Consider the following 55,820-nt stretch of genomic DNA (forward strand, 5'->3'; position numbering starts at 1 on the left):
TCAGGTCGAGGGGGGCTCCGGCACGGGTGCGCCGGGCGGGCGCAGGCCGTCGACGGCCCAGCCCACGATCAGCTCCGTCATCCGCTCGCGGGACGGTCGCCGCGTGCCCTCGGGGGTGTTCATCCAGGCCTCGCCGGCGCCGCGCACCATGCCGATCGTGGACGCGGCCCAGTAGCTGAGCACCGGCTCCTCGAGCCGGCGCTCGGCGGGGGTGTGGCGCACGTGGGCCTCCGCGAGCAGCCCGCTGACGGACTCGGCGAACTCCTGGATCAGCCAGCGCTCGCCGCCGTCCCCGGCCGGGGCGTCCTCTTTGCCGGAGCGCTCGCCGCGGGCCCGCTCGGCCCGGTGCCGGTCGTGCCGCGAGCGCCCGGGGTCGGGGGAGAGGGCCACGACGAAGCGGTACACCGACGCCGAGCGCTCGATGCTGAGCAGGTACTCCGCGACCATCGCCTCGACCGAGTCCTCGAAGGAGCCGGCCGCGCGGGCCGCCTCCTCGAGCCGGTCGCGCATCCGCGTCACGGTGTACTCGCCGACCGCCCGCTGCAGTCCCGCCTTGTCCCCGAAGTACCGGTAGTAGACGGACTTGGAGGTCTGGCACGCGGTGGCGATCTCCTCCATGGACGCCTGCGCGCCGAGCTCGTCCACGGCGCTGCGCGCGGTGCGGATGAGCTCGATCCGGCGCTGCGCGCGGTGCCGGGCCCAGCGGGAGGAGCGTCCGTCCGTGGCGGGCGTGCCGCCCGGGGCGGCGGAGTCAGTGGCGTCGACCTGTTTCACGATACCCAGAGTATCAGGTATTGTCTTTCGTGACGTGATCATCATCACAACACCACCGAGGAGTTACCTGTGAGCGAGTCCACCCCCGAGCAGACCGTCGAGCCCACCGCCGAGCACACGACCCCCAGCGGCGCCGGACGCACCGGCGTGGCCCGCCGTGCGGTCGTGGTCGGCGCCAACCGCATCCCCTTCGCCCGGGCCCACGGCGCCTACGCCAACGCCGGCAACCAGGACATGCTCACCGCCGCCCTGGACGGCCTGGCCGCCCGCTACGGCCTCGCCGGGGAGCGGATCGGCGAGGTCGCCGCCGGCGCCGTGCTCAAGCACCCGAAGGACTTCAACCTCACGCGCGAGTCCGTGCTCGGCTCGGTCCTGGACCCCCGCACCCCGGCCTTCGACGTGCAGCAGGCCTGCGCCACCGGCATGGAGGCCGTCTCCACGCTGGTCAACAAGATCCGGCTCGGCCAGATCGACTCGGCCGTCGCCGGCGGCGTCGACTCCGCCTCGGACGCGCCCGTCGTGGTGAGCGAGCGGCTGCGCCGGACCCTGCTCGAGCTCAACCGGGCCAAGAGCACCCCGCAGAAGCTCAAGGCCCTCGCGGGCCTGCGCCCGGCCGACCTCAAGCCGGTGGCCCCCGGCACGGGCGAGCCGCGCACGGGGCTGTCCATGGGCGAGCACCAGGCCCTCACCACCGCCCGCTGGGGGATCTCCCGCGAGGCCCAGGACGAGCTCGCCGCCGCGAGCCACCGCAACCTGGCGGCCGCCTACGAGCGCGGGTTCTTCGACGACCTCGTCACCTCCTTCCGCGGCCTGTCCCGGGACAACAACCTCCGCCCGGACAGCACGGTCGAGAAGCTCGCCGGGCTCAAGCCGGTCTTCGGGAAGTCCCTCGACGCCGGGGCCACCATGACGGCGGGCAACTCCACGCCCCTCACCGACGGCGCCTCCACCGTGCTGCTCGCCTCCGAGGACTGGGCGGCGGAGCGCTCCCTGCCCGTGCTCGCCGACGTCGTGGACGTCGAGGCGGCCGCCGTCGACTTCGTGCACGGCGACGAGGGCCTGCTGATGGCCGGCGCCTACGCCGTGCCCCGTCTCCTGGCCCGCCAGGGCCTGGCGCTCGAGGACTTCGACTTCGTCGAGATCCACGAGGCGTTCGCCGCGACCGTCCTCGCGACCCTCGCGGCGTGGGAGGACGAGCAGTTCGGCCGCGAGCGGCTGGGTCTGGACGGCGCCTTCGGCACCGTGGACCGCAGCCGGCTCAACGTCACGGGCTCCTCGCTCGCGGCCGGGCACCCCTTCGCCGCGACCGGTGGGCGCATCGTCGGCACCCTCGCCAAGCTCCTGCGCGAGCGCGCCGACGAGACCGGCCGCCCCGCCCGCGGGCTCATCTCGGTGTGCGCCGCCGGCGGCCTGGGCGTCACCGCGGTCCTCGAGGCCCGCTGAGCCCGCGCCCCCGACACCCCGCCGACCCCCACAGCAAGGACCTCGACCCCATGGCAGACACCTATCTCGACCTCGTCAGCTCCGGCCCCGGCGGCCGGCTCGCCCGGCAGCTCGGGCTGCCCGCCCCCGCCCGGCTGCGCCGCCACCGCGCCGGAGACCCGCTCGTGCCCGGTCCCGTCCTCGTGCTGGGGCGGGGGGAGGAGGCCGACCGGATCGCCGCGGCCCTGCTCGGCTGGGACCTCGACGTGCGCCGCCACCCCGACGACGTCCACCGCTTCGGCGCGGTCGTGCTGGCCCTGACCGAGCTCGCCCGGCCCGCCGAGCTGGCCGAGCCCGCGCTCGGCCTGGGCGGGGCGCTGCGCTCGCTCGCCCCCGGGGGCCGCGTGGTCACCGTGTCCCGGCCCGCGCCGGGCATCGGCACGGGCGCGGCCTCGGCGACGCCCGCGGCGGCGGAGCCGCTCGACCCGGCCGTCGCCGCGGCCCGCCAGGCGGTCGTCGGCCTGCTGCGCTCCACCGCCCAGGAGATGCGCGGCGGGGCCACCGCCAACGGCGTCCTGCTCGCCGAGGGTGTCCCCCCGGAGGCCCCCAGTGTGCTGGGCGCCCTGCGGTTCCTGCTCTCCGGGCGCAGCGCCTTCGTCTCCGGGCAGTTCGTGACGGTCGGCGACGACGCCGGGGCCCTGCCCGCGGACTGGGAGGCCCCCCTGCGGGGCAGGGTCGCCGCCGTCACCGGCGCCGCCCGCGGCATCGGCGCGCAGATCGCCCGCACGCTCACCGGCGCCGGCGCGCGCGTCGTCGTCGTGGACGTCCCCGCCGCGGGCGAGCCTCTGGCCGCCCTCGCCAACGAGATCCATGCCGTGGCCCTCCAGCTCGACGTCACGGACGAGCACGCCGGCGAGCGGATCCTCGGGCTGGCCCGGGAGCGCTTCGGGCACCTGGACGTGGTGGTGCACAACGCCGGGATCACCCGGGACAAGCTGCTGGCCAACATGGACGAGGCCCGCTGGGCCTCGGTGCTGGCCGTGAACCTCGAGTCGCAGCTGCGGATGAACGACCAGCTCCTGGCGGGGGAGGGCCTCGGCGAGGCGCCGCGGATCGTCTGCCTGGCCTCCACGAGCGGGGTGGCGGGCAACCGCGGCCAGACCAACTACGCCGCCTCGAAGGCCGGGGTGATCGGGATGGTCGCCGCCACCGCGCCCCGGCTGGCCCGGCGCGGCGGCAGCATCAACGCCGTGGCCCCCGGGTTCATCGAGACGGAGATGACCGCCCGGATCCCGGCGGCCCGCCGCCAGGTCGCGCGCCGGCTGAACTCCCTGCAGCAGGGCGGGCTGCCGGAGGACGTGGCCCAGGCCGTGCTGTTCCTCGCCTCGGACGCCGCCGGCGGCGTCAACGGGCAGACGCTGCGCGTGTGCGGCCAGAACCTGGTGGGGGCGTGAGCATGGCCGCCGACCGGCACGAGACCGTGGTCCTGCCCGGCGTCCCTTCGCTGGGCGGGCTCTACGCCCGTGCGGCGGCGGGGGCGGCCGGGGACCTGCTCCCGCGCGCCCTCGCCGACCGGGTGCCGGGCCGGCTGTCCGGCCGGCTGCCCGGCCGGCCGGCCGGGTCGCGCCGCGGCACCGGCGACGCCCCGCCCGTGCTGCCGGCGGTGGCGCACGTCGTCGAGGACGTGGTCGTCGACCCTGCCGGGCACGAGGCGTTCTGCCGCGCGGTCGGGGCGCCGCCGCGCGAAGGCCCCGGCGGCACCGAGGCCTTCGCCGGGCACCTGCAGGCCCTGGCGTTCCCGGTGGCCATGAGCGTGCTCACCCGCCCGGACTTCCCGCTGCCGGTCCTCGGCATGGTGCACCTGGCCAACGAGGTCGAGCACCGCGGGGCCGCGGCGGTCGGGGAGCACCTCACGGTCACCGCCACCGCCGAGCGGCTGCGCCCGCACCGCTCCGGCGCGCAGGTCGACGTCGTCGCCCGCCTCGCGCGCCGGGACGGCGAGACCGTCTGGACGGGCCGCTCCACCTACCTCGCCCGGGGCGTGCGCGTGCCCGGGGCGGCCGACGACGCCCCGCGCGCGGAGTTCGTGCCCCCGGCGCCGACCGGGCACTGGCGGCTGGCGGCCGGCACGGGGCGGGACTACGCCGCGGTGAGCGGGGACTGGAACCCGATCCACCTCTCCGGCCCGAGCGCCCGGGCGCTCGGCATGAAGGGCGCCATCGCCCACGGCATGTACTCCGCCTCGCGCGCCCTCGCCGAGGTGGGGGTGCCGCCCTGGACGGCCTTCCGCTGGACGGTGGAGTTCGCGGCCCCGGTCCTGCTCCCCGGCACGGTCGCGGTCGCGATCACCGACGACGGCCGAGGGCCCGGCTGGCGGGGCTCGCGCTTCGCCGGGTGGGACCCGCGGCGCAGGCGCCCGCACTTCACGGGGACGGTGGCGCGGCTGGACGGCTGACCCGCCGCCGCGGGCCCGGTCGGCGGTCCCGTCCGGCGCGTGGGCCACAATGGTCGGGTGAGCCCACAGCAGAGGACAGACGCACGACCCGTCGACGCCACCGGCCAGGACCTCAACCCCGCCCCGCCCAGCGAGGACCTCAAGGAGCAGTACGCGGAGCTCGTGGACCGGGTGCGCGCGGCGCGGACCGCCTACTACGTCGAGGACGCGCCCACCATCTCGGACGCGGAGTACGACGAGCTCTACCGGCGGCTCGAGGAGGTCGAGGCGCTGCACCCCGAGCTGGTGGCCAACGATTCGCCCACCCAGGAGGTCGGCGGGGAGGTCTCCGCGGCGTTCACACCGGTGACGCACCTCGCGCGGATGTACTCCCTCGAGGACGTCTTCTCGATCGACGAGCTCACGGCCTGGCTGGCGAAGGCCTCCGCCTCCATCGAGGCGCTGCCGGACGCCCCGGAGTCCGCCTGGCTCACCGAGCTGAAGATCGACGGGCTGGCCGTGAACCTGCTCTACCGCAACGGCGAGCTCGTGCGGGCCGCGACCCGGGGGGACGGCACCACGGGCGAGGACGTCACGCACAACGTGCGCACCATCGCGACCATCCCCACCGTGCTCACGGGGGAGGACGTGCCCGAGGAGGTCGAGATCCGCGGCGAGGTGTTCATCTCCTCCCGCGACTTCCGCGCCCTCAACGACGCCATCGTGGCCGAGGGCCGGGCGCCCTTCGCCAACCCCCGCAACGCCGCGGCGGGCTCGCTGCGGCAGAAGGACCCGGCGGTCACGGCCCGGCGCCGGCTGTCCATGTACGTGCACGGGGTGGGCGCCGCCACGGGCCTGCACGCCGACACCCAGTCCCAGGTCTACGAGCTGCTCGAGCGGTGGGGCCTGCCCGTCAGCCCGTACTATCGCGTGCTGCCCTCCACGGAGGACGTCCTCGCGTTCATCGAGGAGTACGGCCGCCGCCGCCACGACCTCATCCACGAGATCGACGGCATCGTGGTCAAGGTCGACGACCGCCGCACCCAGTTCCGGCTCGGGCACACCTCCCGGGTGCCCCGCTGGTCCGTGGCCTACAAGTACCCGCCCGAGGAGGTGCACACCCGGCTCAAGGACATCCTGGTCAACGTGGGCCGCACCGGGCGGGTCACCCCGTTCGGGCTCATGGAGCCGGTGCGGGTCGCCGGGTCCACCGTGGAGATGGCCACCCTGCACAACCAGGACGTGGTGAAGGCCAAGGGCGTGCTCATCGGGGACACCGTGGTGCTGCGCAAGGCGGGCGACGTGATCCCCGAGATCGTGGGGCCCGTGGTGGCGCTGCGGGACGGCACGGAGCGCGAGTTCGTGATGCCCACCCACTGCCCGTCCTGCGGCACGGAGCTGCGCCCGGCCAAGGAGGGCGACGTCGACATCCGCTGCCCCAACGCCCGCAGCTGCCCGTCCCAGCTGCGGGAGCGGGTCTTCCACGCCGCCGGCCGCGGCGCGTTCGACATCGAGGCCCTCGGCTACGAGGCCGCCCTCGCCCTGACCCGGCCCGACGAGCCGGAGACCCCGCCGCTGACCAGCGAGGCGCACCTGTTCGACCTCACCCCCGAGGACCTGCGCGAGGTGCGGATCCGGCGGGAGAAGAAGTCGCGCGGCACGCCCACGGGCGAGACCGAGCTCGTGCCCTACTTCTGGACGAAGGGCACGGCCAAGAAGCCCTCCGAACCCACCGCCACCACCCGCAAGCTGTTCGAGGAGCTCGAGAAGGCCAAGGCGCAGCCGCTGTGGCGCGTGCTCGTGGCCCTGTCCGTCCGGCACGTCGGCCCGACCGCGGCCCGCTCCCTGGCCACGGCCTTCGGCTCGCTGCCGGCCATCCGCGACGCCGACGAGGAGACCCTGGCCCAGGCCGACGGCGTGGGCCCCGTGATCGCCGCCGCCCTCACCGAGTGGTTCGCCGAGCCGTGGCGCCGGGAGATCGTGGAGCGCTGGACGGCCGCGGGCGTGCGCATGGAGGACGAGGTGGACGAGTCCGTGCCCCGGACCCTCGAGGGCACCACCGTGGTGATCACCGGCACCCTCGAGCGCTTCAGCCGCGACTCCGCGAAGGAGGCGGTGCTGGTGCGCGGCGGCAAGGCCTCCGGCTCCGTGTCGAAGAAGACGCACTTCCTGGTGGCGGGCGAGAACGCCGGCACCAAGCTGGACAAGGCCGAGCAGCTCGGGGTGACCGTGCTCGACGAGGCCGGGTTCGAGCGGCTCCTCGCCGAGGGGCCGGACGCGCTCGCCGGCGCGGCCGGGAGCACCTCCGAGGGCGCCCCGGCCGGCACGGAGGGCACGGAGAACGGTACGGAGAACGGTACGGACGACGAGGACGGGGCCTGAGCATGGGACGCCACGACGACGCGCTGGAGGGCCTCGGCCCGACCGGCGCCCACCTGGAGGAGCTGCTGGAGCTGGCCCTGGCGGCCGCCGAGTCCGGGGCGGAGGTCCTGCGGGGCCGCGACGCCGGCCGGCTGGGCGTCACCGGCAAGTCGGGGGAGGGGGACTGGGTCACCCGCTTCGACGTCGCCGCCGAGCAGGCCGTGCTGCGCACCATCCTGGACCGCCGTCCGCACGACACCGTCACCGGCGAGGAGTCGGGCACGCACCGGCCGGAGCACCCCTCCGGGATCCGCTGGTCGGTGGACCCGCTCGACGGCACCACCAACTTCATCCGCGGCATCGTCTACTACTGCACGTCCGTGGCCGCCGCCGACGCCCAGGGCAACTGGCTCGTGGGCGCCGTCAACGCCCCGGCCCTGCGCCGCACCTACTTCGCCGTGCGCGGGGCCGGCGCGTGGGTGGAGGAGGACGGCGCGTCCCGCCGGCTCGAGGGTCCCGTGCCGGACCGGCCGGGCCGGCTCTACGGCACCGGCTTCTCCTTCGACGCCGACCGGCGCGAGCGCCAGTTCCCGGCCTTCGCCGCCACCATGCGGCAGTACACGGACATGCGGCGCCTGGGCTCGGCGGCCCTCGACCTGTGCATGGTCGCGGACGGCGCGCTCGACGGGTACGGCGAGCAGGGTCTGCACGAGCACGACTGGGCCGCCGGCGCGCTCATCGCCGAGGAGGCCGGCGCCCTCGTGACCCGGCCGGAGCTGCCCTCCCCGGCGGCGGGCGAGGTGCCGGCCGCCGACCGCCTCGCGGCCTGGATCACCGCACGCGAGCGCAGCATTCCGGTCTGAGCGCGGGCCGGGGCCCGGCCCGCCGTACGTGTGAGATGGCTCTCGTCACTTGACCGAGACCAAAACGTTGCCATAGCGTGATCTTCGAAGCGTTCTTCCCGAGGGCATGCCCTCCGCTTCCCGGAGTGCGAACTCCGGCGCCGGCGTCCTTCACGAGCCGGCACCCCTGCAGACCGCGAACGTGTGATACCTCACGACGGGCCAAAAGGGGTAGCGCAACGAAAATCGTTACGCTATCGTGATAAACAGCTTCCCCGAGGATTCCTCCGGGGATCCGGTGTGCCTGGAGTCCGACTCCCGGCGCGCCACTACACCATGCTGGGTGCTGCCGTAACACCGCACGTCGTCTGAAGGGCAGACACCTGTAAGCACTTACCCACCAACACCTTGACGGGTAGACGACGGCGCGAAGACATCCGGGGACGGAAACGAGCGCAGGTGGCCCAGGGAGCATCATGACCAACGCTTTCGCTGTTCGTCGCAACGTCCGTCGCGGTGCCGCCGCTCTGATCCTCGGCGGGACCGCCGTGGGCGCCATGGCCCTCCCGGCCAACGCCGCCCCGGCCTCCACCTGGGACGCCCTCGCCGAGTGCGAGTCCGGTGGCAACTGGGGCACCTCCACCGGCAACGGCTTCTCCGGCGGCCTGCAGTTCACCCCCTCCACCTGGGCCGCCTTCGGTGGCCAGGGCGCCCCGCAGGACGCCTCCCGTGAGCAGCAGATCGCCGTGGCCGAGAACGTTCTCGACGGCCAGGGCTGGGGCGCGTGGCCCGCCTGCTCCGCGAAGCTGGGCCTGTCCGGCTCCGCCGCTCCCTCCGCCAACCCGATGGGCTCCGCGTCCGTGACCCCGCAGTCCGTCGAGGCCCCGGCCCCGATCGAGGCTCCGGCCCCCGCCCCGGTCGCCGCCCCCGAGCCCGGCCCCGTGGCCGCTCCCGTCGAGGCCCCGGCCGCCGTCCAGGCCCCGGTCGTCGAGTACGTGGCCCCCGCCGCCGCCGTGGCCCCGGCCGCGGTCTCCGCCGAGGACTACACCGTGGTCGCCGGCGACACCCTCGGTTCCATCGCCGACAAGCTCGGCATCGAGAACTGGGAGGACCTGTACGCTGCGAACGCGGACGTCATCGCCGACCCCAACCTGATCTTCCCGGGTCAGGTGCTGGACATCCCCGCCTGATCCCCACAGGATTTCGCACGGCGCGGCCACGGCCGCGCGGCAGCACACGAAAGGGCCCCTCCGTCCGGAGGGGCCCTTTCGTGTGCCCGGAGGCGGCTCGGCGCCGCGCGTGCGCCCGGTCTCACGGCGCCGCGCGTGCGCTCAGCTCACGGCCTGCGCTCGGGCCGGGTCCACAGCCACGGCTCGGCGGGCTCGGCCCCGGCGTCGCCGAAGCTCACGGAGCGCTCCGCGCCCTTGACCCGGTACGGCTGGATCACCGTCAGGGACTCGCCCTCCCGGTGCTGGGTCTCCACGGCCACGGCCGTCTGCCCGGAGCGGTCCGGCAGGGTCACGGGGAAGGCGACCGCGGCGCAGAGGAGGTCGTCCCGCAGCTCCACCGCCCGGGCCCGCAGGGCGTCCAGGGCGGCCTCGGGGCTCAGCTCCTCCGCGTCCTCGGCCGGCAGGCTGTCGAGCTCGTACTCGCCGTCCTTGCGCGCGGTGACGAGGAAGGGGGGGAACGCCCCGTGCTGCCCCAGCTGCTGCTCGGCCACGGCCTGGACGTGGGCCATGACCGTGTCGATCGTCTCGGCGGCGTCCTTGCTGACCCGCTGGCGCCACGCGTTGGCGGCGTCCGTCGCGGAGGTCGCGCGCGCGGCCTTCCCGGAGCGGGCGCCGGGGCGCCCGCTCTTGGCGCCTCGGTCCTTCTTCGTGCGGGCGGGGGTGCTCTTGGCCATGTCCGGGTGCTCCTGTGCGGTGGTCGGTGCGTCCCTCCAGGGTATGCCCCTGCGGGGCCCCCTCCGGCCGGGAAGGAGGGGAGTGCCGCGCGGCTAGACTGGACCGGAAACCACCCCCGATCACGAGCAGGAGTGCGCATGTCTGCGATCACCCGCGAGCAGGTCGCCCACCTGGCGAAGCTCGCGCACATCGAGATGACCGAGGAGGAGCTGCGGTCCATGGCGAAGGAGCTCGACCTCGTCGTCGACTCCGTCGCGTCCGTCAGCGAGGCCGCCGGCCCGGACGTCCCGGCCACGAGCCACCCCATCCCGCTGCAGAACGTCTTCCGCGAGGACGTCGTGGGCGAGACCCTCACCGCCGAGGAGTCGCTGCTCAACGCACCGGACGCCGCCGAGGGCAAGTTCAAGGTGCCCGCGATCCTGGACGAGGAGTAGCCGCATGAGCAGCACCGGAACGCCCCAGGGACCCGTCGGTCTCTCCGCCGCCGAGCTCGCCCGCCGGCTCGCCGCCGGCGAGATCACCTCCGTCGACGCCGTCCAGGCCCACCTGGACCGCATCCGGGAGACCGAGGGCGAGCCCGTCGACCCCGCCGACCGCAGCCGCGGCCGGACCGGGCTCAACGCCTTCCTGCACGTCAACACCGAGGAGGCCCTGTCCGTGGCCGCCGAGGTGGACGCCGCCCGCGCCCGCGGCGAGGAGCTGCCCGAGCTCGCCGGCGTGCCGATCGCGGTCAAGGACCTCATCGTCACCAAGGGGCAGCCCACCACCGCGGCGTCCCGCATGCTCGAGGGCTGGATGAGCCCCTACGACGCCACCGTGACCCGGCGGCTGCGCGCCGCCCGGATGCCGCTGCTGGGCAAGACGAACCTCGACGAGTTCGCGATGGGCTCCTCCAACGAGCACTCCGCCTTCGGCGACACCGCCAACCCGTGGGACCTGTCCCGCATCCCCGGCGGCTCCGGCGGCGGCTCCGCCGCCGCCGTGACCGCGTTCCAGGCGCCGCTGGCCCTGGGCACGGACACCGGCGGGTCCATCCGCCAGCCCGCGGCCCTGACCGGTTCGGTGGGCGTCAAGCCGACCTACGGCGGGGTCTCGCGCTACGGCGTGATCGCCATGGCCTCCTCGCTGGACCAGGTGGGCCCCGTGGCGCGCACGGTGCTCGACGCCGCGCTGCTGCACGAAGTGATCGGCGGGCACGACCCGCAGGACTCCACGTCCCTGCCCGACCCGGTCGGCGACCTCGCCGCCCAGGCCCGGGCCGGCGCCGCCGAGGGCGGGCTGGCGGGCCTGCGCGTGGGCGTGGTCAAGGAGCTCACGGGCGAGGGCTTCCAGCCCGGCGTCCAGCAGCGCTTCGAGGAGGCCGTGGAGCTGCTGCGCTCCGCGGGCGCCGAAGTCGTGGAGGTCTCCACCCCGAACTTCAAGTACGCCCTGGGGGCCTACTACCTCATCATGTCCTCCGAGGTCTCCTCGAACCTCGCCAAGTACGACGGCGTGCGCTTCGGCCACCGCGTGCTGCCCGAGGACGGGCCCCTGACCATCGAACGCGTGATGGGCTCCACGCGCGCCGCCGGCTTCGGGGCCGAGGTCAAGCGCCGCATCATCCTGGGCACCTACGCGCTGTCCGCGGGCTACTACGACGCCTACTACGGCTCGGCGCAGAAGGTCCGCACCCTTGTGCAGCGCGACTTCGCGGCCGCGTTCGAGCAGGTGGACGTGCTGGTCTCCCCGACTTCCCCGACCACCGCGTTCGAGCGGGGCGCCGTGGACGAGTCCGCCGACCCCATGCAGATGTACCTCAACGACATCGCCACCATCCCCACCAACCTGGCCGGGGTCCCAGCGATCTCCGTCCCCGGCGGCCTCGCCCCCGAGGACGGGCTGCCCGTGGGCATCCAGTTCATGGCCCCCGCCCGCCAGGACGCCCGGCTCTACCGCGCCGGCGCCGGTCTGGAGGCCCTGCTCGAGCAGCGCTGGGGCGGACCGCTCTGGCAGCGGCTGCCGGACACCGCCGCCCTGGTCCGGGACCTGGCCGGCGGCCCCGCCGCGTCCGATCTGTCCGCACCCGTCCGGGGAGGAGCCCGCTGATGAACCGGAGCACCGAAGAGGTCCTGTCCTTCGACGAGGCCATGGAGAAGTACGACCCCGTGCTGGGCTTCGAGGTCCACGTGGAGCTCAACACCCGGACCAAGATGTTCGACGCCGCCCCCAACGTCTTCGGGGACGAGCCGAACACCAACGTCACCCCCGTCTCGCTCGGCCTGCCCGGGGTGCTCCCCGTGGTGAACCGGGTGGCCGTGGAGTCCGCGATCAAGCTCGGGCTCGCCCTGGGCTGCGAGATCCGCCCGGTCTCCCACTTCGCCCGGAAGAACTACTTCTACCCGGACACCCCCAAGAACTTCCAGACCTCCCAGTACGACGAGCCGATCGCCGAGAACGGCTCCGTCGACGTGGAGCTGGAGGACGGGACCGTGTTCACGGTCGAGATCGAGCGCGCCCACATGGAGGAGGACGCCGGGAAGCTCACGCACATGGGCGGCGCCGCCGGGCGGATCCAGGGCGCGGACTTCTCCCTGGTCGACTACAACCGCGCCGGCGTCCCGCTCATCGAGATCGTGACGAAGCCCATCGTGGGCGCCGGCACACGCGCGCCCGAGCTGGCCCGCGTGTACGTGGCCCTGATCCGGGAGATCGTGAAGAACCTCGGGATCTCGGACGCGAAGATGGAGCGCGGCAACGTCCGCTGCGACGCCAACGTGTCCCTCATGCCCAAGGGCAGCGCCACGTTCGGCACCCGCTCCGAGACGAAGAACGTGAACTCGCTTCGCGCCGTGGAGCGTGCCGTGCGCTTCGAGATCCAGCGCCACGCGGCGGTCCTCGACTCCGGCGGCACGATCGTGCAGGAGACCCGGCACTGGCACGAGGACACCCGCTCCACCACGAGCGGGCGCCCCAAGTCGGACGCCGACGACTACCGCTACTTCCCGGAGCCCGACCTCGTGCCGGTCGTCACCGACCACGAGTGGATCGAGCGGCTGCGGGCCGAGCTGCCCGAGCCCCCGGCCGAGCGCCGGAAGCGGCTCAAGACCGACTGGGGCTTCTCCGACGAGGAGTTCCGGGACGTTGTCAACGCCGGGGTCCTCGACGAGATCGAGCAGACCGTGTCCGCCAGCGCCGCCCCGGCCGCGGCCCGCAAGTGGTGGATGGGCGAGATCGCCCGGCTGGCCAACCAGCGGGAGGTGGAGATCGCCGAGCTCGGCGTCACCCCTCAGCACGTCGTCGAGCTCAACGGGCTCATCGACGCCGGGAAGATCAACGACAAGCTCGCCAAGAAGGTCCTCGCCCACGTCCTGGAGGGCGAGGGCTCGCCCGCGGAGGTCGTGGAGCGGCGCGGCCTGGCCGTGGTCTCCGACGACTCCGTGCTGACCGCGGCGATCGACGACGCCATGGCGCAGATGCCCGACGTCGTGGCGAAGGTGCAGGCCGGCAAGGTCCAGGCCGTCGGCGCCCTCATCGGCCCCGTCATGAAGGCCACCCGCGGCCAGGCCGACGCGGGCCGGGTGCGCGAGCTGATCCTGGAGAAGCTCGGCGTGCAGGGCTGACCGCCGCCCGCGCCCGCGCAGGACTGCCTGCGTGTGCGCGGGCGCGGAACACCGAGGGGTCGCCTCCTGTGGGAATCTGCTGAGGATTCCGGCAGGACGCGACCCCTCGCCGCGCGGCGGTGCCCGGCAGCGACCCCTCGCTGCGTAGCGGGCTCGCGTCGCGACCCCTCGCCGGGCGGCGTGCGAGCATGGGCGCATGGACCCTGCGTGCGACGTGCTCATCATAGGCGGCGGCATCGCCGGACTGTCCCTGGCCTCGGAACTGGCCGAGCGGCGGGGGAGCGGGGCCGGGATCGTGCTCGCGGAGACCGAGCCCGTCCCGGCCCACCACACCTCCGGGCGCTCGGCCGAGCAGCTGATCCCCAGCTACGGCCCGGCCCCCGTCCGGGAGCTGACCGGGGCGACCGTGGCCCGGCTGCTCGACCCGCGCCCCGCCCCGCCGCGGCCCCTGGCCTGGCCCAGCCGCATGGTGCTCGTCGGGACCGAGGCCCGGCTGCGCGCCGAGGCCGCCCCGGGGACGCGGCCGCTGTCCCGGGCGGAGCTCGTGGAGCTGTGCCCCGAGCTGGCCTGCTCCCCGGCGGACGCGGTCGAGGCCGGGCGCCTCGACAGCACCTCCGTGCGCACCGACGCCGCCGCGCTCGTGGCCTGGCACCGCGACCGGGCCGCGGCCGCGGGCGCCCGGCTGCTCACCGGCGCCCCGGTGACCGCGGCCGAGCCCGACGGCGCCGGCTGGCGGGTCGCGGCCGACGGGCACCGGGTCCGGGCCCGGCAGGTCGTCGTCGCCGCGGGCGCCTGGGCGGACGAGGTGGCGGGCCTGTTCGGCGCGGCCCCGCTGGGCCTGCGCCCGCTGCGGCGCACCGCGGCACTGGTGCGGCTGGCGAAGCCCCTGGCCCCGGACCACCCCATGGTCGTCGCCGCGGACTCGGGCTGGTACTACCGGCGGGCCGGGGACGGCGCGCTCGTCTCCCCGTCCGAGGCCGTGCCGAGCGAGCCCTGCGACGCGCAGCCCGTGCTCGAGGACGTCGAGGACCTCCTGGGGCGGCTCAACACCGTGACCTCCCTCGGCGCCACGGGGATCGAGCGGGCCTGGACCGGTCTGCGCACCGAGTCCCCGGACGGCGTGCCCGTGTGCGGGACCGACCCGGCGGTTCCGGGGCTGGTCTGGCTCGCCGGGCAGTCCGGCTACGGGTTCCAGACCAGCGCCGCCATGGCCCGGGCGGCCGCGGACGTCCTCCTGGACGGGACGGTGGGCCCGTGGTGCTCCCGGGAGACGGCCGCCGCCCTGGACCCGGGCCGCTTCCGGCGCTGAGCCCCCGGGGGTCCGGCGCGGCGGGTCCCGTGCCGTCGGCCTCCGTGTCGCTCGGTCGCGGATCCTGGGCGGGGCCAGACCGCGCGCGAAACCCGCCGGCCCGGCTCAGGCGCCGGCGAGGCCCATCCGGTCCAGCACCCAGGCATACTCCCAGGCCGTGTCCTTCCACTGCGAGTACCGCCCCGAGGCGCCGCCGTGGCCCCCGGCCATCTCGCAGCGCAGCAGCACCGGCTCGCCGGAGGTCGAGGCCTCCCGCAGCGCGGCGACCCACTTGGCGGGCTCCACGTAGAGCACCCGGGTGTCGTTGAGGCTCGTGACCGCGAGGACCGGGGGGTAGGGCAGCGGCCGGACGTTCTCGTAGGGGGAGTAGTCGCGCATGTACCCGTAGACGTGCGCGTCCTCGATGGGGTTGCCCCACTCCTCCCACTCCAGGGCCGTGAGCGGCAGGGACGGGTCGAGGATGGAGGTCAGCGGGTCCACGAACGGCACCGCCGCCAGCGCGCCGCAGTACCGCTCCGGTACGAGGTTGAGCACCGCGCCCACCAGCAGGCCGCCGGCGGAGCCCCCCATCACCAGGATCCGCCGCTCGTCGACGTCCGGCCGGGCGGCGAGGTGCTCGGTGACCGCCACGTAGTCGGTGAACGTGTTCGTCTTGTGCAGCTTCTTGCCGTGCTCGTACCAGGTCCGCCCCAGCTCCCCGCCGCCGCGCACGTGGGCCACGGCCCAGACCACGCCGCGGTCCAGCAGGGACAGCCGGGAGACCGAGAACGCGGGGTCGGTGCTGTGCTCGTAGGAGCCGTAGGCGTACTGCAGCACCGGTGCCGGCACGGAGGGGTCGAGGTCGGCGCGGCGGACCAGGGAGACGGGGATGCGGGTCCCATCCGCCGCGGTGGCCCAGTCCCGCTCCACCGCGTAGTCGGCGGGGTCGTAGCCGCCGAGCACCGTGGCCTCGCGCCGCAGCAGCGGCTCGGCGGGCAGCGCGCCGTCGTCCCCGGTGGCGCCCGCCACGAAGAGGTCGTAGACGCGCGGGGGCGTCGTGAAGGACGTGTAGGACAGGCGCACCACGGGGGCGTCGTGCTCCGCGGCGGAGACGCTCGCGGTGTAGAGCTCCTCGGCGAACGCCGGCTCCACGGGGGCGGCCTGGGCGTCCGTGCCCAGCCCGGCGAGCGGGAGCAGCCGGACCCGCAGCGTGGTGTCCGCCCGGACGGAGACCACCAGGTGGGTGGCCGTCACGGCGCAGCCGTTGACGCGGACCGTGCCGGAGGCCGGCACGACGTCGCGCAGGGCCACCTCCGCGACCGGACGGCCGAGGTCGGCCGGGTCCATGAGGGAGATCCGGGAGTTCGGGGCCTCGTGGTCGTGGGTCAGCAGGATCTGCTCCCGCCCGTCCAGCAGCAGGGGCTCCGCCTCGTAGAGCACCCGGTCGGTGCGGGGCAGCACCACCCGCAGCGGCGCCGCCGGGTCCGCGACCGGCTGGATGAGCTGCTCCGAGAACTCGGAGCACATGGCCTCCACCACGATCCAGCGCCGGTCCGCGGACAGGCCCGCCCCGAGCCACAGGCCGGGGTCGGCCTCCTCGTGGACGACGACGTCCTCGGCCACCGGGGTGCCCAGCTCGTGCCGGCGCAGCTGGTGGGGGCGCCAGGACTCGTCCACCACCGTGTAGTACACGGCGCGCGCGTCCGGGGTGAGGAAGGACCCGTAGAACGTCCCGGGGATCTCGTCGGCGAGCAGCGCCCCCGTGGTGAGGTCCCGGACCCGCAGGGTGAAGCGCTCGTCGCCGGTGACGTCCTCGGCCCAGGCCAGCAGCTCCCCGTCCTCGGAGACGTCGAAGCTGCCCAGGGAGTAGAACTCGTGCTTCGCGGCCTCCGCGTTGGCGTCGAGGAGCACCTGCTCCCCGGCCATGGGGGTGCCGGGCTCGACGACGGGCGGGGTCCAGTCCGCGAGCACGTCGCCGGTGGTCACGGCCGGGACCCGGCAGAACACCTGGTGCGCGCCGCCCTCCACGGTGCGGGCGAAGTACCACCAGGCGCCGCGCCGGCTGGGCACGGACAGGTCGGTCTCCTGGGTGCGGTCCTTGATCTCCCCGAAGATCGTCTCCCGCAGGCCCGCGAGGTGGGCGGTGGCGGACTCCGCGTACTCGTTCTCCGCGGTGAGGTGGGCCAGCACCTCGGGGGAGTCCTTTTCCCGCATCCACTCGTACGGGTCGGAGAACACGTGGCCGTGGAAGGCACGCTCGACGGGCTGCTGGCGGATCTGCGGGGGAAGGACAGTCATGGTCCCCATCCTAGGGAAGACGTCCCGGGTGGGGAGGAGCGGTCCGGACGGGCCCGGGGGCGCCCGGCGCGGGGTGCGCGGGGCGGCCGGCGGGCCGGTGCCAGAATGGCCGCATGAGCACCCCAGCCCACCTCGCCCCGCGACCGCCCGCCTTCGGCTCCACCCGCGCCGACCTGTGGCTGCAGGTGCTCCTGGTGCTCGGGGTGTCCCTGGGCGCCTCGGCCCTCTGGGCGGTGCTGTCCCTCGCCGAGCACCTGGCGCGCGGACCGCTCTCCGAGGCGCAGGCCACGATGAACCCGCCGCTGAGCCCGCAGCCCCTCATCGACCTGCTGCGCCAGCTCACCGGGATCGCCCTGGACCTGGTGCCGGTGCTGCTCGCGCTCTACCTGCTCGCCGGCTCCGCCGGAGCGCTGGGCACGGTCCGCCGGCGGATCGGCCTCGACGCCCGGATGCCCCTCCCGGACCTGGGCCTCGGCACCGTGCTCTTCCTGCTCATGGGCCTGGGCACGCTGGCGCTCTACGGCGCCGGCCGGGCCCTGGGCGTCACCGCGGAGGTGACCACGTCCGGGCTCGCAGCGCACTGGTGGACGGTGCCCGTGCTGCTGCTCTCGGCCGTGCGCCACGCCCTGGTCGAGGAGGTCGTCGTGGTCGCGTTCCTGACCGACCGGCTGACCCGCATCGGGTGGAGCTGGCCGGTGGTGCTGGTGGTCACGGCCCTGTTCCGCGGCAGCTACCACCTCTACCAGGGGATCGGGCCCTTCCTCGGCAACGTGGTGATGGGCCTCGTCTTCGCGGAGCTCTACCGGCGCACCGGCCGGGTGACGCCCCTCGTCGTCGCGCACTTCCTGCTGGACGCCGTCGGCTTCCTCGGGGCCGCCCGGCTGCTGGGCTGAGCCCCGCCCCACGGTGCCCGGGCTCAGATGGTGACGGCGCCGTCCGGGGTGCTGAACGTGACGGAGAGCACCCCGGGGGTGCCGTCCGGATAGCGCCAGTCGACCTCGAGGTCCTCGAGCGCGGTCTCGACGGGGGCGCCCAGCCACTCGGTGACCCGCTCCGGGGCTCCGGCGATGGCCATCCCCGCGAGCCCGACGTCCGTGATCCGCGCCTGGGACGGGTGCATCTCCGGGGCGGAGTCGAAGTGGATCATGAACGGCAGCTGCGGATCGGCGATCAGGCCCTTGACACCGATCTGGTGCCACTCCAGGCACCGGCCGTCCGGGAACACCCGGTGGCCGGGCACGGAGCGGCGCCCCAGGCGCTGCTCGAAGGGGGCGAGGTCCTCGACCTCCACGACCCAGCCCAGCCAGCCGCCGCCGGCGGCGGACCGCGCGCGCACGGCCTGCCCGAAGGGCGCCTTCTCCGCCGCCGGGTGCTGGAGGACCTCGACGACCTCCACGTACTGGTGGTTCGTGAGCGGCAGGATCATGTTGCGGGTGCCGAAGCGGGGGTGCACCCCGCCCTTGACCGGTTCGATCCCGAGCTGGTCGGCGATGCGCTCGGTGGTGGCCTCCAGGCCCTCCGGGCGGCAGGCGTAGGACACGTGGTCGACTCTCATGGGCACATCGTGGCACCCTGTGAGTTTCGTCTCCAAATCGGTCCGCGACGCGCCGGGCACCGTGCGGGCGACACCCCTGCCGGAGCGTCACGCCCGGCCCCGGCTTGACGCCGCGCGGCCCTGATCCGGAGAATGCTGTCCAGGTCATGAGCGCCAGCGTCCAAGCCCCAGCTAGCTGGCCGGCAACCCTCCACCGCGGTGGGGTGCCCTGGGTGAAGACCAGGCTCCTCGCGACCGGCGAGCGAGCAAGCGCGGGTCCCCGGCGCCCGGCCGTTCCCGGCCGCACCGCCTCGGCCGGGACGGGACCCCTGAGATCCACAAGGAGTCCCACGGCATGTCCGATCTCCCCGCCTCCAGCACCGACGCCTCCGCCGCCCGCACCGACGTGGCCGCGGCCGAGCGCCCCACCCCCGAGAACCCCGGGGGCTGGGCCTTCGAGACCCGGCAGATCCACGCGGGGCAGAGCCCCGACCCGGTCACCGGCTCCCGCGCCCTGCCGATCCACCAGACCACGTCCTTCGTCTTCCCCGACGCCCAGGCCGCCGCCGACCGCTTCGCGCTCGCCGAGCTCGGCCCGATCTACACGCGGATCGGCAACCCGACCACGGAGGTCGTGGAGAACCGGATCGCCGCCCTGGAGGGCGGCGTGGGTGCCCTCATGCTCAGCGCGGGGCAGTCGGCGACGACGTTCGCCGTGCTCAACGTCGCCGGCGCGGGCGACCACCTCGTGGCCAGCCCCAGCCTGTACGGCGGGACCTACAACCTCTTCAAGTTCACGCTGCCCAAGCTCGGCATCGAGACCACCTTCGTCTCCGACCCCGACGATCCCGAGGCGTGGCGGCGGGCGGTCCGGCCGAACACGAAGGCCTTCTTCGCCGAGACGATCCCGAACCCGCGCAACGACGTCCTCGACATCGAGACGGTCTCCGGGATCGCCCACGACCACGAGGTCCCGCTCATCGTGGACAACACCGTGGCGACCCCCTACCTCATCCAGCCCCTGCGCTGGGGCGCGGACGTCGTGGTGCACTCGGCCACCAAGTTCCTCGGCGGGCACGGCACCGCCATCGGCGGCGTGATCGTGGACTCCGGGGCCTTCGACTACGGCCGCTACCCGGATCGCTTCCCCGGCTTCAACCAGCCGGACGAGTCCTACGGCGGTCTCGTCTACGCCGAGGCCCTGGGCGCCGAGGGGCCCTTCGGCGTCAACCTGTCCTACATCCTCAAGGCCAGGGTGCAGCTGCTGCGCGACCTCGGCTCGGCGATCTCCCCGTTCAACGCGTTCCTCATCGAGCAGGGCATCGAGACGCTGTCCCTGCGGATGGAGCGGCACGTGGCCAACGCCGGGACGGTGGCCCGCTGGCTCGAGGCCCGCGAGGACGTGCGCTCGGTGTCCTGGGCCGGGCTGGAGTCCTCCCCGTGGCACGAGCGGGCGCAGAAGTACGCGCCCCGGGGCGCCGGGTCGATCCTGGGCTTCGTCCTCGACGGCGGCCGGGAGGCCGGGGCCGCCTTCGTGGACGCCCTGACCCTGCACTCGAACGTCGCCAACATCGGCGACGTGCGCTCCCTGGTGATCCACCCCGCGTCCACCACGCACAGCCAGCTCCTGCCCGAGGAGCAGCTGGCCGCCGGCGTGGAGCCCGGCTTCGTGCGCCTGTCCGTGGGCCTGGAGCACATCGACGACATCCTGGCGGACCTGGAGCAGGGCTTCGCCGCGGCCGCGGCCGCGCAGGGAGGACAGGAGTGACCGTGACGGTCGTGAGGGGCTCCGGCGCCGGGACCGCCGTCCGCGAGGACGGCGTGCCGCGGATCGCCGGGATCGGCGAGCTCGAGCTCGAGTCGGGCTTCCGGCTGCCCGACGTCCGGATCGCCTACGAGACGTGGGGGACGCTCGCCCCGGACGCCTCCAACGCGGTGCTCGTCGAGCACGCCCTCACCGGGGACACCCACGTGGCGGCCGGCCGGGCCCGCCCCGGCGCCCCCGAGGCCGAGCGGCGCGCGGCCGAGAGCGGCGGCTGGTGGGAGGGCCTGATCGGCCCCGGCGCCGCCATCGACACGGACCGGTGGTTCGTGGTCTGCACCAACATCGTGGGCGGCTGCTACGGGTCCACGGGCCCGGCGACCCCCGCGCCGCCGAGCGTGGACCCCGAGGGCCGCCCCTGGGGCTCCCGCTTCCCGCTCATCACCGTCCGGGACTCCGTGCACGCCGAGGCGGCGCTGGCCGATGCCCTCGGCATCGACGCCTGGCGCCTGGTCATCGGCGGCTCCATGGGCGGGGCCCGCGCCCTGGAGTGGGCCGTGACCCACCCGGACCGTGTCCGGGCGTGCGCGGTGGTCGCCGCGTGCGCCCAGTCCAGCGCCGAGCAGCTCGCGTGGGGCCAGGCGCAGAACCTCGCGATCCGCCAGGACCCGCACTTCCGCGGCGGGGACTACTACGACGGCCCGCCGCCCGTCACGGGCCTGGGACTGGCCCGGCGGATCGCCCACATCACCTACCGCTCGGCCGACGAGCTGCACCACCGGTTCGGGCGCTCGCCGCAGGCCGAGGAGCAGGTCATCGACACGCACGCCGGCGGGCGGGGGCGCTACCAGGTGGAGAGCTACCTCGACCACCAGGCGTCCAAGCTGGCGGGCCGCTTCGACGCCAACAGCTACCTCGCCGTCAACGAGACGCTCATGTCCCACGACGTCGCCCGGGACCGCGGGACGCTCGAGGAGGCGCTGTCCGTGACCTCGTGCGAGTGGCTCGTGGCGGCGGTGGACTCCGACCGGCTCTACCTGCCCCGTGAGTCCGACGTCCTGGCCGCCGCGCTGCCCGGGGCCGTCCGGCGGCACACCCTGACCTCGCCCTCGGGCCACGACGGCTTCCTCATCGAGGCTCCCCAGCTCGGCAAGCTGCTCGTGGAGACCGTGCTGCCCGAGCGCTGAGCCGGGACGGGGCCCTCCGCCGTTCCCGCTCGCTCAGCCGTCCGCGGCCCCTCGGCCGTCGCCGGACCCCTCCCCGGGTGACTCGCCGGGCGCGACGCCGCCCCCGGGCACGGTGGGGGTGCCGAAGTGCGGCCGCTTCGGCCGGACCTGCGCCCCGGAGCTGGTGCGCCGGATCCGGCGGGCCACCCACGGGCGCAGATAGCGGTGGGCCCAGACGAGGTCCTCGCCGCGGGCCTGCCGCCAGGACGAGGGCGGACGGTCGGGCACCACCTCGGGCACGAGGCCGTGCGCGAGGCCCAGGGTGTCGAGGGCCTCGACCGCGATCCTGTGGTGGCCCAGGGGCGAGAAGTGCAGCCGGTCTGGGTCCCACATCGCCGGGTCCGCGAGCTCCCGCAGCCCCCACAGATCCACCAGCACGGCGTCGTGCCGGGACGCGACCACGCGCACGTTCTCGTTGTAGACCGCGATCCGGCCCCGGATCCCGCGCAGCACGGGCGTGGCACCGATGTCCGGGCCGCCGACCAGCACGACGGTCGCCCCGTCCGCCGCGAGCCGGCCCACGACGTCGTCCATCTCCTCGGCGATCGCGTCCGGGTCCCCGCCCGGGCGCAGCATGTCGTTGCCGCCCGCGCAGACCGTCACGAGGTCCGGGGTCAGCTCCAGGGCCGGCCCCACTTGCTCGTCGACGATCTGGCGGAAGAGCCGGCCGCGGATCGCGAGATTGGCGTAGGACAGACCGGGGGCGAGGCGGTCCAGCTCCTCGGCGACCCGGTCCGCCCAGCCGCGGTGCCCGCCGGGGGAGCCGGGGTCCGGGTCCCCGATGCCCTCCGTGAACGAGTCGCCGATCGCCACCATGCGGCGCCACGGGTGGACGGGAGGTGCGGTGTCCGGGGGTCCCGGCGTCGTCTCGGTCATGCCTCCCGGTCTACCACCGGGCCCGGCGGGCGTCCACGCGCCCGCGCCGCGGGCCCCCGGGACCGGGTGGCACACTGGTGCCATGACCGACGCCACCGTCCCGACCGGGACCGCCACCCCCTTCGCCGTGTGGAGCAGGGACGCCGACGCCCGCCCCGGCACCCCGCTGCTCGTGCTCCTGCACGGCTACGGCTCGCACGAGCAGGACCTCATGGGTCTCGTCCCGGCCCTGCCGGGCGAGTTCAGCGTGGCGTCCGTGCGCGCCCCCCAGCCCGCCGGGTTCGGCTACCAGTGGTTCCCGCTCGCCGCGGACCTCAGCTTCTCCCTCGACCGGGTGGCCGAGGCCGTGGAGCCCGTCGCGGCGTGGCTGCGGGAGCTGGTCGCTGACCACCCCAGCACCACGCTGCTGGGGTTCTCGCAGGGCATGGCCATGGCCACGTCCCTCGCCCGCCACATGCCGGGCGAGATCGCCGCCGTGGTGGGGCTCTCCGGCTTCGTGGTCCCCGGCGAGCACCCCCTGTTCGCCGACGAGGAGCTGCGGGAGCGGCCGCTGCGGATGTTCTGGGGCCGTGACCCGCAGGACCCGGTCATCCCGCAGGAGCTCGTCGACTCCACCGCCGAGTGGGCGCTGGAGCACGCCGACGTCATGAAGGTGCACTACACCGGGGTCGGCCACGGGATCAGCCCGCAGGAGGTGGGGCACGTGCGCGAGTACCTCACCCAGGTGGTGCTGGGCGACCCGGACCGCCCGGTCAGCCGCCCGCGGTGATCCGCACCGAGGCGCCCCCGGCGGAGACGACGTCGCCCGGGTGCAGCTGCCGGCCGCGCCGCGTCTCGACCTCGCCGTTGACCGAGACCTGACCGTCCTCCACCAGGCCCCGGGCATGCGCCCCGTCCTCGGCGAGGTTCGCCAGCTTGAGGGCCTGGCCCAGCCGGATCATGTCGTCGCGGATGGGCAGTTCGTCGGGGCCGCCGGGCCGCTGGGGAGTCGTCATGCCCCCATTGTCCCAGGTCCCCGGCGGTCGGCGGGCACGGCGGGAATTGGCTACCCTGGGACGAGGACGTCGCACGCGGCGTCCTCGTTCGTGACGGCCGACGACGGCCGGTCCCCGCCCGGCGCACCGCCGGGCCACACCACCCACCACGCGCGTCCGCAGCCGGCGGTCGGGCGAGACCCTGGAGGAATCCCACATGGCCCCCAAGTCCACGCTGGACAACGTCATCTCGCTGGCCAAGCGCCGCGGTTTCGTGTTCCAGGCGGGTGAGATCTACGGCGGTTCCCGCTCGGCCTGGGACTACGGGCCCCTCGGCGCGGAGCTCAAGGAGAACATCAAGCACGAGTGGTGGCAGACCTTCGTGCGCGGGCGCGAGGACATGGTGGGCCTCGACTCCTCGATCATCCTCCCGAAGGCCGTGTGGGAGGCCTCGGGGCACGTGGCGACCTTCACGGACCCGCTCGTGGAGTGCACCTCCTGCCACAAGCGCGCCCGCCAGGACCACCTGGTCGAGGCCTTCGAGGAGAAGAAGGGCCGCGCCCCCGAGAACGGCATGGCCGAGATCCCCTGCCCCAACTGCGGGACCAAGGGCCAGTGGACCGACCCGCAGCAGTTCTCCGGGCTGCTCAAGACGTTCCTCGGCCCGGTCGACAACCAGGAGGGCCTGCACTACCTGCGGCCCGAGACCGCCCAGGGCATCTTCGTGAACTTCAACAACGTGGTCACCGCCGCCCGGAAGAAGCCGCCGTTCGGCATCGGGCAGATCGGCAAGGCGTTCCGCAACGAGATCACCCCGGGCAACTTCATCTTCCGCACGCGCGAGTTCGAGCAGATGGAGATCGAGTACTTCACCCACCCGTCCGAGGCCGGGCACTTCTTCGACGAGTGGGTCGAGGCGTGCTGGAACTGGTTCACGGACCTGGGCATCGACCCGGACCACATGCGCCGCTACGACGTCCCCGAGGACGACCGGGCGCACTACTCCGCCGGCACCATCGACATCGAGTACCGGTTCGGCTTCCAGGGCAACCCGTGGGGCGAGCTCATGGGCGTGGCCAACCGGACCGACTACGACCTCGGCGTGCACAACGAGCACTCCAACACGGACCTCAGCTACTTCGACCAGCAGACCAACGAGCGCTACGTCCCGTACGTGATCGAGCCGTCCTTCGGCCTGACCCGGTCGATGATGGCCTTCCTCGTGGACGCGTACACCGAGGACGAGGCCCCCAACTCGAAGGGCGGGGTGGACAAGCGCACGGTCCTCAAGCTGGACCCGCGCCTCGCCCCGGTCAAGGCCGCGGTGCTGCCGCTGTCCCGCAACGAGGACCTCTCGCCGAAGGCCAAGGACCTGGCCGCCGAGCTGCGCCGGAACTGGAACATCGACTTCGACGACTCGGGGGCGATCGGGCGCCGCTACCGCCGCCAGGACGAGATCGGCACCCCGTTCTGCATCACGGTGGACTTCGACACCCTCGAGGACCAGGCCGTGACCATCCGCGAGCGGGACGCGATGACCCAGGAGCGCGTGGCCCTCGACCAGGTGAAGTCCTACCTCGCCGGGAAGCTCGTCCGCTGATGAGCGGCGCGCTGACCGGCCCCGGGCTGCGGCCCTGGCGGGACGGGGACGACCTGCGGCTGCTCGAGGTGTGGCCCGACCCGGAGACGCCCCAGGCCGCCGCCTTCCGGGCGACCCTGCGCCCCGACGACGACGCCCCGTGGTCCCGCACGGTCGTGGCGGAGGACTCCGGCGTGCCGGTCGCCGCCGGCACGGTCTACGAGTCGGCGCTGCACCCCTCGAGGCTGTGGGCCTACGTGGAGGTCGCCCCCGACCGCCGCGGCGAAGGGCTCGGACGGGCCCTGCTGGAGCGGCTGCGCACCGAGGCGGCGGGCTCGCCCTCGGGCGTGCAGGCCCTGCGCACGAAGGCGGCGCCCGGCTCGGCCGGCGAGCGCTTCGCCCGGGCCGCCGGCCTGGACCCCGTCCAGGACTCGCGCGTGGTCCGGGTGGCGGCCGGGGCCCTGCCCCTCCAGCCGCTGCGGGAGCACCCCGACGGCACACCGGCGCAGGCCGTCGAGGACCTGGCCACCGGCTCGGTCGAGCTGACCCGGGCGCTGTGGGCGTTCTACCGGGCCGTGCACGCCTGGGACGAGCCGGCGGACCTGTCCGTGGGACGGGTCAACCAGCTGTTCCTCTCCGACGCCGCGCACGCCTTCGGGGCGCTCGTGCTGCGCAACGGCGTGGGCCCGGGGGAGCGGGGCAGGATCTCCGCGTTCGCCGTGAGCTACCGGCCCGTCGAGCTCGACGCCGCCCCCGGCGCCCCCGCCCCTGAGGACGCGCCGGACGAGCCCGCCCACGTCGTGCTCGGCTGGGCGCCGGGGGACGCCGCGGCAGGTCCCGCGCTCGAGCAGCTGCTCGCGCTGCTGGCCCACCACCACCCCGTGCAGTTCCAGGTGGACGGGTCGATGGAGCCGCTGACCGCCGTCGTCGACAACCTCCTGGCGGCCGGTGCCGCCACGGTCGTGGAGACCTCCGTCGTCCTCGCGGAGCCCGGGGACTGAGCGCACGGGCCGAGCACCGGCACGCGGGAGGCCCCGGCACCTCGAGGTGCCGGGGCCTCCCGCGTGCCGGCGCCGGGTCCGGCCGGCGCGGGGACGTGCTCAGCCCGCCGTGCTCGCGTCGACGCGCCGGACCTCGGCCCGGTCGCCGGCCTCGGCGCCGACCTCGGCGCCGGTGTAGTCCTGCTCCCCGTAGAGCCAGTCGGTGTAGTCCCAGATGCCGTGCCGGTCCGCGGACTTCCACAGCATGTTGCGCACGGTCCGCTCGACCGGGCCGGTGAGGTGCCAGGACTCGCCCCACACCCGCGCCGTCGTCTGGATCCGCGCGGTGCGCGGCTGGCGGACGGCGTTGTACTCCCGGAACACGGCGTTCCACCGGGAGGCGTCGTGGTGCTGCGGGTCCGCGAACACGGACCGCGCGGCGATGGCCTCCAGGGCGGCGGCGTCCTCGAGGGCCTGGCAGGCGCCCTGGGCGAGGTACTGCAGCATCGGGTGCGCGGCGTCGCCGGCCAGGGCGATGTTGCCGTCCACCCAGTTCTCGATCGGCACGCGGTCGAACATGGGCCAGCGCTGCACGTGGCTGAGGTTGTCGAGCGCCGCCTGGACCTCCGGAACGCAGTCCCGGTAGGCCTCGCGCAGCTCGGCGTCGCCCTCGTAGACGAGCTGACCGGCGGCGAAGGACGGCGAGCGGTAGACGGCCACGGTGTTGAACAGCTCCCCCTGGCGCAGCGGGTACTGCACGAGGTGGCACTCGGGGCCCATCCACACGACCACGGCCTCCATGTCCCCGGCGTGGGTGATCTGCGAGATCGGCAGCGCGCCGCGGTAGGCCACGTACTCGGAGCCGACGGGCTGGTCGTCGGAGAGCTGCGCGCGGACCACGGACCTGATCCCGTCCGCGGCGACGATCGCGTCGGCCTCGAAGACCCGGCCGTCGTCCGCGGTCGCCCGGGCCACGGCGCGCCCGTCGACCTCCACGTTCTCGGTCTTCGCCACCCGGACGTTGTTGTGCAGGGTCACGCCGAGCTCGGCGCACTCCTCCATGAGCAGGCGGTGCAGGTCCGAGCGGTGGGCCACGATGTAGGGGGCGCCGTAGCGCTCGTAGTACTCGCCGGTGACGTCCTCCCGGAGCAGCTCCTCGCCCGTGAGGGCGTCGCGGAAGACGATGTACCGGGGGGCCACGCCGGTCTCGACGGCCCGGTCGAGCACCCCCCACTCGCGCAGCAGGCGGGTGGCGTTGGGGGACATCTGCAGGCCGGCGCCGACCTCCCCGAACTCGGGGGACTGCTCCACGAGCTCGACCTCCGCGCCGAGCCGGCGCAGGGCGAGGGCGTTGCCGAAGCCGCCGATGCCGCCTCCGATGACGAGGACCTTGGTGTGCTGTGCCATGGTGGTGATTCCTTTCGAGCTGTGCGGGACGATGTCAGGCAACCGGTTGGGTCCGTACGACCCGGGGTGCCTGGCGGGCCTTGGTGATGACGGGCAGCAGGGCGAACTGCAGGACCGTGGCGACGGCCGCCGCACCCGCGAAGAGCAGGAACACGGGGTGGACGCCGTCGGCGGGGTCGGCGTGGGCGCCGAGCACGAGCCCCGCGGTCTGCGGGGCGAGGACGGCGCCGATGCGCCCCACGCCCAGGGCCCAGCCGAGGGCGGTGCCGCGGAGGCTGTCCGGGTAGTACAGGGTGATGGCGCCGATGATCAGGGACTGCGTGCCGTGCGTGCCGACACCGGCGAGCACGAGCATCAGGTAGATCAGCCAGACCGGCTCGTCGCCGACGACCATGATGACGAGCAGCCCGGCCGCGGCGGCGCCCGAGGCGACGGCGCCGGTGAGCACCGGGCCGAACCGGTCCCCGGCCCAGGCCGTGAGCACGGAGCCCAGCACCGCGCCGAGATTGAGGACGAGCGCGAACGTCAGGGCCCCGCCGATCTGCGCGCCCTGCAGCCGCATGAGGTTCGGCAGCTCGGTGCCCAGCCCGTACCAGGCGAAGAGGGTCGCGAGGGTGGCGGCGGCGAACAGGATGCTCATGGTCAGGTAGGGCGGGCGGAGCAGGGAGCCGAAGCCGGGCCGGTGCACCTGCGCGGCGGCCGCGGCGGCCCGCTGCTCCCGGCCGGGGTCGGCGGGAATCACCTTCAGGGCCACGGGCACGAGCACGACGAGGGCCAGGACGGGGAAGACGAACATCCACCGCCAGCCCTCCCAGCCGAGCCAGTCCGCCGGGATCACGGGGATGCCGGTCAGGGCGGCGAGCGAGCCGCCGATCGGCACGCCGGACATCATGAGCGTGGCCATGGCCGAGCGCCACCGGGGCGGGATGAAGTCCGCGGCGAGGGCGTTGGCCGAAGGGACGAGACCGCCCAGGCCGAGCCCCGCCACGAGGCGCAGCAGCGCGAAGACCCACTCGTCGGGGGCCACGGCGCACGCCACGGTCGCCAGGGAGAACACCACCGTGCACCAGACGACCGTCTTCTTCCGGCCCAGCCCGTCGGAGAGCCGCCCGGCGAAGACCGCCCCGATCATCATGCCGAGGAACGCCGAGGAGCCCACCGTGCCGGCGGTCGCCTGGGACATCCCCCACTCCTCCATGAGCGAGGGCTTGACCGTGCCGAAGACGATCAGGTCGTAGCCGTCGAAGACGATGAGCAGCCAGCAGACCAGCACGGCGATCCATCGGGCGCGCCGGCCCACCGGGGCGGGCGGGGCGGCGGCGGCGAGAGCCGTTGCGGACATCGGGACTCCGTTTCACAGGTGCGGGGCGCCACCGACGTGCGGCGCGTCACACCAGGATGTGCCCGCGACCGGCACGCCCCGAAACTTATTCTGCTGGGTGGAAAAAATGGTGTGCCGTGGATCTCCGCCGGGATGCGGCGGGCGCCTAGACTGGGCCCGTGCAGAACCAGGACCTGGAGCGGAAGCCGGCCTACTCCCTGCAGTCCGTGGACAACGTCCTGCGCCTGCTCCAGATGCTGCGCGACTCCGGCGGGGTGCGGCTCAAGGACGTGGCGCAGGAGCTGGGGGTCGCCCCCTCCACCGCGCACCGCCTCCTGTCGATGCTCGTCTACCGCGGCTTCGCCGTCCAGGACGACTCCCGCCGCTACCTCGCGGGGCCGGGGCTCGGCGTCTCGGTCCCCGAGTCCGGCTCGCACAGCCGGCTGCGCGCACTCGTGCAGCCCTACCTGGAGCTGCTCAGCGAGCGGACCCACGAGACCACGAACCTCATGGTCAGGGTCGGCACCACGGTCCGCTTCCTCAGCTCCGTGGAGGGGGCGGGGCTGCTCAAGGTCGGCGACCGGCGCGGCGCCGTCCTCCCGGCGGCCGCCACCTCCGCGGGCAAGCTCCTGCTGTCCTACCTCTCCGAGGAGGACCTCGCGCGGCTGTTCCGCACGGGCTCGGCCCGGACCGTGGGGGAGTACCTGGACGAGGCCGCCTTCGGCTCCTTCGTCCGGTCCCTGGCGATGATCCGCTCCGTGGGGTTGGCCTTCAACCGCGAGGAGGCCGAGCGCGGCGTCTCCGCCGTGGCCTGCGCCGTGCGCGACCCCGAAGGGCGCCCCCTCGCCGCCCTGTCGGTGTCCGTGCCCGTGCAGCGGGCCGGCGTGATCGAGGACCGGGCGGTGATCCGGGCGCTGCGGGAGGTGTGCCGGGAGATCGAGGGCGAGATCGCCGCGGAGATCGAGTCGGACCGGCCCCGGTGAAGCGGTCGCGGAGCACCGGAGGAAGTTTCCATCCAGCAGAATTCATTGCCGGTCTCGCCGGTGCCTGCTCTAGCGTGGCCAGTAACTCACATCACAGCGCAGGGTGGTCCGCCCCGCGACCCGCGAGCACCGAGGAGCTCACCATGAGTCACGACAACCAGATGACGGTCCCGGCCCCCACGCCTCAGGAGCAGGCCGAGCTCGATGCCCTCTACCAGGACTTCGAGTCGGGCCACATGGTCCCGCTGTGGACGGAGATCGGCAACCTCATGCCGGAGGCCCCTGCCTCGGCGGCCGTCCCGTTCGTGTGGGAGTGGAAGAACCTGCTGCCGCTGGCCGAGCGGGCCGGGGACCTGGTGCCCGTGGGCCGCGGCGGGGAGCGGCGGGCCATCGCGCTGGCCAACCCCGGTCTGGGCGGGCGCCCGTACGCCACCCCCACCCTGTGGTGCGCCATCCAGTACCTCGGCGGCCACGAGGTGGCGCCCGAGCACCGGCACTCCCAGAACGCCTTCCGCTTCGTGGTCGAGGGCGAGGGCGTGTGGACCGTGGTCAACGGCGACCCGGTGCGGATGTCCCGCGGGGACTTCCTGCTCACCCCGGGCTGGAACTTCCACGGCCACCACAACGAGCTCGATGCGCCCATGGCGTGGATCGACGGCCTCGATATCCCGTTCGTGCACTACACCGACACCGCGTTCTTCGAGTTCGGCATCGACCGGGTCACCGACGAGTCCACCCCGGAGTTCTCCCGCGGCGAGCGGCTGTGGTGCCACCCGGGCCTGCGGCCCCTGTCGGGTCTGGGCAACACCGTGTCCTCCCCGATCGGGGCCTACCGGTGGGAGCACACCGACCGGGCGCTCACCGAGCAGCTGGCCATCGAGGACGAGGGCTACCCCGCCACCGTGGAGCAGGGCCACGCCGCCGTGCGCTTCGTGAACCCCACCACCGGCGGGGACGTCATGCCCACCATCCGGGCCGAGTTCCACCGGTTCCGCCCCGGCACGCAGACGCGCACGACGCGGGAGGTCGGCTCCAGCGTCTACCAGGTCTTCGAGGGCCGCGGCCGGTTCGTGCTCGACGGCGAGGTCCGTGTCGTGGAGAAGGGCGACCTGGTGGTCGTCCCGTCCTGGACGGCCTGGCAGATCCAGGCCGAGACCGGGTTCGACCTGTTCAAGTTCGGCGACCAGCCGATCGTCGAGAAGCTGAACTTCAACCGCACCTTCGTGGAGGGCGAGGAGAAGTAGCACCGCACCTCCGGCGCGCGGAGCGGACCGCCCCGCGCGCCGGACCACGTCCGTGGCCCCCCGCCGGGCGCCACCGCACACCGACCCAGGAGACACTGACCGATGAAGCTTGCAACCCTGCGCACCAACGGGACCACCACGGCCGCCCGCCTCGACGGCGAGGTGTTCACCGAGATCGAGGGCTGCCCCGACCTCGGCGCCCTGCTCGCGGAGGAGAACTGGCAGCAGATCGCCGCCGACGCCTCCGGGCCGACGCACCCGGCCGCCGGCGCCGAGCTCGAGACGATCGTCGCCGACCCCGGCAAGGTCCTGTGCGTGGGGCTCAACTACAAGAGCCACATCCAGGAGATGGGCCGCGACCTGCCGTCCTACCCCACGATCTTCGCCAAGTTCACCGAGACCCTCACCGGCCCGAACGACGACATCGAGGCCGTCGCCGAGGACCCGCAGCTGGACTGGGAGGGCGAGCTCGTCGTCGTCGTCGGCAAGCGCGCGTACAAGGTGGACGAGGCCGACGCCGGCCAGTACATCGCCGGGTACGCCGCCGCCAACGACATCTCCATGCGCGAGTGGCAGTTCCGCACCAAGGAGTGGCTGCAGGGCAAGATCTGGGCGAAGTCCACCCCGGTGGGCCCCGTCATGGTCACCGCCGACGAGTTCGACCCGAAGCAGGCCGTCCTGCACACCCGGGTCAACGGCGAGACCATGCAGGAGCACTCGATCGGGGACCTGCTGTTCACCCCGGAGCACCTCGTGGCCTACTTCTCCACGATGCTGCCGCTGAACCCCGGGGACATCATCCTCACCGGCACCCCCGGCGGGGTGGGCCGGGCCCGCAACCCGCAGGTCTTCCTGAAGTCCGGCGACGTGGTGGAGGTCGAGATCGACGGTCTGGGCGTGCTCACCAACAAGATCGTCGACCCCGCCTGAGCGCGGGCACGAGAGGAGTCAGTCATGGTCGCCCGTCAGGACCTCACCACCGACGAGGACCTCAAGGCCCAGCTGCTGCTGGTGCGCCGGGGCACGGCGTTCTGGTCCCGCAAGGTCAACGAGCTCACGGACGACGAGCTCGACGGACCCTCGCTGCTGCCCGGCTGGTCCCGCCGGCACGTCATCGCCCACGTCGGCTACAACGCCCGCGCCCTGACCCGGCTCGTGCAGTGGGCCAACACCGGGGTGGAGACCCCGATGTACTCCTCCCCGGAGGCCCGCAACCAGGAGATCGCCTACGGGGCGACCCTGCCGGCCCGGGCGCTGCGCCACCTGAACGACCACGCCTCGGTGTCCCTGAACGTCGAGTGGCGGGACACCCCGGAGGCGGCGTGGAGCCACGAGGTGCGGACCGCCCAGGGCAGGACCGTGCCGGCCACGGAGACCGTCTGGATGCGCAACCGCGAGGTCTGGATCCACGCGGTCGACCTCGACAACGGGGCCCGCTTCTCGGACGTCCCGGCCGAGGTCCTGACCCGGCTGCTGAAGGACGTGACCGGCAATTGGGCGGGACAGGACAAGGACCCCGGGCTGCGGATCCAGGTCACCGACGCCCCGGAGCTCGGTGAGCTCGGGGCCGGCGCCGGCCAGGACGCGGGGATCCTGGTGCGCGGGGACCTGGCCGCGGTCGCGCAGTGGGCCTCCGGGCGGGGCGGGGCCCGTCTCGAGGTCGGCGCCGACGTGGCGAACCCGCGCTGGATCTGACCCGCGCCGGCCGGCGCAGGGCCCCGGGGAGCACCCCGGGGCCCTGCGCCGCTGCCGTCCGTGAGAGAATTCCCCGGTGATGGACACCCGTACCGAGAACCACCCCGCCCGGCTCGACCTGCCGCCGCTGCACCTGGGCGAGCTCACGATCGACGTCCCCGTGGTGCTGGCGCCGATGGCCGGGGTCACCAACAAGGCGTTCCGCCGGCTGTGCCGCGAGTACGGCGGCGGCCTGTACGTCACCGAGATGGTCACGGCCCGCGCCCTCGTGGAACGCCGGCCCGAGTCGATGCGGATCATCGACCACGACCCGGACGAGACGCCCCGCTCCATCCAGATCTACGGTGTGGACGCCGTCCACGTCGGGCAGGCCGTGCGGATGGTCGTCGAGGAGGACCGGGCCGACCACATCGACCTGAACTTCGGCTGCCCCGTCCCCAAGGTCACCAAGCGCGGCGGCGGCTCCGCCCTGCCCTGGAAGACCGACCTGTTCGCCGCGATCGTGCGCACCGCCGTCCAGGAGGCCTCCCGCGGGAACGTCCCCGTGACGATCAAGATGCGCAAGGGCATCGACGACGGCCACCTCACCTTCCTCGAGGCCGGGCGGATCGCCCGCGACAGCGGCGTCGCGGCCGTGGCCCTGCACGGGCGCACCCTCGAGCAGCACTACTCGGGGACCGCGGACTGGGACGCCATCGCGCAGCTGCGCGAGGCCCTGCCGGACGTGCCCGTGCTCGGCAACGGGGACATCTGGAGCGCCGAGGACGCCGTGCGCATGGTCGAGCAGACCGGCGTGGACGGCGTGGTCGTCGGCCGCGGCTGCCAGGGCCGGCCCTGGCTCTTCGGGGACCTGCAGGCCGCCTTCGAGGGCCGTCCCGACCGCTTCCGCCCCGGGGTGGACCAGGTCGCCCGCACGATCTACCGCCACGCCGAGCTGCTCGTGGAGATGTTCGGCGACGAGGCCAAGGGCCTGCGCGACATCCGCAAGCACGTCGCCTGGTACTTCAAGGGCTACCCGGTGGGCGGTGAGCTGCGCGCCAGGATGGCCCAGGTGCCGGACCTCGCGACCCTGCGCGAACTGCTGGACGAGCTCGACCTGTCCCTCGGCTACCCGGGCGAGGCGGTCGAGGGCCCGCGCGGCCGCGCCGGCTCCCCGAAGAAGCCGCACCTGCCGGACGGCTGGCTGTCCTCCCGCGAGCTGGGGGACGCCGAGCGGCTGGGGCTGGTCGCGGCGGAGCTCGACGTCTCCGGCGGCTGAGCCGTCCCCACGTCACGGAAAGGACCGGGCATGCCCCACACGTCCATCGAGATCGACCGCACCGGCGCGCCCGCCCCGGGCTACGAGGCCCGCGACGTCGCGCGCTGGGTGGCGGAGGACCACCACAACAAGTACCGCTCCGACTTCGAGCGGGACCGCGCCCGGATCCTGCACTCCTCGGGGCTGCGGCGGCTGGCGGCCAAGACCCAGGTCGTCTCGCCGGACACCGACGACTTCGTGCGCAACCGCCTGACCCACTCCCTCGAGGTCGCCCAGATCGGCCGGGAGCTGGGCCGGATGCTCGGCTGCGACCCCGACGTCGTCGACGCCGCCTGCCTCTCCCACGACCTCGGGCACCCGCCGTTCGGGCACAACGGGGAGGCGGCCCTGCACCGGCTGACCCAGCACATCGGCGGCTTCGAGGGCAACGCGCAGACCCTGCGCCTGCTGACCCGGCTCGAGCCCAAGGTGCTCGACGACGACGGGCGGCCCGCCGGCCTGAACCTCACCCGCGCCGTGCTGGACGCCGTGTGCAAGTACCCCTGGGAGGCCCACGAGGCGCCGTTGCGCCCGGACGGGACCAGGTCCCCGAAGTTCGGGGTCTACACGGACGACCTGCCGGTGTTCGCGTGGCTGCGCGACGGCGCCCCGGCGCGCACCAAGTGCCTCGAGGCCCAGGTCATGGATCTCTCGGACGACATCTCCTACTCCGTGCACGACGTCGAGGACGCGATCGCCTCCGGGCTCGTGCAGCTGGGCTGGCTCGCCGACACCACCCAGCGGGACCGGGTGCTCGAGCTCACCCGGCGCTGGTACCTGCCCGAGGCCGCGCCGGAGTCCCTCGACGCCGCCCTGACCCGCCTCGAGGACTCGTCCCTGTGGGTCCGGGAGATGGACGGGTCCCGCAAGGACCTCGCCCGGCTGAAGAACATGACGAGCCAGCTCATCGGCCGCTTCGCGATGTCCGCGGTCGGCGCCACCCGGGACATCTACGGCGAGGACCCGCTGACCCGCTACGACGCCCAGCTCGTGGTGCCGGAGGGGACCACGGAGGAGATCGGCGTGCTCAAGGGCATCGCCACGACCTACGTCATCACGGTGCGCGACGCCCAGCCGATCTACGACAACCAGCAGGAGGTGCTCTCGATCCTGGTGGGGGCGCTGATGGACTCCGACGGCCGCTTCCTCTCGCCCGCCTTCACCGCCGACTGGCACGACCTCGGCGACGGTCCGGGCACGGAGGCCGCCCGCCTGCGCCTCGTGGTGGACCAGATCGCGTCCCTCACCGACCTGTCCGCCGTGTCCCTGCACGACCGGATCCGCGGCACCCACTGGCGGGTGGGGGACAAGCCGCTCTGGTGAGCCGTCCCACCGGGGCGGCGACCGATCCCGTTCAATGACTGTGGGCTGGGTCGCACGCGGTGCCGCTCCCTAGACTCGGCGCGTTTGTGCTCCTCCTCACAAAGGTCTGATCGTCATGGAAAACTCCACCGGACCCGCCCCGCAGGCCGCGTCCCCCTCCTCCCCGGGCGCCCGGCCCATCCTCCGCTCCCGGGCGTGGGTGGCGCCGCTGTGCTGGATCGCGGTGCTGCTGGACGGCTTCGACGCCGTGGTCCTGGGCGCGGTGCTGCCGTCCATGCTCGAGAACAACGAGCTCGGGATGACCACCGCGCAGGGCACCGCCGTGGCCACCGTCGGCCTCGTGGGCATGATGATCGGCGCGCTGACCATGGGCTACCTCACCGACCGGCTCGGCCGCCGCAAGATGCTCATCGGCGCCGTGATCATGTTCTCCCTGCTGACCTTCGCCGCGGCGTTCTCCCCGAGCGTGTTCGTCTTCGGCCTCCTGCGCTTCCTCGCCGGCCTGGGCCTCGGCGGCTGTCTGCCCACCGCCATCGCGATGGTCACCGAGTTCGCCCGCCTCGGCCGGGGCTCCAACGCCACGACCCTGGTGATGACCGGCTACCACGTCGGCGCGGTGCTCACCGCGGCGCTCGCCATCGTCGTCGTCGTCCAGTTCGGCTGGCAGGAGATGTTCGTCCTGGGATCCCTGCCGGCGCTCGTCCTCGTGCCCCTCATGCTCGTGTTCCTCCCCGAGTCCCCCTCGTTCCTCGCGTCCAAGGGACGGATGGCCGAGGCGCGCGCCGTGGCCGAGCACTACGGCGTGCACCTCGAGCACCACACCGCCGAGGAGCAGGCCGAGAAGGTCGGCGCCACCATGCTGCTCTCCACCGGCTGGCGCCGGAACTCGATCGCCATCTGGATCGCCTCCTTCATGGGTCTGCTGCTCGTCTACGGCCTCAACACCTGGCTGCCGCAGATCATGCGGGCGGCCGACTACGACCTCGGCAACTCCCTCGGCTTCCTGCTGATCCTCAACGTGGGCGCCATCGCGGGGCTGGCGGTCGCCGGCCGGGTGGCCGACCGGATCACCCCGCGCGTAGCCGGCATCATCTGGTTCCTCGGCTCGGCCGCGCTGCTCGCGGCCCTGGCGATCAAGCTGCCGCTGCTCGGGATCTACGCCATGGTCTTCGTCACCGGCTGCTTCGTGTTCTCCTCCCAGGTGCTCGTCTACGCGTTCACCGCCGCCAACCACCCGCCGCGCGTGCGCGCCACGGCGCTGGGCATGTCCGCCGGGGTCGGCCGGCTCGGGGCGATCTCGGGCCCGATCATCGGGGGCACCCTGCTGACCGCGGGCCTGGCCTACCCGTGGGGATTCTTCGCCTTCGCCGCGGTGGGCGCCCTGGGCGGACTCGCCCTGACCGGCACCCGGACCCGGCAGGACCTGCGGGAACGCTCCCGCTGAGCCGCCGAGCCGCTGAGCCGCTGACGGCTCCCGCTCCACGGGCCGCCCCGGGCCGCACGGTGATCCACCGTGCGGCCCGGGGCGGCCCTCCGCCGTCCGGCCGCGCGCCTAGACTGGCGGTGTGGCAGGACTGATCAGACGCGAGGACATCGACGAGGTGCGGGCGCGCACCGACATCAAGGAGATCGTCGACGGCTACGTCACCCTCAAGAGCGCCGGCATCGGCTCCTGGAAGGGGCTCTGCCCGTTCCACGACGAGCGCACCCCGTCCTTCCACGTGCGGCCGCAGATGGGCACCTACCACTGCTTCGGCTGCGACGAGTCCGGGGACGTCATCTCGTTCCTCATGACGATGGACCACACCACCTTCTCCGAGACCGTGGAGAAGCTCGCGGCCCGGGTGGGCTACGAGCTGCACTACGAGCAGGGCTCCGGGCCGAACAAGGAGGAGGTCGGCCGCCGCCAGCGCCTGCTGGACGCGCACAAGGTCGCCGCGGAGTTCTTCCAGCGCAACCTCTACACCCGCCAGGCCGCCCCCGCCCAGCAGTTCCTGGGCGAGCGGGGCTTCGACGGCGAGGCGGCCCGGCGCTACGGCGTGGGCTACGCGCCCCGCGGCTGGGACCACCTCCTCAAGCACCTGCGGGAGCGCGGCTTCACGGACCAGGAGCTCAAGCTCACCGGGATGTTCTCCGAGGGCAACCGCGGGCTCTACGACCGGTTCCGCGGCCGGCTCGTCTGGCCCATCCGCGCGGTCGCCGGCGAGGTCATCGGCTTCGGCGCCCGCAAGCTCCACGACGACGACCAGGGCCCGAAGTACCTCAACACCCCCGAGACCGCCCTGTACAAGAAGTCCCAGGTGCTCTACGGCATCGACCTCGCGAAGCGGGAGATCGCCAGGCAGCGGCGCCTCGTCGTCGTCGAGGGGTACACCGACGTCATGGCCTGCCACCTCGCGGGCGTGACCACGGCGGTGGCCACGTGCGGCACCGCCTTCGGGGCCGAGCACATCAAGATCGTCCGGCGGTTCCTCTCCGACGACGGCGGCGGGGGAGAGGTGGTCTTCACCTTCGACGGCGACGCCGCCGGGCAGAAGGCCGCCCTGCGCGCGTTCGAGGAGGACCAGAAGTTCGTGGCGCAGACCTACGTGGCGGTCGAGCCCCACGGCATGGACCCGTGCGACCTCCGGCTCGCCCGCGGGGACGCCGCCGTGGCCGAGCTCGTGGAGAACCGCCGCCCCCTGTTCGAGTTCGCGATCCGGGCGACGCTGAAGAACTTCGACCTGGACACCATCGAGGGCCGCATCCGGGCGATGCGCGCCTGCGCGCCCATCGTGGCGCGGATCCGCGACCGCTCCCTGCGCCCCGCCTACGCGCGGCAGCTCGCGGGCTGGCTCGGACTCGAGCCGGCGGAGGTCCAGCGGGCCGTCGACGCCGCCGGCCGCGCCCAGCGGGAGGAGGCCCCCGCGCTGCACCGGCCGGCGGAGCCGGAGGCGTCCGGGCCGGCCTCGGTCGAGCTGCCCGACCCGCGCGAGCCCGTGGCCCGGATGGAGCGCGAGGCCCTCGAGACCGTCATCCAGTGCCCTGACCTGATGCTCGCGCGGCACTGGGAGGAGTTCGGGCTCAGCGCCTTCCGCTACCCCGTGCACGGGGCCGTGCACGACGCCGTGCTCGCCGCGCGCGCCGAGCTCCTCGGCGACGGGTCCGCCGTGCCGAGCGGGCAGGCCTGGGTGGACGGGGTGCGCGGACACCTCCCGGAGCCGCTGCACGGCTACCTCGCCGAGCTCGCCGTGACGCCGCTGCCGGCCACCACGCAACAGCAGCTGGAGCGCTACACCGCGGACATCCTCAACCGCCTCTTCGAGCTGCAGATCAACCGGCGGAAGTCGGACCGGCTGGCGGAGCTCCAGCGCACGGATCCCACCGGGCAGCGCGAGCGCTACCAGGAGCTCCAGCGGGAGCTGCTGGAGCTGGAGATGCAGCGGCGCGGCCTCCGCCAGGACTGACGCCACCGGGCGGAACCGGATTTGTCGAAGCCCGGTGGGAACGGTAAAGTGATGGCTCGTTGCACGTCCGCGTGCACGGTCCCCCGTAGCTCAATTGGCAGAGCATTCGACTGTTAATCGAAGGGTTACTGGTTCGAGTCCAGTCGGGGGAGCAGCACAGGAGGCCCTCACCGGCGGAAACGCCGGTGGGGGCCTCCGTCGTCCCCGGGCGCGCGCCGTCGTCGCGCCGGCGCGTCGAGCGTCAGCCCGTGACGCTGATCCGGACCCCCTCCGAGGGGGCGGGCACGTCGAAGACGGCCGTGTAGTTGAGGACGGCGGTCCAGACCGCCACCCGCACGTCGCTCTCCGACATGCCGGGCGGGTGGTGGGACACGGTCACGGCCCACTCCTGGCCGTCGAACAGCATCTCGACGGAGGTGACGGTGACGCCGCGGGCGGCGAGCGCGCCGACGACGCCGGCCCGGACGAGGGACACGGCGGGATGGGCCCGGGGGATGGCGGTCATGGTGGTCGTCCTTCCGGCGGGAGCTCGGATCAAGCTCCCTTCCATTGACTCGCATCCAGTGGCAAAAGTAATGCCCGCTCTTTGCCCGACAGGGCGGAAGCGGCGGGGAACGGGCTGCCCGCCCCGCTCCGGGGCGCGCGCAGGTCTTATGGAATCCTTATGTTCCTCCTAGCGGGCACGGAAGTCCGGGGCGCACCATGAGTCAAGGGCGGTCCCGGACGAGCCGAGATCCTGGACGCACCGGACCGCATCCTCGGCGGGCTTCCGGACGAGGCTCGGCATCTCAGGGGGAACCATGCGTTGGTCGGCCAGGGCAGCCGGACCCGCCTCGTCCCGTGACCGGAGCGCCGCGGGGAAGCCGTCGAGGCGTCTGACCGGCGTCGACGCGGCCCGCGGTCTGGCGCTCATCGGTCTCATGTCCGTCCACGTCCTGCCGTCCTCCGACGACGAGACCGGCGAGCCGACCTGGTCGCAGATCCTCTTCTCCGGGGACTCGGCGGCGCTGTTCGCGCTGCTGGCGGGCGTGGGGCTCGCCCTGTCCACCGGTGGAACCCGCCCGCACGGTGGCCGGGAGCTGGGTGCGGACCGTGTGGCGCTCGTGGTGCGGGCGGTGCTGATCGCGGTGCTGGGACTGGCCATCGGATCCCTGCTGGCCGACGACCTGCCGGCGGACAACATCCTCATCTACTACGGCGTGTTCTTCCTCCTGGCCGTTCCCTTCCTGCGCGCGGGTCCGACGTCGCTGTTCGGCTCGGCGGCGGTCTTCCTGCTCGTGGCTCCGGTGCTCATGCAGTCGCTGCGCGACGCACTGCCCGAGCCCGTCGCCGACAACCCCGCCTTCGGGGAGCTGCTGACCGCACCGGGGGCGACGGCGGCCCAGCTGCTGCTGACCGGCACCTATCCGGCGCTCGCGTACCTGACCTATCTGCTGGCCGGCATGGGGCTCGGCCGGCTCGATCTGCGGAGGAGGGCGACCCAGCTGCGCCTCCTGGCGGTCGGCGTGGGTCTGTCGGTCTGCGCGCAGGCGGCCTCGTACGTGCTGCTCCACGGCCTCGGCGGCTACGAACGGCTGCTGGCCTCCTCGGCGGGGGACGCGGAGCAGCTGGACGAGATCCTGGTCTGGGGCGCGGACTGGCTGCCCACCGACACCTGGTGGTCGCTCGCCGTCGACGCACCCCACACCAACACCCCCCTGGCCATCGCGGTCAGCCTGGGCACCGGCATGGCCGTCCTGGGCGCCTTCCTGCTGATCTCCCGCGTGGTCGGGGCCTGGCTGCTGCCGCTGTCCGCGATGGGCTCGATGACCCTGAGCCTGTACACCGCGCACCTGGTCGTCCTGTCGTTCGAGGTCCACGAGGACCGGCCCCACCTGTGGCTCACCGTCCAGCTCGTGTCGGCGGTCCTGTTCGCCGTGGCGTGGCAGCGGACCATGGGGCAGGGGCCGCTGGAGCGGGCCCTCGGCGCCGTGACGAAGAGTGCCCGGCGACGGTTCCTCGCGGCGTCCACCGGAACCCGGCGCGACTAGGAGCTCCGCCTCCGCGGGAGCCGACCGCCGGGTGTACGGGACAGTAGTTCCGATCCGTGACCGTACCGCGTCCGGAACGTCACCGTTTGCTATTGAGTCCCTTGTCAGAAGCGAATTAAGCTGAACTCACCATATTCACCAAGGGGGAACACAGTGAAAACTCTGGAAAAGCTGGTAGCGAGTGTGGCCGTGGCGGGACTGCTGCTCGGGGGAGCAGGACCGGCGCTCGCTGACGGCAAGGACGATCGCAAGGGCGACGACAAGGGGCACAGCAAGAAGGACGAGCGCAAGAACGGCGAGGTCGACGTCGTCGTCAAGTACAAGCACCGCGGCGACTGGAAGACGAAGCGCTACGAGGACAAGAGCCTCGAGAAGGCTGCGTCCATCGCCAAGGAGAAGTGCCACGGGGGCAACTGGCGCGAGTACTACAGGGACGCCCGCCAGGTCGACCGCACCGGCAAGTCGGACAAGGTCTGCCAGAAGAAGTACGTGAGGGTGTACTTCGAGCAGGACGAGGACCGCCGCTGGGACAAGGGCGACAAGGGCAAGGGCAAGGACCGGGGCGGGAAGGATTAGCACGGGACCCGATCCCGACGCACCGACGGGAGGGCCCGTCCGGGGAACCGGACGGGCCCTCCCGCACGTCCCGGCAGGTCGCGTCGCGGCCCCGTGCGCGCCCGCCGGCGGCGTCCCCGATGGTAGCTTGGTGCTCAGTCCACGTACTTTTCTCATCATCAACGGAGGCGGGCATGAGTCATTCGGTAGGCCCCAGCACGGGCGGGGCGTCGGGAGCGGGGTCGGAGCACTCCGACCCCGGATCGGCGTCGATCCTCGATGTCGTCAAGGTCTTCGCCAGGCTGCTGCCCAAGCAGCTCAAGGACGAGGCGCAGCTCGCCAAGCTCGAGCTCACGGAGAAGGCGAAGACGCTGGGCAAGGGCGCGGCCTTCGTCGTCGTCGGCCTCGTGTTCCTGCTGCTCGCCACGATCGCCCTGGTCGGTGCGGCGATCGCGGGTCTGTCGCAGATCATGCCGGCCTGGCTGGCGGCCCTGCTGCTCGCCGTGCTGTTCCTGATCATCCTGGCCGTCGCGGCGCTCATCGGGGTGTCCACCATCAAGAAGGCCCTTCCGCTCGTGCCGCGCAAGGCGCTCTTCGGGGTCAAGTACGACCTCGGCGTGGTCAAGGAGGGCTCCGCCTACACCGAGAGCCGCGTCCAGCGCGAGGAGCAGCTGGCCCGCGAGCGCAAGGAGCAGGAGAAGCGGGAGGCCGCGCAGGACCCGGCCCAGCAGAAGCCCCCGGCGCCCACCGAGGAGCAGCTGCGGCACCGGCTCAAGCTGCGCCGCGAGCACCTCAAGACGCTGCGCGACGACGTCCAGGGCCGTGCGGAGACCATCCAGTCCACCACCAAGGGCTTCGTGGACCGCACCAGCCGCACCGTGAAGACCACCCCGAAGGATGTGAAGGGTCTGCTCGCCCAGGGCGGCGCGAAGTCCCGCTCGACCTCCGGCTCGTCCGCCGGGTCCGGCCTCGGCGAGCGGTGGCAGCCGCTCACGGTGCTGGCCGTGGCGGGGAGCGCGTTCGTCGTCTTCCTCCGCAAGCTGTTCCGGTGACGTCGCCGTCCATGGGCCGCCCGTGGACGAGCGCACCGGCCGAAGGCCCGGAAGCCACAGGCTTCCGGGCCTTCCCCGTGCGTTCACCGGGTGTCCACGTGCCCCGGGCCGGACGGGCGGGCCGGCTCGATAGACTCCCGGGCGTGACGACAGATCGGTGGGTGCCATGAGCCAGTGGTTGGCGGTCGCCCTGGCGCTGCTCTCGGCCGTGTGCCTGGCCGTCGGGACGCAGCAGCAGGGCAGTGCCGTGGCGGACGTCGCGCAGGGACGGCTGCGCCCGCGCAGCATCCCGGTCCTGCTGCGCCGTCCCCGCTGGCTGCTGGGGCTCACCCTGCTGGGCCTCGGCACCGGCCTCAACGTCACCGCCCTGGGGCTCGCCACCGTGACGGTGGTCCAGCCGATCGGCGTGGTGGCCCTGGTGATCACCACGCTGCTGCACGCGCGGCACCGCCGGCTGCGGATCAACCGGCGCACCTGGACGGCGATCGGGCTGTGCACCGCGGGCGGGGCGGTCTTCGTGACGTGCGCCGTGGCGGCGACCGACCCCGCCCGGGGCATCTCGCGCTGGGCCGAGCACACCGTGGTGGTCATGCTCGTGGTGCTGATCTGCGTCCTGGGGGTCTCCGCGGCGATGTTCGGCCGCAGCCTGGGCGGGACGTTCTACGTGGTGGGCGCCGGCATCCTCTACGGATTCGTGGCGGTGCTCGTGCGGCTGACCCTGATCCGCATCCAGGGCAGCGCCGGGACGCCCCTGGACGACGTCAACTGGCTGGCGGCGGGCACCGCCGTCGTCGCCGCCGTGCTGGGCGGGTGGTTCGTGCAGACGGCCTTCGCGTCGGGTCCGCCGGACCTCGTGATCGCGGGGCTGACCGTGATCGACCCCATGGTGGGCGTGCTCCTGGGGCTGCTGGTCCTGGGCGAGGCGGTGCCGGGCTTCTCCGTCCCGGTCGGGATGCTCATGGCCGCGGCAGGCGGCGTTGCTATAGTCGGGGTCGCCGTGCTCTCGCAGCACCACCCGGAGGTGCTCGAGCGCCGCGCCGAACTCGCACGGCAGGACCGGGCGCAGCCCCCCGCGGGCTCCACCGCACGGCGCCCCGCAGCCTCCGACCGCCCCGCGGCATCCGACCGCCCCGCACACGACCGACCGGGAAGACACGCTTGAGCGCCCACACCGCCTCCGCCGCACGCCCCCTGACCGTCCTCCTGGGCGCCGAGACCTACCCCCCGGACGTCAACGGGGCCGCGCAGTTCGGGCACCGTCTGGCCCGGGGCCTGCACGAGCAGGGCCACCGGGTGCACGTCCTGTGCGCACGGCCGGACCCCGGGCCGTCGTACCGGGCCGAGGACGACGGCGTGGTCGAGCACCGGCTCCGCTCCCACCGGGCCTTCACCCACCCGTACTTCCGCCTGTGCTTCCCGTGGCAGGTCGCCGGGGAGATCCGCCGCGTGCTGGACGAGGTGCGCCCCGACGTCGTCCACGTCCAGTGCCACTACATCCTCGGCCGGATGCTGGTGCGGGAGGCCCGGCGGCGGGGCATCCGCTCCGTGGCCACCAACCACTTCGTCCCCGAGAACCTGGAGCCGTTCCTGCCGTTCCCGGCATGGGTGCTGAACCGCTACCGCGCGGTGTCGTGGCGGGACATGGTACGGGTGTTCGGCGCCTGCGACGTGGTGACCGCACCCACCCCGCTCGCGGTGGAGGCCATGCGCCGCAACGGCTTCCCCGACACCGTGCTCGCCGTGTCCAACGGGATCCGGATCGCCGACTACGAGGCCCACGACGGCGAGCGGCGGCAGCCGGCCGCGCACCCGACCGTCCTGTTCACCGGCCGGCTCGCGGTGGAGAAGAACGTGGACGTGCTCATCGAGGCGCTCTCCGTGCTGCCCGCCGAGCTCGACGCGCACCTGGAGATCGTGGGCGACGGCGAGCAGCGGCCCGCGCTCGAGAAGCTGGCGAAAGCCCTGGGGGTCGCCCACCGGGTCCGTTTCCTGGGCTACGTCCCGGACGAGGACCTGCGCGCGGCCTATCTGCGGGCCGACGTGTTCTGCCAGCCGGGCACGGCCGAGCTCCAGTCGCTGGTCACCCTCGAGGCGATGGCGGCGTCCCGGCCCGTGGTCCTGGCCGACGCGCGGGCCCTGCCGCACCTGGCCGAGGACGGCGTCAACGGCTGGCTCTTCGCCCCCGGCGACGCCCAGGACCTGGCGCGCAAGCTCGCCCTCGTCCTGGGCGCCCCGCCCGAGGAGCGCGCCCGGATGGGCCGGGAGAGCCGCCGCAAGGTCGCGCGGCACAGCTTCCCGCGGACCCTGGAGACGTTCCTGCGGCTCTACCGCGGCGAGCACCCGGAGTCCGTGCGCACCCCTGCTCCGGGAGCGCGCGAGCACCAGGAGCCGGTGCGCGCCCCCGCCGCGGGCCCGCGACGGATCCGGACCAGGCTGGCCTCGCTCGTGCGGTAACGTGGTGCTGCGCCGCCGGGCCCGTCCCGGCACGGGGCCGTAGCTCAGCTGGTCAGAGCAGAGGACTCATAATCCTTCGGTCGTGGGTTCAAGCCCCACCGGCCCTACCGAGAAGCCCGTTCCACCAGGCCGACAGCCTGGTGGAACGGGTTCTTCCGCCGGCGGCCGATCCCCCCGCACCGGTCCTCCCGGGACGCCCGCTCCCGCGGGGACGCCGCGGTCCGCGCCGGCGCCGGCCGGCGCCGGGGCAGGGTCCCGGGCCGTCCCTCCGGAGAGCAGGGGCGTCACCCACCGGGCACGGGGGTCGGCGTCGATGAGAACGGCCTTGAAGAACAGGGTCAGCGGCACGGCGAGCAGCGCGCCGAGCGCCCCCAGGGTCGCGGCCCAGAAGACCAGGGACAGCATGGTGACGGTGGCGGACAGTCCCACGGCGTCGCCCACGATCTTCGGCTGGATGAAGGACTGGATCACCACGTTGATGCCGCTGTAGACCGCCACGACGGCGAGCATCAGACCCGGACCGCCCTCCAGCAGCGCGATGATCGCCGGCGGGACCACGCCGAGCACGAAGCCGATGTTGGGGATGTAGTTGGTCACGAAGGCCAGCAGTCCCCACAGCACCGCGACGGGGACGCCCAGCCAGGCCAGGGCCACGGTGTCGATCACCGCCACGACGAGTCCGAACACGGTGGTGACCAGCAGGTACTTGCGGCTCACGGCGGCGAAGCCCCGCAGCGCCGCGGCGAGCTCCCCGTGGGCCCCCCGCAGGCGGGCCAGCTTCTGGGGGAAGCTCCCGGCGTCGACCACCATGAACAGCACCAGCGTCACGATGAAGAACACGTCGGAGAGCAGTCCCAGCAGCCCGCCGAGCAGTCCGCCGGCGAACTCGGCCAGTCGCCCCAGATCGAACCCCGCGAACATCTGGGCCAGCCGCTCCTCACCGATGCCCAGCTGCTCGAGGCCGCCGGTCACGCCGTCCAGCATCCGGTCCAGCTCCGCCTGGTAGGACGGGATCAGGGTGGCGAACTGCGCCCCGGCGATCAGCAGGGAGACGGACAGGGCCAGGATCGCGGTGTAGACCGCGACCAGGGCGACGGCGGTGCCCATCCACCCCGGAAGGCCCCGGCGCTGGAACCACCCTCGCAGCGGATGGGCCGCCACCGTCATGACCAGGGCCAGGAACACCAGGCCCAGCAGGTCCGACATCGCCCGCAGCCCCAGCACCACGACGACCACCGCAGCGAGTCCCACGAGCACCACCAGCGGTCTGCCGCCCAGCAGCGCCGTGGTCCCTCCGCCGGGCCCCGGGGTCTCGGCGCTCGTCCGCTCTGCCATCACGTGCCTCCCTGCTGTGGTGTCCACCGTCGGTCATCCGGGACGCCGGTGCTTCACCCGCCGCGGGTGAAGCCCGGCGAGGACCGGTGCCCCGGGCGGGAGCCGCGTCTGGCCGCGCCCGGTTTTCACCCACCACGGGTGAGCCGTGACCGGGCGCGGACGTCCATCCTGGGAACGGGTCGGCGAGCACGGACGCCGAGGCCCGCGCCCGGCGGCCGCTGGACCGCCGCGGGCCGACGCGCCCGTCCCGTCCACCTCGACGAGCACCACCACCACACCGCCGTACGACTTCGGGAGCAAGACGATGGCCACTCTGACCGTATGGAAGTTCACCACCGCCGAGGGGGCCGAGGCCGCGGCACAGACCCTGCAGCGACTGACGACACAGGAACTGATCCGGGTCCACGACGCCGCGATCGTGACGTGGCCGGACGGGAAGAAGAAGCCCCGGACCCGGCAGCTCAACAACCTGGTGGGGGCCGGCGCACTCGGCGGGTCCTTCTGGGGCATGCTGTTCGGCCTGATCTTCTTCGTCCCCCTGCTGGGCATGGCCGTGGGAGCGGCTGCCGGGGCCCTGAGCGGGATGCTGACCGACACCGGGATCGACGACGGCTTCATCAACCGGGTCCGCGACGAGGTCACCCCGGGCACCTCGGCGCTGTTCGTGCTCACCTCCGGTGCCGTGCTGGACCGGGTCCAGGAGGCCTTCGCCGGCCAGGACATGCACCTGGTGCACACCAACCTCTCCCGGGACCAGGAGGAGAAGCTGCTCAGCGCGTTCGCCGAGGACCCGGCCGCCGCGCTGTCCGCCGACGACGACAGGAGCTGATCGGCCGGGGCGGCGTCCCGCACGACGCTCGACAGACGGTCGCGGCTCCGATGGCCGCGCGCCGGGACGATGTGCCGGCGCGCGCCACGGGCCGACGACCCGCAAGGGAGGATGAGATGTGCCGCTGGCTGGCGTACACCGGTTCACCGATGAGCCTGGAGGACCTGCTGTTCAAACCCACGAACTCTCTGGTGATGCAGAGCAAGCACTCGCGCCTGGGCGTCGAGACCACCAACGGCGACGGCGTCGGCGTCGGCTGGTACGGGTCCCGGCCGACGCCAGGGCTGTTCCGCAGCACGGAGCCGGCCTGGAACGACCGCAACCTGCACGAACTGGCGCTGCAGGCATCGCCGAGCCACGTGTTCGCCCACATCCGCGCCACCACCGGGACGGCGGTCCAGCAGACGAACTGCCACCCGTTCCGTCACGACCGGTGGCTGTGGATGCACAACGGGCTCATCCGGGACTTCCTGACCCTCAAGCGGGACCTCGTCCTGGCCGTGGATCCCGGGCTCTTCCCGCAGATCGAGGGCTCCACGGACTCGGAGGTCTTCTTCTACCTCGCCCTGACCTTCGGCCTGACGCAGGACCCGCCGGCGGCGGTGGCCGCGGCGGTCGGACTCGTGGAGGAGGCCGGGCGCCGGCACGGCGTCCCGGACCCGATGCAGATGACCGTGGCCACCACCGACGGGGAGACCATCTGGGCGTTCCGCTACTCCAGCGAAGGCCGCTCCCGATCGCTCTTCCACAGCGCTGACGTCTCGGCGCTGCGCGCCCAGTACCCGGACCACGCCATGCTCCACGACGTCTCCGAGGACTCGCGGATGGTGGTGTCCGAGCCCCTGGGGGACCTGCGCGGTGCGTGGCAGGAGGTGCCGGAATCCACCTGCGTGGTCGTGCACGGAGGAGCGGTGGACCTCTTCCCCTTCGCCCCCGCGGCCGCCTGAGCCGCACCCGGGGACGTGCCGGTCAGGGGGCGGGCTCCGTCCCGACGCGCACCGGAGGCGGTTCGACCATCATCTCGGGTGCCCGGGACACCATGAGCCAGAGGGGCAGGACGACGAGGCTCAGGACGACCAGCACGGTGATGTCGCCGACCACCGCGACGGCGATGAACAGGGCGATCCACCCGTCGCGCGCCACAGGCAGGACCACGCCGAGGATTCCGCAGGCGATGGCCAGCCCCAGCGGCATCCCCGGGATCAGCGCGTGGCCCAGGAGGCCGACGACGGCACCCATGAAGACGGCGGGGAAGATCCGCCCGCCCCGGAAGCCGGCGCCGGCGGCCACGAGCAGTGCTGCGAGCTTGACCACGAGGACGAGAACCAGCTCCTGCGGGGAGTGCTCCGCAGGGTTACGGACGAGCTCGCCCATCTGGTGCGCGCCCTTGAACAGGGTGAGCGGACCGCCCAGGGCCCCCAGGCCCCCGAGCAGGAGGCCGCCGAGAGTGGTGTAGAGCACCGGATGCCGCAGGCCGTGGAAGAACCGGTGCACGTGGGGGAACGCGTGCACCGCGGCCAGCCCGATCAGGGTGCCGACCACCGCCACGGCGAGGCCGGTCGCCAGATGCACCGCACCGGGGGTGCCGAGCGGCGGGAATCCCGCATCGGGCAGCTGGGGCCCGTCGAGCCACCGCATGGTGACCGCGCCCGCGGCCGCCGACGCCAGGGGCAGGAAGAGCCGGTCCCACAGGGCGCCCCCGTCCTTGAACCCGGCGACGACTCCGGTGAAGACGAGGGCGGCCGCGACCGGTGTCCCGAACAGGGCGCCGACGGTTCCGGAGGCGGCGGTCATCACGACGAGACCGGTCGGCACCCCGGGCCGCCACCGGGCCACGAGTGCCACCAGGACCGCGGTGTTGACGGCGATGATGGGGATCTCCGGTCCCAGGCTCACCCCGCCGGCCAGGCCCAGCACTGTCACGAGCACCAGGCCGGGGACCGCACTCAGCGCCAGCGGCGGCGCGATCAGCTCCGTGGTCGCGGAGTCACGGCCGCCGTGTCCGGGAACGAACTGCACCACGAGACCGACGACCAGGCCCGTCAGGGCGAGGACCCCGAAGATCCACCAGCCCGACTCCGGATCGACCTCCCACGCCGAGGGCAGGCGCGACCAGAGGAGGTGCTCGACGACGAGCGCCAGTTCGTCCACCACGAACAGGCCCAGCGCCGAGACGGCGCCGACGAGGACCGCCGGACCGGTCAGCTGCAGCTGGCGCCGGACGGACGGTCCCTCGTGCGTGCTCGTGCCGGTCATGCGTGGTCGCCCATCGTGAGGTCACCGGAGGCGGGCGCACGGGCGGGTGCCCGGTCCCCGTGTCCGCATGACGACGGTCTTCGTCGCAGGTGCCCCGGTCCTCCGCCCGGGGCACGGCCCAGCCGCCTCGAAGGTGGGGTCGCGGTCGGCGAGCCCGGCGCTCCTCCGGGTCCGCGGTCCCGCTCGGTCCAGGGCCCCTGTCGGTCCAGGGTCCCTGTCCTGACCGCCCCTGTCCTCACCCCGAACGGGTGACCTGCGGGGCACCCGCGGCGACCGGGGGCCTGAACGCCAGGGTCTCCGCTCCGGTCCCGCGGCGGGTACCGTGGCGCGCCCGGCGGGGGAGTTGCCGCCCGACGGCGCTCCGCCACGCGGTGCACCCGCTACGGGGTGGACGCAGGTCCGGGGGCCTCGGGCACGCAGCCGGCGGGCTCCGAGTTCCCGCTGACGACGAAGTCCTCGCACGTGAGGAACGCGGCGTGGTTGACCCCGAGCAGGTAGGAGGCGGCGGCGATGGACAGCACCAGGGCGATCACCAGGAGGCGCCGCACCGGGGACAGGGAGCCCTCGCCGAACTCCGGCCAGATGATGCGTGCCAGCACCCACATCGTCGCCGGGATCCCCAGGAAGGCCACGGCGACGCCGAGGGTCTCGGTCAGCACGTCGAGGAACCCTCCGTCGTCCTCGACCACGATCGCGAGCACCAGCCACAGCGTGGGGACCAGCAGAGCGGCGGCCCGGTGTTTGCGCCGCTGCTCTCCGTGGCGGCGGAACAGCACGACGAACAGCGCCGCCGTCGCCGCGACCCAGACGGTCAGTTTCTGGTCGAAGAAGAGCTGTCCCCAGGCACCCAGGGTGAAGGCGGGCCACCAGACGGCGATGCACATGCCCACGGCGACGACCCCTGCGGCCCGTCCAGGCGTGGTGCTGATCGACTCCTCGTCGGCTGAAGACATCGGCACCACAGTAGCAATCCCGGGCCACCGCAACCACGGTCAGCCCGGGGGAGGGCGCACCCGCCGGGCCGCCCCGTCCACCGGGTGCGCGTCCCCCGCGGATGTGGTGCACTGGTGGTCCGATCCGCGCACCACCCACCGAGAGGACGCCGAGATGAGCCGACGCACGCCGTGGAGCCTCCTGTCCGTCGCCGCCCTGGCGCTCGCCGCACTGACCGGCTGCGACACCACCATCGAGGACGTGGAGGAGGGCGCCGGCCAGGTCCAGCAGGAGGTCGAGGAGGGCGCCGACCAGGTCCAGCAGGAGGTCGAGGAGGGCGCCGGCCAGGTCGAGGAGGGCGCCGACCAGGTCCAGCAGGAGGTCGAGGAGGGCGTCGACGACGCTCAGGACGACGAGGGCTGAGCGGCCGCGCGCAGCCGCTCGGGCACGGGGAGCAGCACCGACGGCTCGAGCGCGCCGACGAACTGCAGCGGGTTGACGTAGTCGCCGTCCCGGCGCACGCCCCAGTGCAGACAGGTGCCCGGGCCGCAGTGGTCCCGGCCGCGCAGCACGCCCACGACCTGGCCGCGGCGCACCCGGTCCCCGGGGACCAGGGACGACTCGACGGGCTCGAAGCTCGAGCGCAGACCCCCGCCGTGGTCGAGCGTGAGCACCGGGCGGTCCACGACGAACCCCACGAAGGCCACCGTTCCCGCGGCCGGGGAGCGCACGGCGGCGCCCGGGCCCGCATCCAGGTCCACGCCCCGGTGGCCCCGCGCCCACCGCTGGGCGGGCGGGGCCCACTCGCCCACCACGGCCGGCCGCGGCGACAGGGGCCACGCCCACCCCTGGGCCGCCGAGCCGGGGGAGGGGAGCAGCACTCCCAGCACGAGCACGATCGCGAGCCCCACCACGCCGGCCGGCTCCCTGCCCGCCCTCGGCGTCCCGGTCCGCGCCGCCCCGGCCGGCCCGGCCCGGGCACGGGGCCAGCGCAGGAGACGCAGGAGACGCAGGAGCGGGGAGGGTCCGGTGGGCATGTCCCGACTGTCCGTCACCGGGGCCGGACGGAGGGCCGCCCGGCCCCGTGCTGTGGACGGTCCCGGGGCCCCTCCGGCAGCCCCCGGCCGCGTGCAGGGCGGACGAGGCCCTTGTAGTACACTCGATCCCGCAGTGTGCTCTGAGGCGCCCCTCGTGGCGCGCCCTCGCGCCCACCCGGACCCGGCCCCGACGCCGGAGCCGACGGCGCGGTGGCGAGCAGCTGACTTCGCGCGCAGCGCCGCCGGGACCTCCCGTCCCGGTCCGGCCGCCCCGGTCCGCGTTCCCCGTCCCGGCGGGGTGCGGCACGGCGGCCGGGAGACGGACCCGCAGGGTCCGCCCACCGCTGCACCAGGGGCTCGTCCGCCGGACGCAGCCGAGAACCGAACCCGCGGGCCGGGCGTCGTCGCACGCCCTCCCGCACGAGAGACCAGGAGACGACATGTCCGTCGTTACCATGCGCCAGCTCCTCGACAGCGGCGTGCACTTCGGCCACCAGACCCGCCGGTGGAACCCGAAGATGAAGCGCTTCATCTTCACCGAGCGCAACGGCATCTACATCATCGACCTCCAGCAGTCGCTGTCCTTCATCGACCGCGCCTACGAGGCCGTCAAGACCACCGTGGCCCACGGCGGCACCATCCTCTTCGTCGGCACCAAGAAGCAGGCCCAGGAGGCCATCGCCGAGCAGGCCACCCGCGTGGGCATGCCCTACGTGAACCACCGCTGGCTCGGCGGCATGCTCACGAACTTCGCCACGGTCTCCAAGCGCATCGAGCGCATGAAGGAGCTCGAGGAGATCGACTTCGACGACGTCGCCGGCTCGCAGTACACGAAGAAGGAGCTCCTCCTCCTGCGCCGCGAGAAGGAGAAGCTGGAGCGCACCCTCGGCGGCATCCGCAACCTGACCAAGGCCCCCTCCCTGATCTGGATCGTGGACACCAAGAAGGAGCACCTCGCGGTGGACGAGGCCCAGAAGCTGGGCATCCCGGTCGTCGCGATCCTCGACACCAACTGCGACCCCGACGAGGTCGCCTTCCCGATCCCGGGCAACGACGACGCCATCCGCTCCGTCAACCTGCTGACCCGCGTGATCGCCGACGCCGTGGCCGAGGGTCTCATGGAGCGCCACAACAAGAAGTCCGGCGGCGCCGACCAGGCCGCCGAGCCGATGGCCGAGTGGGAGCGCGAGCTGCTCGAGCAGCACGCCGCCGAGCAGACCGCCGCGACCGAGGCCCCGGCCGAGACCGCCGCCCCGGCCGAGGCCGAGACCGCCGCCGCGACCGAGGCCCCGGCCGAGACCGAGGCTCCCGCCGAGGCCGCCGCCCCGGCCGAGACCGAGACCGCCGCCGAGTAGTCTCCGTCCACCGTCCGTTTCCCCCGGCGGGGCACCGTCCCCGCCCGAGGCCGGCCGGGGCGGGCCCGTGCCCGCCCCGGCCGGCACCACCGACCGAGTGAGGAGTTTCCATGGCGAACTACACCGCCACCGAGATCAAGGCCCTGCGTGAGCGCACCGGCGCCGGCATGCTGGACGTCAAGAAGGCGCTCGACGAGGCCGACGGCGACCTCCAGAAGGCGCAGGAGATCATCCGCGTCAAGGGCCTCAAGGGCGTCACCAAGCGCGAGGGCCGGGCCACGGCCGAGGGCCTCGTCGCCGCGCGCGTCGAGGGCACCGTCGGGTACATGGTCGAGGTCAACTCCGAGACCGACTTCGTGGCGAAGTCCGCCCCGTTCGTCGAGTTCGGCAACAAGGTGCTCGACGCCGCCGTGGCCGCCGATGCCACCACGCTCGAGTCCCTCATGGACGCCCAGGTCGACGGCAAGGCCGTCTCCGAGCTCGTCACCGAGACCGGTGCCCTGCTCGGCGAGAAGGTCGTCGTCCGGCGCATCGCCCGCGTCGAGGGCGACAACGTGGCCGTCTACCTGCACAAGACCTCCAAGGACCTCCCGGCGCAGGTCGGCGTGCTGCTGGCCGTGGCCGGTGCCGACGCCGGGCAGGTCGCCCACGACGTCGCCGTGCACATCGCCGCGATGTCCCCGACGTTCCTCTCCCAGGAGGACGTGCCCGCCGAGACCGTCGAGTCGGAGAAGCGCGTCGCCGAGGAGACGGCCCGCGCCGAGGGCAAGCCGGAGAAGATCCTCCCGAACATCATCAACGGCCGCCTCAAGGGCTACTTCAAGGACGTCGTCCTGCTGGACCAGGACTTCGCCAAGGACTCCAAGAAGACCGTCGGCAAGGTGCTCGAGGAGGCCGGTGCGACCGCCACGGCCTTCGCCCGCTTCCGCGTCGGCGCCTGACCGGGCCTCTCCCGGGCGCCCGGCGCCCGCTCGCGACGGAGGCGTTCCTGCACGGCAGGGGCGCCTCCGTCGTCGTTCCCGGTCCCGCCTGCGACGACGCCCTCGAGGCCCCGGGGGACGGCGTCCGGGGGCGGACGCGTTCTGTATGCTGAGGGAGGCCCGCCCCCCGCGCCAGCTGCACCCTCGCGGGGCCGAGCCGGTCCACGCAGCTCCGTCGTCGCCGGGAGGAACCATGCCCACCACTTCTGCCTCCGAGATCAAGGACGAGGCCCTGCGCCTGAGCAGGGACCCCCGGGTCGCCCCCGCCCGCCGCCGGGTGCTGCTGAAGCTCTCGGGCGAGGTCTTCGGCGGCGGCTCCATCGGGGTGGACACGCGCGTGGTCCGCGACATCGCCGAGCAGATCGCGGCCACCGTGGGCCAGGTCGAGACCGCCATCGTGGTGGGCGGCGGCAACTTCTTCCGCGGCGCGGAGCTCTCCCAGGCCGGCATGGACCGCTCCCGTGCGGACTACATGGGGATGCTCGGCACCGTCATGAACTGCCTGGCCCTGCAGGACTTCCTCGAGCAGTGCGGGGTCGACACCCGGGTGCAGTCCGCGATCAAGATGGAGCAGGTGGCCGAGGTCTACATCCCGCGCCGGGCCATCCGGCACATGGAGAAGGACCGCGTCGTGATCTTCGGCGCCGGCGCCGGGCTGCCCTACTTCTCCACCGACACCGTCGCGGCCCAGCGGGCGCTGGAGGTCCACGCGGACGAGGTCCTCATGGCGAAGAACGGGGTGGACGGCGTCTACACCGCGGACCCCCGCACGAACCCGGACGCCCAGCGGCTGTCCACCCTCACCTACGGCGAGGCCCTCGCCCGTGACATCCGGGTCATGGACCAGACGGCCTTCAGCCTGTGCCGCGACAACGACGTGACGATGCGCGTGTTCGGCATGGAGGGCGAGGGCAACGTCACCCGCGCGATCCTCGGCGAGCAGATCGGCACCCTCGTCACCGCGTGAGCCGGCGCCGGGCGGCCCCCGGTTAGACTGGGGCGAGCACGGCCGGGCGGCGTGGTTCCCGCGCGGCGACCGGCCGAACCGACCCCGCGCGGAGGACTCCGTGCGACACGACGAAGGAGCCCCTACGTGATCTCAGAGACCATGTCCGAAGCGAAGACCAAGATGGGCAAGGCCGTGGACGGCGCCAAGGAGGACTTCGCCGCGATCCGCACGGGCCGGGCCAACCCCTCCCTCTTCTCGAGCGTGCTGGTCGAGTACTACGGCACTCCCACCCCGCTCCAGCAGCTCGCCTCCTTCCAGAACCCCGAGGCCCGCACGCTGCTCATCACGCCGTACGACCGCTCCGCCCTCAACGACATCGAGAAGGCGCTGCGCAACTCGGACATCGGGGCGAACCCCGCCAACGACGGCAACGTCATCCGCGTGGTCATGCCGGAGCTGACGCAGGAGCGGCGCAAGGAGTACGTCAAGGTCGTCGGGCACAAGGCCGAGGAGGCGCGCGTCTCCGTGCGCAACATCCGTCGGCACGCCAAGGACCAGATCGAGAAGGCCGTCAAGGACGGCGACATCGGCGAGGACGAGGGCAAGCGCGCCGAGAAGGACCTCGACGGCGCGACCAAGAAGCACATCGACCAGATCGACGAGATGCTCAAGAACAAGGAAGCGGAGCTGCTGCAGGTCTGATGCCGGACCAGCCGCGACCGCACCAGGAGACGAAGGCTTCCCCGGGAACCGCCGGGGGGGCCTTCTCTCAGCGTGCCCGGCCGGGCCCCGGCCGGGCCGGCGCCGCGACGACCCCGGGCACGCCGGGGCGCCGGCACACCGCCCCCTCCCGCGCCGGCCGGAACCTGCCGGCCGCCGTGGGCGTCGCCGTGGTGCTCATCGGGACCCTGCTCGTCGGGCTGTTCGTCCAGCCCCTCGTCCTGGCGCTCTTCGCCGGGACGGCGGCGGGGATCGGCGTCTGGGAGGTCGGCCGGTCGCTGCGCTACCGCGGCATCGTCATCCCGCGCGTCCCGGCGGTGACCGCGGGCGTGCTGATGCCGGTCGCCGCGTTCGCCGGTGGCGGCGAGGCGCTGATGATGGCCGTGATCGTGGGGCTGACGCTCGTGATCGTCTGGCGGGCCCTGGGGGGCCGGGACGGCATGATCCTGTCCATCATGGGCTCCGTGTTCGCCCTGGTCTGGGTGGGCTTCATGCTGAGCATCGCCCTGCTGCTCTACCACACCGAGGCGGGCCCCCTGAAGGTGCTCACGGTCATCCTGCTGGCCGTGGGCTCGGACACGTGCGGCTACGCCGTGGGCGTGGTCTGGGGCCGCCACCCCATGGCGCCGCGGATCAGCCCCAAGAAGTCCTGGGAGGGCTTCGCCGGGTCGCTGGGCGGCTCGGTGCTGATCGGCGTCCTGTGCGCCGTGCTGCTGCTGGACCACGCCTGGTGGGAGGGCGCCGTGCTCGCCGCGGTGCTCGTGCT

50 protein-coding genes, 2 tRNA genes and 1 riboswitch (1 of these 53 only partly in view) are annotated in these 55,820 nt (G+C 73.5%); of the genes, 39 read left to right on the plus strand and 13 right to left on the minus strand.

Translation table 11 applies throughout. From position 1 onward, the window contains the following. Nucleotides 1-774 carry a TetR/AcrR family transcriptional regulator gene (locus tag AC6CH6_RS07265; RefSeq protein WP_181372567.1) on the minus strand — a complete coding sequence of 258 codons (774 nt, stop codon included), beginning with the start codon at nucleotides 772-774 and terminating at the stop codon, nucleotides 1-3. Nucleotides 775-843: 69 nt separating this feature from the next. Here AC6CH6_RS07265 and AC6CH6_RS07270 point away from each other — a divergent pair, with 69 nt between their 5' ends. The 6 genes from AC6CH6_RS07270 to AC6CH6_RS07295 all read left to right on the plus strand — a co-directional run bounded on the left by AC6CH6_RS07270 (nucleotide 844) and on the right by AC6CH6_RS07295 (nucleotide 9,023). Beyond that, entirely contained in the window at nucleotides 844-2,217 is a 1,374-nt protein-coding gene (locus AC6CH6_RS07270; protein ID WP_126350035.1) for an acetyl-CoA C-acetyltransferase, read from the plus strand. Between the two features lie 50 nt (nucleotides 2,218-2,267). Then, the gene (locus tag AC6CH6_RS07275) at nucleotides 2,268-3,650 is read left to right on the plus strand and encodes a 3-oxoacyl-ACP reductase (RefSeq protein WP_498254624.1); all 1,383 of its coding nucleotides are present in this window, start codon (nucleotides 2,268-2,270) and stop codon (nucleotides 3,648-3,650) included. 2 nt (nucleotides 3,651-3,652) lie between these two features. Then, the gene (locus tag AC6CH6_RS07280) at nucleotides 3,653-4,651 is read left to right on the plus strand and encodes a MaoC/PaaZ C-terminal domain-containing protein (RefSeq protein WP_498254715.1); all 999 of its coding nucleotides are present in this window, start codon (nucleotides 3,653-3,655) and stop codon (nucleotides 4,649-4,651) included. A 57-nt stretch (nucleotides 4,652-4,708) separates the two neighbouring features. Then, nucleotides 4,709-7,012 (plus strand): NAD-dependent DNA ligase LigA, encoded by a 2,304-nt coding sequence (gene ligA / locus AC6CH6_RS07285; RefSeq protein WP_498254625.1) that lies wholly within the window; start codon nucleotides 4,709-4,711, stop codon nucleotides 7,010-7,012. A gap of 2 nt (nucleotides 7,013-7,014) precedes the next feature. Beyond that, a complete protein-coding gene (locus AC6CH6_RS07290) occupies nucleotides 7,015-7,854 on the plus strand; it encodes an inositol monophosphatase family protein (protein WP_498254626.1) in 840 nt (279 codons plus the stop codon). A gap of 455 nt (nucleotides 7,855-8,309) precedes the next feature. Then, nucleotides 8,310-9,023: a transglycosylase family protein gene (locus AC6CH6_RS07295; protein WP_498254627.1), complete on the plus strand. Its 714-nt coding sequence runs from the start codon at nucleotides 8,310-8,312 to the stop codon at nucleotides 9,021-9,023. 146 nt (nucleotides 9,024-9,169) lie between these two features. On the opposite strand, the gene AC6CH6_RS07300 is transcribed toward AC6CH6_RS07295, so the two are convergent. Further along, a complete protein-coding gene (locus tag AC6CH6_RS07300; protein WP_498254628.1) occupies nucleotides 9,170-9,736 on the minus strand; it encodes a hypothetical protein in 567 nt (188 codons plus the stop codon). Nucleotides 9,737-9,874: 138 nt separating this feature from the next. Between AC6CH6_RS07300 and gatC the strand changes: the two genes are divergently transcribed. The 4 genes from gatC to AC6CH6_RS07320 all read left to right on the plus strand — a co-directional run bounded on the left by gatC (nucleotide 9,875) and on the right by AC6CH6_RS07320 (nucleotide 14,645). After that, nucleotides 9,875-10,171, plus strand: coding sequence for an Asp-tRNA(Asn)/Glu-tRNA(Gln) amidotransferase subunit GatC (gatC, locus tag AC6CH6_RS07305; RefSeq protein ID WP_017833831.1), 297 nt, complete (start codon nucleotides 9,875-9,877; stop codon nucleotides 10,169-10,171). Nucleotides 10,172-10,175: 4 nt separating this feature from the next. After that, nucleotides 10,176-11,822 (plus strand): Asp-tRNA(Asn)/Glu-tRNA(Gln) amidotransferase subunit GatA, encoded by a 1,647-nt coding sequence (gene gatA, locus AC6CH6_RS07310; protein ID WP_498254629.1) that lies wholly within the window; start codon nucleotides 10,176-10,178, stop codon nucleotides 11,820-11,822. Next, a complete protein-coding gene (gatB, locus tag AC6CH6_RS07315; protein ID WP_498254630.1) occupies nucleotides 11,822-13,336 on the plus strand; it encodes an Asp-tRNA(Asn)/Glu-tRNA(Gln) amidotransferase subunit GatB in 1,515 nt (504 codons plus the stop codon). The genes gatA and gatB overlap by 1 nt, the downstream gene beginning before the upstream one ends. A 196-nt stretch (nucleotides 13,337-13,532) precedes the next feature. Further along, on the plus strand, nucleotides 13,533-14,645 hold the full coding sequence (locus AC6CH6_RS07320) for an NAD(P)/FAD-dependent oxidoreductase (protein ID WP_498254631.1): 1,113 nt from the start codon (nucleotides 13,533-13,535) through the stop codon (nucleotides 14,643-14,645). Between the two features lie 105 nt (nucleotides 14,646-14,750). Here the strand turns inward: AC6CH6_RS07320 and AC6CH6_RS07325 are convergent, their stop codons facing one another. Further along, a complete protein-coding gene (locus AC6CH6_RS07325; RefSeq protein ID WP_498254632.1) occupies nucleotides 14,751-16,922 on the minus strand; it encodes a S9 family peptidase in 2,172 nt (723 codons plus the stop codon). Nucleotides 16,923-17,035: 113 nt separating this feature from the next. Here AC6CH6_RS07325 and AC6CH6_RS07330 point away from each other — a divergent pair, with 113 nt between their 5' ends. Next, nucleotides 17,036-17,815 carry a CPBP family intramembrane glutamic endopeptidase gene (locus AC6CH6_RS07330; RefSeq protein ID WP_498254633.1) on the plus strand — a complete coding sequence of 260 codons (780 nt, stop codon included), beginning with the start codon at nucleotides 17,036-17,038 and terminating at the stop codon, nucleotides 17,813-17,815. Between the two features lie 23 nt (nucleotides 17,816-17,838). On the opposite strand, the gene AC6CH6_RS07335 is transcribed toward AC6CH6_RS07330, so the two are convergent. Continuing rightward, on the minus strand, nucleotides 17,839-18,477 hold the full coding sequence (locus tag AC6CH6_RS07335; RefSeq protein ID WP_368810633.1) for a VOC family protein: 639 nt from the start codon (nucleotides 18,475-18,477) through the stop codon (nucleotides 17,839-17,841). Nucleotides 18,478-18,619: 142 nt separating this feature from the next. After that, nucleotides 18,620-18,735, plus strand: a riboswitch (SAM riboswitch). Nucleotides 18,736-18,811: 76 nt separating this feature from the next. On the opposite strand from AC6CH6_RS07335, the gene AC6CH6_RS07340 reads away from it, so the two are divergent. Continuing rightward, nucleotides 18,812-20,224, plus strand: coding sequence for a bifunctional o-acetylhomoserine/o-acetylserine sulfhydrylase (locus AC6CH6_RS07340; RefSeq protein WP_498254634.1), 1,413 nt, complete (start codon nucleotides 18,812-18,814; stop codon nucleotides 20,222-20,224). Then, nucleotides 20,221-21,405, plus strand: a complete 1,185-nt coding sequence (metX, locus tag AC6CH6_RS07345) for a homoserine O-acetyltransferase MetX (protein ID WP_498254635.1) — start codon at nucleotides 20,221-20,223, stop codon at nucleotides 21,403-21,405. The genes AC6CH6_RS07340 and metX overlap by 4 nt, the downstream gene beginning before the upstream one ends. Nucleotides 21,406-21,438: 33 nt before the next feature. Here the strand turns inward: metX and AC6CH6_RS07350 are convergent, their stop codons facing one another. Then, nucleotides 21,439-22,320, minus strand: a complete 882-nt coding sequence (locus AC6CH6_RS07350) for an SGNH/GDSL hydrolase family protein (protein ID WP_498254636.1) — start codon at nucleotides 22,318-22,320, stop codon at nucleotides 21,439-21,441. Between the two features lie 82 nt (nucleotides 22,321-22,402). Between AC6CH6_RS07350 and AC6CH6_RS07355 the strand changes: the two genes are divergently transcribed. Continuing rightward, entirely contained in the window at nucleotides 22,403-23,089 is a 687-nt protein-coding gene (locus AC6CH6_RS07355; protein ID WP_498254637.1) for an alpha/beta hydrolase, read from the plus strand. On the opposite strand, the gene AC6CH6_RS07360 is transcribed toward AC6CH6_RS07355, so the two are convergent. Continuing rightward, nucleotides 23,073-23,315 carry an RNA-binding S4 domain-containing protein gene (locus tag AC6CH6_RS07360; protein WP_031283177.1) on the minus strand — a complete coding sequence of 81 codons (243 nt, stop codon included), beginning with the start codon at nucleotides 23,313-23,315 and terminating at the stop codon, nucleotides 23,073-23,075. The two genes, AC6CH6_RS07355 and AC6CH6_RS07360, sit on opposite strands and share 17 nt — an antisense overlap. A gap of 196 nt (nucleotides 23,316-23,511) precedes the next feature. On the opposite strand from AC6CH6_RS07360, the gene AC6CH6_RS07365 reads away from it, so the two are divergent. Next, nucleotides 23,512-24,894, plus strand: coding sequence for a glycine--tRNA ligase (locus AC6CH6_RS07365; RefSeq protein ID WP_017833819.1), 1,383 nt, complete (start codon nucleotides 23,512-23,514; stop codon nucleotides 24,892-24,894). After that, complete coding sequence (locus AC6CH6_RS07370) at nucleotides 24,894-25,874, plus strand: GNAT family N-acetyltransferase (protein WP_498254638.1); 981 nt, start codon at nucleotides 24,894-24,896, stop codon at nucleotides 25,872-25,874. The genes AC6CH6_RS07365 and AC6CH6_RS07370 overlap by 1 nt, the downstream gene beginning before the upstream one ends. Nucleotides 25,875-25,973: 99 nt before the next feature. Here AC6CH6_RS07370 and AC6CH6_RS07375 read toward each other — a convergent pair whose 3' ends face one another. Next, a complete protein-coding gene (locus AC6CH6_RS07375) occupies nucleotides 25,974-27,260 on the minus strand; it encodes an FAD-dependent monooxygenase (RefSeq protein ID WP_498254639.1) in 1,287 nt (428 codons plus the stop codon). A 34-nt stretch (nucleotides 27,261-27,294) separates the two neighbouring features. Continuing rightward, the gene (locus tag AC6CH6_RS07380) at nucleotides 27,295-28,602 is read right to left on the minus strand and encodes an MFS transporter (protein ID WP_498254640.1); all 1,308 of its coding nucleotides are present in this window, start codon (nucleotides 28,600-28,602) and stop codon (nucleotides 27,295-27,297) included. 158 nt (nucleotides 28,603-28,760) lie between these two features. On the opposite strand from AC6CH6_RS07380, the gene AC6CH6_RS07385 reads away from it, so the two are divergent. The 9 genes from AC6CH6_RS07385 (at nucleotide 28,761) to AC6CH6_RS07425 (ending at nucleotide 38,721) form a co-directional block, all read left to right on the plus strand. Beyond that, entirely contained in the window at nucleotides 28,761-29,564 is an 804-nt protein-coding gene (locus AC6CH6_RS07385; protein ID WP_498254641.1) for an IclR family transcriptional regulator, read from the plus strand. 143 nt (nucleotides 29,565-29,707) lie between these two features. Beyond that, the gene (locus tag AC6CH6_RS07390) at nucleotides 29,708-30,808 is read left to right on the plus strand and encodes a cupin domain-containing protein (RefSeq protein ID WP_498254642.1); all 1,101 of its coding nucleotides are present in this window, start codon (nucleotides 29,708-29,710) and stop codon (nucleotides 30,806-30,808) included. Between the two features lie 102 nt (nucleotides 30,809-30,910). Beyond that, nucleotides 30,911-31,738 carry a fumarylacetoacetate hydrolase family protein gene (locus AC6CH6_RS07395; RefSeq protein ID WP_095651359.1) on the plus strand — a complete coding sequence of 276 codons (828 nt, stop codon included), beginning with the start codon at nucleotides 30,911-30,913 and terminating at the stop codon, nucleotides 31,736-31,738. 24 nt (nucleotides 31,739-31,762) lie between these two features. Then, nucleotides 31,763-32,503, plus strand: a complete 741-nt coding sequence (locus AC6CH6_RS07400) for a maleylpyruvate isomerase family mycothiol-dependent enzyme (RefSeq protein ID WP_498254643.1) — start codon at nucleotides 31,763-31,765, stop codon at nucleotides 32,501-32,503. Nucleotides 32,504-32,582: 79 nt separating this feature from the next. Further along, nucleotides 32,583-33,761: a tRNA dihydrouridine synthase DusB gene (dusB, locus tag AC6CH6_RS07405; protein WP_498254644.1), complete on the plus strand. Its 1,179-nt coding sequence runs from the start codon at nucleotides 32,583-32,585 to the stop codon at nucleotides 33,759-33,761. Between the two features lie 30 nt (nucleotides 33,762-33,791). Continuing rightward, the gene (locus tag AC6CH6_RS07410; RefSeq protein WP_017834111.1) at nucleotides 33,792-35,123 is read left to right on the plus strand and encodes a deoxyguanosinetriphosphate triphosphohydrolase; all 1,332 of its coding nucleotides are present in this window, start codon (nucleotides 33,792-33,794) and stop codon (nucleotides 35,121-35,123) included. A 115-nt stretch (nucleotides 35,124-35,238) separates the two neighbouring features. Continuing rightward, complete coding sequence (locus AC6CH6_RS07415) at nucleotides 35,239-36,567, plus strand: MFS transporter (protein WP_498254645.1); 1,329 nt, start codon at nucleotides 35,239-35,241, stop codon at nucleotides 36,565-36,567. 121 nt (nucleotides 36,568-36,688) lie between these two features. Further along, a complete protein-coding gene (gene dnaG / locus AC6CH6_RS07420; RefSeq protein WP_498254646.1) occupies nucleotides 36,689-38,569 on the plus strand; it encodes a DNA primase in 1,881 nt (626 codons plus the stop codon). 79 nt (nucleotides 38,570-38,648) lie between these two features. Next, nucleotides 38,649-38,721 (plus strand) — tRNA-Asn (locus tag AC6CH6_RS07425). Nucleotides 38,722-38,810: 89 nt separating this feature from the next. Here AC6CH6_RS07425 and AC6CH6_RS07430 read toward each other — a convergent pair. Next, a complete protein-coding gene (locus AC6CH6_RS07430; RefSeq protein ID WP_498254647.1) occupies nucleotides 38,811-39,074 on the minus strand; it encodes a hypothetical protein in 264 nt (87 codons plus the stop codon). A gap of 415 nt (nucleotides 39,075-39,489) precedes the next feature. Between AC6CH6_RS07430 and AC6CH6_RS07435 the strand changes: the two genes are divergently transcribed. From AC6CH6_RS07435 to AC6CH6_RS07460, 6 genes are all read left to right on the plus strand, one after another. Further along, nucleotides 39,490-40,599, plus strand: coding sequence for a heparan-alpha-glucosaminide N-acetyltransferase domain-containing protein (locus tag AC6CH6_RS07435; protein WP_498254648.1), 1,110 nt, complete (start codon nucleotides 39,490-39,492; stop codon nucleotides 40,597-40,599). 153 nt (nucleotides 40,600-40,752) lie between these two features. After that, complete coding sequence (locus AC6CH6_RS07440; protein WP_498254649.1) at nucleotides 40,753-41,175, plus strand: hypothetical protein; 423 nt, start codon at nucleotides 40,753-40,755, stop codon at nucleotides 41,173-41,175. Nucleotides 41,176-41,348: 173 nt separating this feature from the next. Continuing rightward, nucleotides 41,349-42,206, plus strand: a complete 858-nt coding sequence (locus AC6CH6_RS07445) for a phage holin family protein (protein WP_017834120.1) — start codon at nucleotides 41,349-41,351, stop codon at nucleotides 42,204-42,206. Nucleotides 42,207-42,372: 166 nt separating this feature from the next. Then, the gene (locus tag AC6CH6_RS07450; RefSeq protein WP_498254650.1) at nucleotides 42,373-43,368 is read left to right on the plus strand and encodes a DMT family transporter; all 996 of its coding nucleotides are present in this window, start codon (nucleotides 42,373-42,375) and stop codon (nucleotides 43,366-43,368) included. Continuing rightward, a complete protein-coding gene (locus tag AC6CH6_RS07455; RefSeq protein WP_498254651.1) occupies nucleotides 43,365-44,660 on the plus strand; it encodes a glycosyltransferase in 1,296 nt (431 codons plus the stop codon). The genes AC6CH6_RS07450 and AC6CH6_RS07455 overlap by 4 nt, the downstream gene beginning before the upstream one ends. A gap of 33 nt (nucleotides 44,661-44,693) precedes the next feature. Then, nucleotides 44,694-44,767, plus strand: a tRNA-Ile gene (locus tag AC6CH6_RS07460). On the opposite strand, the gene AC6CH6_RS07465 is transcribed toward AC6CH6_RS07460, so the two are convergent. Beyond that, nucleotides 44,727-45,995, minus strand: coding sequence for an AI-2E family transporter (locus tag AC6CH6_RS07465; protein ID WP_498254716.1), 1,269 nt, complete (start codon nucleotides 45,993-45,995; stop codon nucleotides 44,727-44,729). The two genes, AC6CH6_RS07460 and AC6CH6_RS07465, sit on opposite strands and share 41 nt — an antisense overlap. 304 nt (nucleotides 45,996-46,299) lie before the next feature. Between AC6CH6_RS07465 and AC6CH6_RS07470 the strand changes: the two genes are divergently transcribed. Further along, the gene (locus AC6CH6_RS07470; RefSeq protein WP_017834123.1) at nucleotides 46,300-46,824 is read left to right on the plus strand and encodes a DUF1269 domain-containing protein; all 525 of its coding nucleotides are present in this window, start codon (nucleotides 46,300-46,302) and stop codon (nucleotides 46,822-46,824) included. Between the two features lie 116 nt (nucleotides 46,825-46,940). Beyond that, complete coding sequence (locus AC6CH6_RS07475; protein WP_498254652.1) at nucleotides 46,941-47,771, plus strand: class II glutamine amidotransferase; 831 nt, start codon at nucleotides 46,941-46,943, stop codon at nucleotides 47,769-47,771. 22 nt (nucleotides 47,772-47,793) lie between these two features. Here the strand turns inward: AC6CH6_RS07475 and AC6CH6_RS07480 are convergent, their stop codons facing one another. Next, on the minus strand, nucleotides 47,794-49,080 hold the full coding sequence (locus AC6CH6_RS07480; protein WP_498254653.1) for an ion channel protein: 1,287 nt from the start codon (nucleotides 49,078-49,080) through the stop codon (nucleotides 47,794-47,796). A gap of 380 nt (nucleotides 49,081-49,460) precedes the next feature. Then, on the minus strand, nucleotides 49,461-50,033 hold the full coding sequence (locus AC6CH6_RS07485) for a hypothetical protein (protein WP_498254654.1): 573 nt from the start codon (nucleotides 50,031-50,033) through the stop codon (nucleotides 49,461-49,463). A gap of 154 nt (nucleotides 50,034-50,187) precedes the next feature. Here AC6CH6_RS07485 and AC6CH6_RS07490 point away from each other — a divergent pair, with 154 nt between their 5' ends. Further along, on the plus strand, nucleotides 50,188-50,436 hold the full coding sequence (locus tag AC6CH6_RS07490; protein WP_498254655.1) for a hypothetical protein: 249 nt from the start codon (nucleotides 50,188-50,190) through the stop codon (nucleotides 50,434-50,436). Here AC6CH6_RS07490 and AC6CH6_RS07495 read toward each other — a convergent pair. Further along, a complete protein-coding gene (locus AC6CH6_RS07495) occupies nucleotides 50,418-51,050 on the minus strand; it encodes a murein hydrolase activator EnvC family protein (protein ID WP_498254656.1) in 633 nt (210 codons plus the stop codon). The genes AC6CH6_RS07490 and AC6CH6_RS07495 overlap by 19 nt on opposite strands. 440 nt (nucleotides 51,051-51,490) lie before the next feature. Here AC6CH6_RS07495 and rpsB point away from each other — a divergent pair, with 440 nt between their 5' ends. The 5 genes from rpsB to AC6CH6_RS07520 form a co-directional block, all read left to right on the plus strand. Beyond that, nucleotides 51,491-52,405, plus strand: coding sequence for a 30S ribosomal protein S2 (gene rpsB / locus AC6CH6_RS07500; protein WP_133410465.1), 915 nt, complete (start codon nucleotides 51,491-51,493; stop codon nucleotides 52,403-52,405). Nucleotides 52,406-52,515: 110 nt separating this feature from the next. Further along, complete coding sequence (gene tsf / locus AC6CH6_RS07505; protein ID WP_017834130.1) at nucleotides 52,516-53,346, plus strand: translation elongation factor Ts; 831 nt, start codon at nucleotides 52,516-52,518, stop codon at nucleotides 53,344-53,346. A 232-nt stretch (nucleotides 53,347-53,578) separates the two neighbouring features. After that, a complete protein-coding gene (gene pyrH, locus AC6CH6_RS07510) occupies nucleotides 53,579-54,352 on the plus strand; it encodes a UMP kinase (RefSeq protein ID WP_017834131.1) in 774 nt (257 codons plus the stop codon). A 126-nt stretch (nucleotides 54,353-54,478) separates the two neighbouring features. After that, complete coding sequence (gene frr, locus AC6CH6_RS07515) at nucleotides 54,479-55,036, plus strand: ribosome recycling factor (RefSeq protein WP_133410463.1); 558 nt, start codon at nucleotides 54,479-54,481, stop codon at nucleotides 55,034-55,036. Further along, a protein-coding gene (locus AC6CH6_RS07520) for a phosphatidate cytidylyltransferase (protein ID WP_498254657.1) crosses the window boundary here: on the plus strand, nucleotides 55,036-55,820 show its 5' portion. It continues 172 nt past the right edge of the window; only the first 785 of its 957 coding nucleotides appear in the window; the start codon lies at nucleotides 55,036-55,038; its stop codon lies off the right edge, out of view. Before frr ends, AC6CH6_RS07520 begins: the two co-directional genes overlap by 1 nt.

This window comes from Kocuria sp. GQ42, assembly GCF_059758435.1.

Coding starts and splice junctions, on each gene's coding strand:
- AC6CH6_RS07275 (WP_498254624.1), top strand. CDS start 2,268: ATGGCAGACACCTATCTCGACCTCGTCAGCTCCGGCCCCGGCGGCCGG.
- AC6CH6_RS07280 (WP_498254715.1), top strand. CDS start 3,653: ATGGCCGCCGACCGGCACGAGACCGTGGTCCTGCCCGGCGTCCCTTCG.
- AC6CH6_RS07290 (WP_498254626.1), top strand. CDS start 7,015: ATGGGACGCCACGACGACGCGCTGGAGGGCCTCGGCCCGACCGGCGCC.
- AC6CH6_RS07295 (WP_498254627.1), top strand. CDS start 8,310: ATGACCAACGCTTTCGCTGTTCGTCGCAACGTCCGTCGCGGTGCCGCC.
- AC6CH6_RS07300 (WP_498254628.1), bottom strand. CDS start 9,736: ATGGCCAAGAGCACCCCCGCCCGCACGAAGAAGGACCGAGGCGCCAAG.
- gatC (WP_017833831.1), top strand. CDS start 9,875: ATGTCTGCGATCACCCGCGAGCAGGTCGCCCACCTGGCGAAGCTCGCG.
- gatA (WP_498254629.1), top strand. CDS start 10,176: ATGAGCAGCACCGGAACGCCCCAGGGACCCGTCGGTCTCTCCGCCGCC.
- gatB (WP_498254630.1), top strand. CDS start 11,822: ATGAACCGGAGCACCGAAGAGGTCCTGTCCTTCGACGAGGCCATGGAG.
- AC6CH6_RS07320 (WP_498254631.1), top strand. CDS start 13,533: ATGGACCCTGCGTGCGACGTGCTCATCATAGGCGGCGGCATCGCCGGA.
- AC6CH6_RS07325 (WP_498254632.1), bottom strand. CDS start 16,922: ATGACTGTCCTTCCCCCGCAGATCCGCCAGCAGCCCGTCGAGCGTGCC.
- AC6CH6_RS07330 (WP_498254633.1), top strand. CDS start 17,036: ATGAGCACCCCAGCCCACCTCGCCCCGCGACCGCCCGCCTTCGGCTCC.
- AC6CH6_RS07335 (WP_368810633.1), bottom strand. CDS start 18,477: ATGAGAGTCGACCACGTGTCCTACGCCTGCCGCCCGGAGGGCCTGGAG.
- AC6CH6_RS07340 (WP_498254634.1), top strand. CDS start 18,812: ATGTCCGATCTCCCCGCCTCCAGCACCGACGCCTCCGCCGCCCGCACC.
- AC6CH6_RS07350 (WP_498254636.1), bottom strand. CDS start 22,320: ATGACCGAGACGACGCCGGGACCCCCGGACACCGCACCTCCCGTCCAC.
- AC6CH6_RS07355 (WP_498254637.1), top strand. CDS start 22,403: ATGACCGACGCCACCGTCCCGACCGGGACCGCCACCCCCTTCGCCGTG.
- AC6CH6_RS07360 (WP_031283177.1), bottom strand. CDS start 23,315: ATGACGACTCCCCAGCGGCCCGGCGGCCCCGACGAACTGCCCATCCGC.
- AC6CH6_RS07365 (WP_017833819.1), top strand. CDS start 23,512: ATGGCCCCCAAGTCCACGCTGGACAACGTCATCTCGCTGGCCAAGCGC.
- AC6CH6_RS07370 (WP_498254638.1), top strand. CDS start 24,894: ATGAGCGGCGCGCTGACCGGCCCCGGGCTGCGGCCCTGGCGGGACGGG.
- AC6CH6_RS07375 (WP_498254639.1), bottom strand. CDS start 27,260: ATGGCACAGCACACCAAGGTCCTCGTCATCGGAGGCGGCATCGGCGGC.
- AC6CH6_RS07380 (WP_498254640.1), bottom strand. CDS start 28,602: ATGTCCGCAACGGCTCTCGCCGCCGCCGCCCCGCCCGCCCCGGTGGGC.
- AC6CH6_RS07390 (WP_498254642.1), top strand. CDS start 29,708: ATGAGTCACGACAACCAGATGACGGTCCCGGCCCCCACGCCTCAGGAG.
- AC6CH6_RS07395 (WP_095651359.1), top strand. CDS start 30,911: ATGAAGCTTGCAACCCTGCGCACCAACGGGACCACCACGGCCGCCCGC.
- AC6CH6_RS07400 (WP_498254643.1), top strand. CDS start 31,763: ATGGTCGCCCGTCAGGACCTCACCACCGACGAGGACCTCAAGGCCCAG.
- dusB (WP_498254644.1), top strand. CDS start 32,583: ATGGACACCCGTACCGAGAACCACCCCGCCCGGCTCGACCTGCCGCCG.
- AC6CH6_RS07410 (WP_017834111.1), top strand. CDS start 33,792: ATGCCCCACACGTCCATCGAGATCGACCGCACCGGCGCGCCCGCCCCG.
- AC6CH6_RS07415 (WP_498254645.1), top strand. CDS start 35,239: ATGGAAAACTCCACCGGACCCGCCCCGCAGGCCGCGTCCCCCTCCTCC.
- AC6CH6_RS07430 (WP_498254647.1), bottom strand. CDS start 39,074: ATGACCGCCATCCCCCGGGCCCATCCCGCCGTGTCCCTCGTCCGGGCC.
- AC6CH6_RS07435 (WP_498254648.1), top strand. CDS start 39,490: ATGTCCGTCCACGTCCTGCCGTCCTCCGACGACGAGACCGGCGAGCCG.
- AC6CH6_RS07445 (WP_017834120.1), top strand. CDS start 41,349: ATGAGTCATTCGGTAGGCCCCAGCACGGGCGGGGCGTCGGGAGCGGGG.
- AC6CH6_RS07450 (WP_498254650.1), top strand. CDS start 42,373: ATGAGCCAGTGGTTGGCGGTCGCCCTGGCGCTGCTCTCGGCCGTGTGC.
- AC6CH6_RS07465 (WP_498254716.1), bottom strand. CDS start 45,995: ATGGCAGAGCGGACGAGCGCCGAGACCCCGGGGCCCGGCGGAGGGACC.
- AC6CH6_RS07470 (WP_017834123.1), top strand. CDS start 46,300: ATGGCCACTCTGACCGTATGGAAGTTCACCACCGCCGAGGGGGCCGAG.
- AC6CH6_RS07475 (WP_498254652.1), top strand. CDS start 46,941: ATGTGCCGCTGGCTGGCGTACACCGGTTCACCGATGAGCCTGGAGGAC.
- AC6CH6_RS07480 (WP_498254653.1), bottom strand. CDS start 49,080: ATGACCGGCACGAGCACGCACGAGGGACCGTCCGTCCGGCGCCAGCTG.
- AC6CH6_RS07485 (WP_498254654.1), bottom strand. CDS start 50,033: ATGTCTTCAGCCGACGAGGAGTCGATCAGCACCACGCCTGGACGGGCC.
- AC6CH6_RS07490 (WP_498254655.1), top strand. CDS start 50,188: ATGAGCCGACGCACGCCGTGGAGCCTCCTGTCCGTCGCCGCCCTGGCG.
- AC6CH6_RS07495 (WP_498254656.1), bottom strand. CDS start 51,050: ATGCCCACCGGACCCTCCCCGCTCCTGCGTCTCCTGCGTCTCCTGCGC.
- rpsB (WP_133410465.1), top strand. CDS start 51,491: ATGTCCGTCGTTACCATGCGCCAGCTCCTCGACAGCGGCGTGCACTTC.
- tsf (WP_017834130.1), top strand. CDS start 52,516: ATGGCGAACTACACCGCCACCGAGATCAAGGCCCTGCGTGAGCGCACC.
- pyrH (WP_017834131.1), top strand. CDS start 53,579: ATGCCCACCACTTCTGCCTCCGAGATCAAGGACGAGGCCCTGCGCCTG.